Source organism: Cupriavidus necator (genome assembly GCF_040578825.1).
Classification (GTDB): Bacteria; Pseudomonadota; Gammaproteobacteria; order Burkholderiales; family Burkholderiaceae; genus Cupriavidus; species Cupriavidus necator_E.
Map to the genome: position 1 here is coordinate 1 of NZ_JBEFLI010000062.1, position 44,430 is coordinate 44,430.

37 protein-coding genes and 1 pseudogene are annotated in these 44,430 nt (G+C 66.4%); 12 read left to right on the top strand and 26 right to left on the bottom strand.

Going from position 1 to position 44,430, the window contains the following annotated elements; all coding sequences use genetic code 11:
- Positions 1-152 precede the first annotated feature (152 nt).
- Positions 153-1,025, bottom strand: coding sequence for a formyltetrahydrofolate deformylase (purU, locus tag AB1I47_RS25170; RefSeq protein ID WP_354686429.1), 873 nt, complete (start codon positions 1,023-1,025; stop codon positions 153-155).
- 479 nt (positions 1,026-1,504) lie between these two features.
- On the opposite strand from purU, the pseudogene AB1I47_RS25175 reads away from it, so the two are divergent.
- The 4 genes and pseudogenes from AB1I47_RS25175 to gcvT all read left to right on the top strand — a co-directional run.
- Positions 1,505-2,665 (top strand): annotated as a pseudogene (locus AB1I47_RS25175) (quaternary amine ABC transporter ATP-binding protein); the annotation flags it as partial.
- Positions 2,658-3,554 (top strand): choline ABC transporter permease subunit, encoded by an 897-nt coding sequence (choW, locus tag AB1I47_RS25180; RefSeq protein ID WP_354686430.1) that lies wholly within the window; start codon positions 2,658-2,660, stop codon positions 3,552-3,554. The pseudogene AB1I47_RS25175 and the gene choW, both read left to right, overlap by 8 nt.
- A 31-nt stretch (positions 3,555-3,585) precedes the next feature.
- Positions 3,586-4,584, top strand: coding sequence for a GlxA family transcriptional regulator (locus AB1I47_RS25185; RefSeq protein ID WP_407935909.1), 999 nt, complete (start codon positions 3,586-3,588; stop codon positions 4,582-4,584).
- A 45-nt stretch (positions 4,585-4,629) separates the two neighbouring features.
- The gene (gcvT, locus tag AB1I47_RS25190; protein WP_354686431.1) at positions 4,630-5,832 is read left to right on the top strand and encodes a glycine cleavage system aminomethyltransferase GcvT; all 1,203 of its coding nucleotides are present in this window, start codon (positions 4,630-4,632) and stop codon (positions 5,830-5,832) included.
- Positions 5,833-5,847: 15 nt separating this feature from the next.
- Here gcvT and AB1I47_RS25195 read toward each other — a convergent pair whose 3' ends face one another.
- Positions 5,848-6,867 carry a Bug family tripartite tricarboxylate transporter substrate binding protein gene (locus AB1I47_RS25195; RefSeq protein WP_354686432.1) on the bottom strand — a complete coding sequence of 340 codons (1,020 nt, stop codon included), beginning with the start codon at positions 6,865-6,867 and terminating at the stop codon, positions 5,848-5,850.
- A gap of 46 nt (positions 6,868-6,913) precedes the next feature.
- Entirely contained in the window at positions 6,914-7,954 is a 1,041-nt protein-coding gene (gene uxuA, locus AB1I47_RS25200) for a mannonate dehydratase (RefSeq protein ID WP_354686433.1), read from the bottom strand.
- A 166-nt stretch (positions 7,955-8,120) separates the two neighbouring features.
- Here uxuA and AB1I47_RS25205 point away from each other — a divergent pair, with 166 nt between their 5' ends.
- The gene (locus AB1I47_RS25205; protein WP_354686462.1) at positions 8,121-8,861 is read left to right on the top strand and encodes a FadR/GntR family transcriptional regulator; all 741 of its coding nucleotides are present in this window, start codon (positions 8,121-8,123) and stop codon (positions 8,859-8,861) included.
- A gap of 37 nt (positions 8,862-8,898) precedes the next feature.
- Here AB1I47_RS25205 and AB1I47_RS25210 read toward each other — a convergent pair whose 3' ends face one another.
- The 5 genes from AB1I47_RS25210 to AB1I47_RS25230 all read right to left on the bottom strand — a co-directional run bounded on the left by AB1I47_RS25210 (position 8,899) and on the right by AB1I47_RS25230 (position 15,053).
- Positions 8,899-9,666, bottom strand: a complete 768-nt coding sequence (locus AB1I47_RS25210; protein WP_354686434.1) for a ParA family protein — start codon at positions 9,664-9,666, stop codon at positions 8,899-8,901.
- 194 nt (positions 9,667-9,860) lie between these two features.
- On the bottom strand, positions 9,861-11,024 hold the full coding sequence (locus AB1I47_RS25215; protein WP_354686435.1) for a hypothetical protein: 1,164 nt from the start codon (positions 11,022-11,024) through the stop codon (positions 9,861-9,863).
- Between the two features lie 439 nt (positions 11,025-11,463).
- Positions 11,464-12,369 (bottom strand): LysR substrate-binding domain-containing protein, encoded by a 906-nt coding sequence (locus AB1I47_RS25220; RefSeq protein ID WP_354686436.1) that lies wholly within the window; start codon positions 12,367-12,369, stop codon positions 11,464-11,466.
- Positions 12,370-12,481: 112 nt separating this feature from the next.
- The gene (locus AB1I47_RS25225) at positions 12,482-13,720 is read right to left on the bottom strand and encodes a metal-dependent hydrolase family protein (protein WP_354686437.1); all 1,239 of its coding nucleotides are present in this window, start codon (positions 13,718-13,720) and stop codon (positions 12,482-12,484) included.
- A 1-nt stretch (position 13,721) separates the two neighbouring features.
- A complete protein-coding gene (locus AB1I47_RS25230) occupies positions 13,722-15,053 on the bottom strand; it encodes an MFS transporter (RefSeq protein ID WP_354686438.1) in 1,332 nt (443 codons plus the stop codon).
- Between the two features lie 167 nt (positions 15,054-15,220).
- Here AB1I47_RS25230 and AB1I47_RS25235 point away from each other — a divergent pair, with 167 nt between their 5' ends.
- Positions 15,221-15,355 carry a hypothetical protein gene (locus tag AB1I47_RS25235; RefSeq protein WP_354686439.1) on the top strand — a complete coding sequence of 45 codons (135 nt, stop codon included), beginning with the start codon at positions 15,221-15,223 and terminating at the stop codon, positions 15,353-15,355.
- 42 nt (positions 15,356-15,397) lie between these two features.
- Here the strand turns inward: AB1I47_RS25235 and AB1I47_RS25240 are convergent, their stop codons facing one another.
- From AB1I47_RS25240 to AB1I47_RS25280, 9 genes are all read right to left on the bottom strand, one after another.
- Positions 15,398-15,760 carry an HVO_A0114 family putative DNA-binding protein gene (locus AB1I47_RS25240; protein ID WP_354686440.1) on the bottom strand — a complete coding sequence of 121 codons (363 nt, stop codon included), beginning with the start codon at positions 15,758-15,760 and terminating at the stop codon, positions 15,398-15,400.
- A gap of 3 nt (positions 15,761-15,763) precedes the next feature.
- Complete coding sequence (locus tag AB1I47_RS25245; protein WP_354686441.1) at positions 15,764-16,111, bottom strand: toxin-antitoxin system TumE family protein; 348 nt, start codon at positions 16,109-16,111, stop codon at positions 15,764-15,766.
- Between the two features lie 251 nt (positions 16,112-16,362).
- Positions 16,363-17,277, bottom strand: coding sequence for a carbohydrate kinase family protein (locus AB1I47_RS25250; protein WP_354686442.1), 915 nt, complete (start codon positions 17,275-17,277; stop codon positions 16,363-16,365).
- Positions 17,278-17,305: 28 nt separating this feature from the next.
- Complete coding sequence (gene pgi / locus AB1I47_RS25255) at positions 17,306-18,946, bottom strand: glucose-6-phosphate isomerase (RefSeq protein WP_354686443.1); 1,641 nt, start codon at positions 18,944-18,946, stop codon at positions 17,306-17,308.
- 24 nt (positions 18,947-18,970) lie between these two features.
- Positions 18,971-20,467, bottom strand: coding sequence for a glucose-6-phosphate dehydrogenase (zwf, locus tag AB1I47_RS25260; protein WP_354686444.1), 1,497 nt, complete (start codon positions 20,465-20,467; stop codon positions 18,971-18,973).
- Between the two features lie 39 nt (positions 20,468-20,506).
- A complete protein-coding gene (locus tag AB1I47_RS25265) occupies positions 20,507-21,433 on the bottom strand; it encodes an ABC transporter substrate-binding protein (RefSeq protein ID WP_354686463.1) in 927 nt (308 codons plus the stop codon).
- Between the two features lie 73 nt (positions 21,434-21,506).
- Positions 21,507-22,535 carry an ABC transporter permease subunit gene (locus tag AB1I47_RS25270; protein ID WP_354686445.1) on the bottom strand — a complete coding sequence of 343 codons (1,029 nt, stop codon included), beginning with the start codon at positions 22,533-22,535 and terminating at the stop codon, positions 21,507-21,509.
- Between the two features lie 156 nt (positions 22,536-22,691).
- A complete protein-coding gene (locus tag AB1I47_RS25275) occupies positions 22,692-24,263 on the bottom strand; it encodes a sugar ABC transporter ATP-binding protein (RefSeq protein WP_354686464.1) in 1,572 nt (523 codons plus the stop codon).
- Between the two features lie 4 nt (positions 24,264-24,267).
- The gene (locus AB1I47_RS25280; protein ID WP_354686446.1) at positions 24,268-25,536 is read right to left on the bottom strand and encodes an ROK family protein; all 1,269 of its coding nucleotides are present in this window, start codon (positions 25,534-25,536) and stop codon (positions 24,268-24,270) included.
- Positions 25,537-25,735: 199 nt separating this feature from the next.
- Here AB1I47_RS25280 and AB1I47_RS25285 point away from each other — a divergent pair, with 199 nt between their 5' ends.
- Positions 25,736-26,080 (top strand): hypothetical protein, encoded by a 345-nt coding sequence (locus AB1I47_RS25285; protein ID WP_354686447.1) that lies wholly within the window; start codon positions 25,736-25,738, stop codon positions 26,078-26,080.
- Between the two features lie 98 nt (positions 26,081-26,178).
- Here AB1I47_RS25285 and AB1I47_RS25290 read toward each other — a convergent pair whose 3' ends face one another.
- Together AB1I47_RS25290 and blaOXA are read right to left on the bottom strand one after the other, a co-directional pair.
- Positions 26,179-26,505 carry a hypothetical protein gene (locus AB1I47_RS25290; RefSeq protein WP_354686448.1) on the bottom strand — a complete coding sequence of 109 codons (327 nt, stop codon included), beginning with the start codon at positions 26,503-26,505 and terminating at the stop codon, positions 26,179-26,181.
- Between the two features lie 3 nt (positions 26,506-26,508).
- Entirely contained in the window at positions 26,509-27,348 is an 840-nt protein-coding gene (blaOXA, locus tag AB1I47_RS25295) for an OXA-1206 family carbapenem-hydrolyzing class D beta-lactamase (RefSeq protein WP_354686449.1), read from the bottom strand.
- Positions 27,349-27,526: 178 nt separating this feature from the next.
- On the opposite strand from blaOXA, the gene AB1I47_RS25300 reads away from it, so the two are divergent.
- Positions 27,527-29,200, top strand: a complete 1,674-nt coding sequence (locus AB1I47_RS25300) for a hypothetical protein (protein WP_354686450.1) — start codon at positions 27,527-27,529, stop codon at positions 29,198-29,200.
- A gap of 220 nt (positions 29,201-29,420) precedes the next feature.
- Here AB1I47_RS25300 and AB1I47_RS25305 read toward each other — a convergent pair whose 3' ends face one another.
- Positions 29,421-29,732: a TFIIB-type zinc ribbon-containing protein gene (locus tag AB1I47_RS25305; protein WP_354686451.1), complete on the bottom strand. Its 312-nt coding sequence runs from the start codon at positions 29,730-29,732 to the stop codon at positions 29,421-29,423.
- Positions 29,733-29,892: 160 nt separating this feature from the next.
- Here AB1I47_RS25305 and AB1I47_RS25310 point away from each other — a divergent pair, with 160 nt between their 5' ends.
- Positions 29,893-30,474 carry a M23 family metallopeptidase gene (locus tag AB1I47_RS25310; protein ID WP_354686452.1) on the top strand — a complete coding sequence of 194 codons (582 nt, stop codon included), beginning with the start codon at positions 29,893-29,895 and terminating at the stop codon, positions 30,472-30,474.
- 37 nt (positions 30,475-30,511) lie between these two features.
- Here the strand turns inward: AB1I47_RS25310 and AB1I47_RS25315 are convergent, their stop codons facing one another.
- The 4 genes from AB1I47_RS25315 to AB1I47_RS25330 form a co-directional block, all read right to left on the bottom strand.
- The gene (locus AB1I47_RS25315; RefSeq protein WP_354686453.1) at positions 30,512-31,153 is read right to left on the bottom strand and encodes a response regulator transcription factor; all 642 of its coding nucleotides are present in this window, start codon (positions 31,151-31,153) and stop codon (positions 30,512-30,514) included.
- A 48-nt stretch (positions 31,154-31,201) separates the two neighbouring features.
- Entirely contained in the window at positions 31,202-35,446 is a 4,245-nt protein-coding gene (locus tag AB1I47_RS25320; protein ID WP_354686454.1) for an ATP-binding protein, read from the bottom strand.
- A 382-nt stretch (positions 35,447-35,828) separates the two neighbouring features.
- Complete coding sequence (gene aqpZ, locus AB1I47_RS25325) at positions 35,829-36,569, bottom strand: aquaporin Z (RefSeq protein WP_354686455.1); 741 nt, start codon at positions 36,567-36,569, stop codon at positions 35,829-35,831.
- A gap of 286 nt (positions 36,570-36,855) precedes the next feature.
- Positions 36,856-38,046 (bottom strand): EAL domain-containing response regulator, encoded by a 1,191-nt coding sequence (locus AB1I47_RS25330; RefSeq protein ID WP_354686456.1) that lies wholly within the window; start codon positions 38,044-38,046, stop codon positions 36,856-36,858.
- 701 nt (positions 38,047-38,747) lie between these two features.
- On the opposite strand from AB1I47_RS25330, the gene AB1I47_RS25335 reads away from it, so the two are divergent.
- The 3 genes from AB1I47_RS25335 to AB1I47_RS25345 all read left to right on the top strand — a co-directional run bounded on the left by AB1I47_RS25335 (position 38,748) and on the right by AB1I47_RS25345 (position 42,819).
- Positions 38,748-39,287, top strand: coding sequence for a fimbrial protein (locus AB1I47_RS25335; RefSeq protein ID WP_354686457.1), 540 nt, complete (start codon positions 38,748-38,750; stop codon positions 39,285-39,287).
- A 90-nt stretch (positions 39,288-39,377) separates the two neighbouring features.
- Positions 39,378-40,136, top strand: a complete 759-nt coding sequence (locus AB1I47_RS25340; protein WP_354686458.1) for a fimbria/pilus periplasmic chaperone — start codon at positions 39,378-39,380, stop codon at positions 40,134-40,136.
- Between the two features lie 115 nt (positions 40,137-40,251).
- Entirely contained in the window at positions 40,252-42,819 is a 2,568-nt protein-coding gene (locus tag AB1I47_RS25345; RefSeq protein ID WP_354686459.1) for a fimbria/pilus outer membrane usher protein, read from the top strand.
- A gap of 332 nt (positions 42,820-43,151) precedes the next feature.
- Here the strand turns inward: AB1I47_RS25345 and AB1I47_RS25350 are convergent, their stop codons facing one another.
- Together AB1I47_RS25350 and AB1I47_RS25355 are read right to left on the bottom strand one after the other, a co-directional pair.
- Positions 43,152-43,679: a thioredoxin family protein gene (locus AB1I47_RS25350; RefSeq protein WP_354686460.1), complete on the bottom strand. Its 528-nt coding sequence runs from the start codon at positions 43,677-43,679 to the stop codon at positions 43,152-43,154.
- A 3-nt stretch (positions 43,680-43,682) separates the two neighbouring features.
- Entirely contained in the window at positions 43,683-44,384 is a 702-nt protein-coding gene (locus AB1I47_RS25355) for a cytochrome c biogenesis CcdA family protein (RefSeq protein ID WP_354686465.1), read from the bottom strand.
- Positions 44,385-44,430 lie beyond the last annotated feature (46 nt).

The window sequence follows — 44,430 nt, forward strand, 5'->3', positions numbered from 1 at the left end:
ATCGTGATGTTTCACTTCGTGGAGACTCCGGCCCTCTCCCCCGCCCCTCTCCCATAAATGGGAGAGGGGAGAAAACGCGCGGGGGTTTTTGCTTTCTCAGCAACGCACACCGGCCACGATCGCATAGCAATCGTGGCCGGTGTGCGTTCGTCTTACTGGAACACCACCGTCCGGTCTCCGTTCAGGAACACCCGTCGGTCGATAAACGCCTTGACGGCGCGCGCCAGCGTGATGCATTCGACGTCGCGCCCGACGGCCAGCAGTTGGTCCGGCCGGTACGAATGATCGACGCGCTCGACTACCTGCTCGATGATCGGGCCTTCGTCGAGATCGTCGGTGACGAAGTGCGCGGTCGCGCCGATCAGCTTGACGCCGCGTGCATGCGCCTGATGGTACGGCTTCGCGCCCTTGAAGCCGGGCAGAAACGAATGGTGGATGTTGATCGCGCGATTGGCGAGCCTGGCGCTGGTCTGTGGGGACAGCACTTGCATGTAGCGCGCAAGGATCACCAGCTCCGCGCCGCTCGACTCGAACAGGTCCAGCCATTGCGCTTCCTGCTGCGCCTTGGTGTCGGGCGTGATCGGGAAGTGCCGGAACGGCAGGTCATGCTGCCGCGCGAGCGGCTCCAGGTCTGGATGGTTCGATGCGATCCCGACGATGTCCATCTTCAGCTCGCCCATGCGCCAGCGGAACAGCAGGTCCGCGAGGCAATGCTCGAGCTTGGACACCATGATCAGCACCTTCGGGCGCGCGTGGGCGTCGTGGATCGCCCACTGCATGCCGAAACCGTCGGCGATCGGCGTGAACTCCTGCCGCAGCATGTCGATGCGCAGCGCTTGCGCCTGCGTCGGGTGAAACATGCAGCGCAGGAAAAAGCGGTTGCTCAGATCGTCGTCGAAGACGGTCAGTTCATCGATGTAGCAGCGGTGGCGCTCGAGCAGGCCGACCACGGCGGCGACCTGGCCGGGTGCGCTGGGGCACGACAGCGTCAGGATGAATTGTTGTGAACGTGACAGCGCGTCCATGCGACTCCTCTGTTGGGTTGACTGGCCGACGCGCGCAGCGCGCGCATGCATACCATGCGCGAAGTAGAACAGCAGGCACGGCGGCCCGGCTAGAACCGAAGCGCCGCGTGGATGGAACCGGCCCGTCATGCCGGATCCTGCCGTGCGGGAGGCGGGTGTCCCACGCCGGCGGCGGGCAAACAGGCGCTGCAGAACCATTCGGCGTCGTTTGTGAACAGGCGGCGGCGGAGATCGGTTGCCACTGTTTGCCGGTGTCGCATTTCTGCAAGCACTTGTCGGAATTCGTCGGCAGGCGAGGGCCTTTTCTGGCAACCATGTAGGTATCGCGCAATTCAGCTTGTGATGCGACGGATCAGGTTTGCCCCGGGGCATTCCAGGAAAAAAGGTAGCAATACGCCGGCAACCCGGACCAACGGGCAACGCCGGCAAGCCATTGCTATGTGATGTGTGAGTCCCCGCAGGATCAGGAGAAGATTTCGATGGATAGTCCAAAGGTCGTGGTCGAAGGTCTGTGCAAGGTATTCGGCAGCAATCCGAAGCAGGCGCTCGATATGCTCGCAGCCGGTTCGACGAAAGACGAAGTGTTCAGGCGCACCGGCCAGGTCGTCGGCGTGCACAACGTGTCGTTCGACGTGCAGGAAGGCGAGATTTTCGTGCTGATGGGCCTGTCAGGCTCCGGCAAGTCGACGTTGATCCGGCTGGTGAACCGGCTGGTCGAACCGACCGCCGGCAAGGTGCTGATCGGTGGCCGCGACGTGGCGGCCGTCAGCTGCTCGGAACTGATCGCGCTGCGCCGCACGGACATGAGCATGGTGTTCCAGTCGTTCGCGCTGATGCCGCAGCGCACCGTGCTGTCCAACGCCGCGTTCGGGCTTGAGGTGGCCGGCGTCAGCAGGAAGGAACGCGAGCGCCGCGCCATGGACGTGCTCGAGCAGGTCGGCCTCGCGCCGTTCGCGCAGAAGCTGCCGCGCGAGCTGTCGGGTGGGATGCAGCAGCGCGTCGGCCTTGCGCGCGCGCTCGCCGTCAACCCGTCGCTGATGATCATGGACGAAGCGTTCTCCGCGCTCGACCCGCTCAAGCGCAAGGAAATGCAGAACGTGCTGCTGCAGCTGCAAAAGGAACATCGGCGCACCATCATGTTCGTGTCGCACGACCTGGAAGAAGCGCTGCGCATCGGCAGCCGGATCGCGATCATGGAAGGCGGCCGCCTGGTGCAGGTCGGCACGCCGCAGGAAATCATCGCCAGGCCGGCCGACGATTACGTCCGCACCTTCTTCGACGGTATCGACACCAGCCGCTACCTGACCGCCGGCGACCTGATGCAGACGGATGCCGTGCCGATCGTGTCGAAGCTCGATGCGGCGAACATTGCCAAAACGCTGAACGGCCACGCCGGCTATGCCTTTGTGCTCGATGCCCAGCGCAAGATCCGTGGCTGCGTCATGCGCGACGCCGCGCCAGACGTGCGGCCGGTGGAAAGCATCCGGCGCGATGCGTCGCTTGAACACGTCGTCGCGCGCGTTGTCGCGAACGCGAACGCGCTGCCGGTCGTCGACGACGACGGCTGCTACTGCGGCTCGGTCGACCGCGCCGTCATCCTGAAAGCCATCACGCACCACTCGCGAGGTAACCATGTCTGAAATGCTTCCACTCGGCCGCTGGGTCGACCAGTCCGTCCATTACCTGCTCGAGCACGACGCGGCGACCTTCGACGCGATCGGGCGCGCGATCGAGGGGCTCGCCGCACTGATCGAGCGCAGCCTGCAGGCCGTGCCGATGTGGCTGATGATGGCGATCTTCATTGGCATCGGGCTCTGGCGCGTCGGCTGGCGCTTCGGCCTGTTCACGGCCGCGTCGCTGTTCGTGATCTTCGCGACCGGATTCTGGGACCAGACCGTCATCACACTGGGCCTCACGCTGTCGTCGACGATCATCAGCCTGATGCTCGGCATTCCGCTCGGCATCTGGGCGGCGAAGAGCAGGGTGGTCGCGGCCATCGTGCGTCCGATCCTCGACCTGATGCAGACGATGCCGGCATTCGTCTACCTGATTCCTGCCGCGATGCTGTTCGGTCTCGGCCGCGTGCCGGGCATCCTGTCGACGGTGATCTTTGCGATGCCGCCCGCGGTGCGCCTGACGAGCCTGGGGATCCGCCAGGTCAACATGGAGATCGTCGAGGCTGGCCAGGCGTTCGGCTGCACGCCGTGGCAGTTGCTGTACAAGGTGCAGTTCCCGAACGCGCTGCCGTCGATCATGCAGGGCGTGAACCAGACGATCATGATGGCGCTGTCGATGGTGATCATCGCCTCGATGGTTGGCGCGGGCGGCCTGGGCAACGAGGTGCTCGCGAGCATCCAGCGCCTGGACATCGGCCTGGGCTTCGAAAGCGGCTTGTCGGTGGTGCTGCTGGCAATCATCCTCGACCGCATCACCGAGAGCTTTGGCCGCGCGCCGGGCACCGCGAAGGCGCCGCTGTTCTCGGGGCTCAGGCAACTGTTCTGCGCCAAGGCCACGACGGCGCAAGCCTGACCCCGGGTCATCCGTTCGCGAGGAGAGCGATGTGAGGTCCGTTGCCGCCGTGCCAGTCGACAGCGCTTTGCCTTCGGTGTCGTCCCTCGCGCATTTCGGCTTCCTGACGCTGCCTGACTTCTCGATGATCGCGTTCTCGAGCGCGGTCGAAGTGCTGCGCATGGCGAACTATGTCGGGCGCACCGACCATTACACGTGGTCGATCTATTCGCCCGACGGTGCGCCGGTGCACGCGAGCAACGGCATCGTGGTAAGGCCGACGCGCGCATTGGATGGGACCAGGCTGCCCGATGTGATGATCGTCTGCGGCGGCATTCGCATCCGCGATGCCGTCGACGACGGCACGCGCGCGATGCTGGTCCGGCTCGCCGCTCAGGACCTGCCGCTCGGTGGCATCTGCACGGGCGCCTACGCGCTGATGGCGAGCGGGCTGCTGGACGGATACCGCTGCGCCGTGCATTGGGAGAACCGGTCCGCGCTGCATGACGAGTTCCCGCTGGTGCATTTCGCCGACGAACTGTTTGCCATCGACCGCGACCGGCTCACCTGCACCGGCGGCACCGCACCGATCGACATGATGCTGAACCTGGTCGCGCTGCGCTTCGGCCAGCAGCTCGCCGCGCAGGTGTCCGAACAGTTCATTCTGGAGCGGATCCGCAGCGCGACCGATGCCCAGCCGATCCCTGTCGATGCCCGGGTTGGCCTGTCGAGGGCGGAGCTGATCGAGGTGGTGCGGCTGATGGAGGCGAATATCGAGGAACCGCTGTCGCTGGATGAGCTGGCGCGGCTGGTGGGGCTGTCGCAGCGGCATCTGCAGCGCATGTTCAAGCTCTACCTGAACATATCGCCCACCCACTACTACCTGACGCTGCGCCTGAAGCGCGCGCGTGACCTGCTGCGCACGACCAACGCCTCAATTGCCCGTGTGACGGCGGTCTGCGGATTTCATTCGCCGTGCCATTTCAGCAAGGCGTACCGCGCGCAGTTCGGCCATGCACCCAGCCACGAACGCCGGCCGCCGGGACGGTGACCGGCGGCACGTTCCTTACCAGCCTGACTACGGATTCCGATATCGATGAGCCAGACGATCTCGCGCCCGCTGCGCACCCCACTGTATGAGCGTCACCGTACCCTCCGCGCCCGCATGGCCGATGTCGGTGGGTGGGAGCTGCCAGCTGCTTTTGGTTCCCAGATCGCAGAGCACCACGCCGTACGCGAGGATGCCGCCATGTTCGACCTGTCGCACATGTGCGTGGTCGACATCGTCGGGCCGGACGTCCGAGGGTTTCTCGGCAAGCTCCTTGCCAACGATATCGGCAAACTGAGAACGGCAGGAAAAGCACTCTACTCGTGCATGCTTAACAACGAAGGGGGTGTGATCGATGACCTTGTCGTGTACTACCTGGAGGATGAAGCCTTCCGTATCGTCCTGAACGCACGCACGGCAATCAGCGACCTCGATTGGATCCGCTCGCAGATCGTTGTGACCAGGTGCCCGGTGAATCTGATGCCGCGACGCCAGGATCTTGTCACTGGGAAGGTGGAGCCGCTGGCGGTTATCGCCGTGCAGGGTCCCAATGCGCGGGAGAAGGTATTCAGAGCGATTCCCTCGACGCGGACCGCGGAGCACGTAAAGCCGTTCAATTCCATGACCGTCCACGACCCTGCTGTGGGCGAACTGATGCTGGCGCGAACGGGGAAGACCGGCGAGGACGGATTCGAACTGATCATGCCCGCAAACCACGCTGTTCAGGTATGGGACATGCTGAAGTCTGGCGGCATCCGTACGGCGGGCCTCGATGCGTGGGAGACGCTTCGGCTCGAGGCGGGCATGCACCTGAACGGGCGGGACATGGACCCACAGACCTCGCCCTTCGATGTCGGTTTAGGCTGGAGTGTCGATCTCGAAGCTGAGCGGGACTTTGTCGGCAAAGCTGCGCTATGCGCCCGCCGCCAGACCCAGCAGCTCGTCGGGCTCGCCTTCGAGGGAAGCGCCGCGGTCGCTCGCGCGCAAAGCCCTGTGAGGAGCCGCGAGGGAGAGGTGATCGGGAAGGTCACCAGCGGAACATACAGTCCGACGCTTGGAATCGCTATCGCCCTGGCCCGGCTTACGCCGGACGTCAAGTTCGGCTCGTATGTGAGCGTGGATGTCTACGACAATATGATCGCTGCGAAAGTGGTTCGTCCGCCTTTCGTACGGGACGGAAGTCCGGTGCTGCAACAACAGGCGGACAAGACGGCCGCTCACGCCTTCACGAGCCGGTGTTCGTCACCGTGAGCGGCCTGCGCTGCCTCAGTCGGCAGTGATGTTGTTCGCCTTCACCACGTCGCCCCACATCTTGTAGTGGGTGCGGGTCAGGGTCCCGAGTTGCTCCGGCGTGCCGCCGCCCGGCTCGTCGCCGCGGTCGACGATGCCCTTGATGACGGTGGCATCCTTCAGCGCCGTGTTCAGCGCGCTGTTGGCCTTCTTGACGATGTCAGGGCTCAGGCCGGGCGGCCCGTACAGGCCAATAAAGGAGATGATGGTGAAGTCCTTGATGCCGCTCTCGGTGGCCGTCGGCACATCCGGGATCATCGCCACGCGCTTGGGTCCGGTGACCAGCAGCGGCCGCAGCTGGCCCGACTTGATAAACGGCGCGACGACCGAAGTCGCATCGAACATCGCATCCAGGCGCCCGGCCATCAGGTCGATCATCGCCGGGCTGCTGCCCTTGTAAGGCACATGGTTCATCTTCGGGCCACCCATGCGCTCACGCAGCAATTCCATCGTGACATGCGGCAACGCACCGTTGCCACCCGATCCGTAGTCGACGGTCTTGCCCGCCTTGTCCCGCGCCTTGACCTCCTCGACAAACTGCGCGTAGGTCTTGATGGGCGAGCTGGCAGGCACGACAAGGACCAGCGGGGACTGCAGCATCACGCCGATCGGCGTCAGCTTCTGCGGGTCGACGATGCCGAGCTTGGTGTAGACGTGCGGCATGATCGTCATCGAGCCGTTGCCAACCAGCAGCTTGCTGCCATCCGGCGGCGCTCGCATCACCTCTATCGATGCGATGTTGCCGTTGACGCCGGCCTTGTTGTCGATGACCACGGACTGGCCGAGCGCGCTATGCAAGCCGTTTAGCAGGGCACGTCCCGCGAAATCGGTCTGCCCGCCCGGCGGGAATCCGACCAGCAGGGTAACCGGCTTGGTCGGCCAGGTGGTCTGTGCCCAGGCGCCCGTGGCGGCAAGCGTGCCAAGCCCGAGCGCGGCGATGCCCAGCATTAGCGCGGAACGGCGCGAAGCCGCAACAGACTTCTTGATGATTTCCATGACAGTCTCCAGTGATGTTCAGACAGGGCTGCTGTCTTACGGCTCTTCAGGCCAGTTTCTTCATCGCTTCCCACATCCCGTTGATATAGACCGCGCCCAGTGCGCGGTCATAGAGGCCATAACCCGGCTTGCCGGTTTCGCCCCAGATCATGCGGCCGTGGTCGGGGCGGAAATACCCCTGGAAGCCGACGTCGTGATAGGCCTTGACGATCGCTGCGATGTCCAGCGATCCGCAGCTCGACAAATGAGCGGTTTCTTCAAAATCGCCTTCCGCGGTCACCTTGACGTTGCGGATATGGGCGAAGTGGATGCGTCCCATGCCGCCGAACTCGCGCACCAGCGCCTCGACGTTGTTCTGCGGTCCGGCACCAAGCGAGCCCGAGCACAGCGTCAGGCCGTTCGCAGGCGTGTCGACGATCTTGAGGATGCGCGCCAGATCGTCGCGGTTCTTGACGATGCGCGGCAGCCCGAAAATGGGCCGCGGCGGATCGTCCGGATGGATGGCCATCTTGATGCCGCACGCCTGCGCAACCGGAATGACCGCGCGCAGGAAATACTCCAGATGCTCCCAGAGCCGGTCTTCGTCGATCCCGCGATATTCCGCCAGCAGCGCCTGCAACTGGTCGGGCTGGTAACTGGAATCCCAGCCGGGCAGGGCGATGCCCTGGCTCACGTCGATCTTCTCGACCTCGGTGGTGCTGAAGGCAAGGCAGGTCGAGCCGTCATCGAGCGTTTTCGACAGTTCCGTGCGGGTCCAGTCGAACACCGGCATGAAGTTGTAGCAGATGACTTCGATGCCGGCGGCGGCCAGGTTCCGGATGTTCTGCTGGTAATTGGCGATCCATCGTTCGCGCGCCGGCTTGCCGAGCTTGATGTCCTCGTGGACCGGAACCGATTCAACGACCTTGAACTGCAAGCCTGCCGCCTCGATGGTGGACTTGAGCGCCAGAATCTTGTCCAGCGGCCAGACTTCGCCGACGGGCTCGTCATAGATGGCGGAGACGATGTGCGTCATGCCGGGGATCTGCCGGATATACGCAAGGCTGATCGGGTCGGACGTTCCGTACCAGCGGAAGGACATCTTCATCGGGGCTTCCTTGTGTCGATTGGTGAACCAGACTGGTTCACCGATTATGAACTGGTTGCCCAATTTTGCCTTCATGGTTTACCATGGGCCATCTCAGTACTGCCGATTCCCGATCTCGCCGAGGTGGTCAACGATTTCAGAACGTGCGGCCGCCGCAGCTACCACCATGCGAAATACCACAAGCGAGCTTGCCCTGCCGCCGACGATCGAGAATCCGGCCGCTGCCGGCGACCGCTCCTACCTGTCGCTGGCCAGCCAGATCCATGCACTGATCGCCTCAGGCGAGTTCTCCGCGGGCACGCGGCTTCCGTCCGAACGCAATCTGGCTGAGAGATTCGGCGTCAGCCGCACGTTGGTGCGTGAGGCAATCATTGCGCTGGAAGTCCAGGGGCTGGTCGAGGTACGCGGCGGCTCGGGCATCTATGTATGCGCGGCAGCGGCTGTGCCCGCTGCGGACCCGTTCCAGCTGCCCTGGCGGCCGGGCCCCATCGAAACGCTGCGCGCCCGGGTGCTGATCGAGTCGGAAATAGCCGGATTGGCGGCCAGCGAACGCAAGGACAGCGACCTTGACCGGATGTTCTCGGCGCTGAGTCTGATGCGCGAGCTTATGCACGACAAGCAAGCCAATGAGGCGGCAGACCGGCAATTCCACCTTTGCCTTGCGGAATCCACCGGCAACAAGGTCTTGCTGCATATGGTCACCGCGCTGTGGGACAGCGCGCGCAGCGATCCCTTATGGGACAAGATCGAGGAGCACTTCCATACCCCGGAACTGCGGGTCGCGTCGCAGGAGGACCATCAACGGATCTTCGCCGCTGTCATGGCCCGTGACGGCGCCGCGGCGCGCGCGGCCATGCGAACCCACCTGGAGCGGGTGATCAGCGAGTTCACGCAGGCCTGGCGCTGAGGCGTGGTGCGTGATGGGTGAGAATCCACCCGCCGGTTCAGCCAGCCAGCTCGCGGTGCAACGCCACGTATTCCTGCGCAAGCTTGTGGCGCGGATCCAGGTGGATCATGGGGGTGGCGTGCTGGTGCGATTCGCGGATCTTCACCGATGACGACAACCGCGACTCCAGCACCGGCAGACCCTCGCTGACCAGTTCTTCCACCAGCTTCACCGGCAGGCTGGCCCGCGGCTGGAACTGGTTGATGACGATGCCTTCGACCTGCAGCCCGTCGTTGTGGTCCTGCTGGATTTCCTTGACGTTATCGAGCAGCGTGTAGAGGGCCCGGCGCGAGAAGTCATCGCAATCGAACGGGATCAGGCAGCGTTCCACGGCGATCAGCGCGGACCGGGTATAGAAGTTCAGCGCCGGTGGCGTGTCGATATAGATGGCGTCGTAGACCGCCTCCAGCTCCAGCAGGGCGTCGCGCAGCTTGTAGATCTTGTAGCGGGACTCGAGCTTGCCGTGCAGCGAATCCAGGTCGGGATGCGCTGGCATCACATCCAGGTTCTCGAACGGCGTTGCGTGGACAAAGGAGGTCAGGTCCACCGGCTTGAAGTTGTAGGTGAGCGAGGTTTCAAAGAAGTTCGCCACCGTCGGGCTGGCCTCCGCCGCCTGCGCGCCCAGCAGGTACTGGCTCGAGTTACCCTGCGCATCGAGGTCGATGACCAGGGTACGCAAGCCCTCGCTGGCGCTGATCGCCGCGAGATTGCATACGATCGTCGACTTGCCAACGCCACCCTTCTGATTAAACACGACGCGCCGCATTTGCCCCTCTGCAGAAGAACGTTTCGAAGGCGAAAGCATACCTTAGCGAGGCATCGCGGTGCGAGTCTTCAGCGTGACGTGAGTCGGCGTTGGCAACGACGATCATGCAACGGTGCGCATGGCTCCATGATGGAAGCCACGACACCATCAACTTGCCGGCTTTCGCCGGCAAGTCAGGGGGGCCGAACGGTTCGCTAGCCTTGTTCGCTGACGCCAGCGTTCAGAATGCGCTTATAGAAGCCGAGCTCATTGATGATCGCCTTGCCGCTATTGGCCCTGAGCATCGCCATCTGCTGCTGCGCGCGTGCCGTATCGCCGCGTTTCGCCGCGACGTAGCCCAGCAGCATCCAGGGATAGCCTGCGCCCGGGTCGATCTGCGTGGACCAGGTGGGCGCGTGCGAGTTCAGGTAGGCATAGCCAGAGTCATACCGGCTCTGGGTGGTCGCCGTATCCGGGGCCAGCGGGACGTCGTGGAGCTGCGGAAAGACCTGGGTGACCGTGCCGGGATAGAAATCCGGGTTAACGGTGGTGTCGGAATCCGCCACAGTCAAGGCCGAGCCAGTGGAGCGGTTCTGAATGCCTGCAGCAACCGATGTTGCAACCTGCTTGTAATAGCCCGCGTCAGCATCGCCCAGTGCGGCAAGCGCATCGGAGAAATCAACGAGGCCGCGGTAGTTTTCCGTATTGTCCTCTGTGTACGCAATGTTCGATCGCGTGAAGCTCGGACAATAGGTGGGATGGGTCGGTGGCGCGTAGTCCGCGCGGAACACCGAGATCATGCCATCCGTCTTTTGCGGTTCGACCAGATTGGCGTAGGCAATGGCTTTGAGGACCGGCAGGTGGTTCCGGAACCATTGGGTGTCGCCTGTCACCTTCATATATTCCGCCGCCAGCGACAGGAAGGTCGACGCATACGAATCGTTGGAGTCGGCGGGGCAGTGGATGGGAGCGTTCAGATCCCCGTTGAACTTGACATCGTTGATGGTGTAGTTCGCGGGATTGACGTTCCGGATATACAGATCCATGTAGGACCGCACTTCGTTCGGGCGGTCCTTGATGAATCCGAACAAGCCAAGATTTGCAAAATACCAGTTCAGCCAGTTGCTGCCGACGCCGACCTGATAGGCACCGGCAAGGGGGCCGGTTGTAATCTTCAGGGCGTCCAGATTGGCGAGGATATCGAAGCCGGAAGTCGCCGCTGCAGCCTGGTATGAAGTGGTGGAACTGGCCGGCGTCGAGGAGGACTCTGCAGAGTCACCACCACCACCACAACCCGCCAGCGTCATCGCGAGAGCGGTCAAAAGAGCCAATCCCTTGGCGGGAGGACCATGAAAAGCCGATATGAACTTCACTTCCATATTAGATCTGATTGATTGAAAACCGGGTTTGGGGACGAAAACTGCATGTGTCCGCGCATCGGGGCCTGCCGCAAGAACGAGCGCTTGCCACGGCGGAAAAATCCGACCTCGATGTGGTTCGCGGGATGCAAACGGCGGGCGCCATGGCTGGCGCCCAATGCAGTGCAAAGCGACACCTGGTATGGACGCTTCGCACGTCGGGTAGAGCGGTTCGCTTCAGCGGTTAGCTGTTACGAGCCGTCGGAAGAGCCGGGGGCAGCCGAGGCTACCTGGCGCAGCGGTATGTATAGGCGTTGACTACATCACCTGACTCAATACCGCGAGTGACGCGAACCGGGCTTGTATCTCTCTGGTCGGTGGGCCTGATGTTCAGCGGAACGCGAATGATACCTGATAACCCTACCCATTCCCGGCGGGGCGTCAGGTGGCGACGCGATTGTCAGGGCGCCGGCGGCGTTGCCTGCCGTACCAGCCAGCTCCTGAACGCCCGTGCCGCGGCCGGCTCCATCCGGTCGCGCGGCCACACCACGTAGTAGCCGCCACCAAGGCTGGCGCTGGCGTCGCAGGCGCGTACCAGCAGGCCTTCGCGCAGGCAGGCGTCGATCATATGGCGCCAGCCGAGCGCAATGCCCTGGCCTTCCATCGCGAGCTGCAGCAGGATCGGGTACTGGTTGGAGGTCAGCACGTTGACGGGGCTGGCGTCGGGCAGGCCCTGGTGCGCCAGCCAGGTCTGCCACGACATCCACTGGCGCTGGCCGTCGTCGAGCATCAGCAGCGTCTCATTGACGAGCGCCGGGGGCGGCAGCGTGCGGCCGCCCAGATAGCCCGGCGCGCATACCGGGAAGACTTCCTCGCCATACAGCCTGCGCGCAGCCATCCCGGGCGGTGAGCCCTCGCGCAGGTAGTACATGCCGATATCGAACTCCGCCGGCGACAGCGACGCCAGGCTGTCGTTGACGGTCAGCCGCAACTGGATCTCCGGATGGGCCTCGCGGAAGGAAGCGAGCCGCGGCGTCAGCCACAGCACCGCTACGCCGCTGGAGCAGGCCACCGTCAGTGCGGTCTGGCTGCGCACCTTCATCACGTCTTCCGTGGCTTCGGCGCAGCCGACCAGCAGCCGCTGGACCACCTCGGCATAGCGCTGGCCGCTGACGGTCAGGCGCAGCGCGCGCGGTTCGCGGATAAAGAGCTTGCGTCCGAGAAAGCTCTCGAGCTGGGCCACCTGGCGGCTGATCGCGCTTTGCGTCAGGTGCAGTTCCGCGGCGGCGCGGGTGAAGCTGCCGTGGCGCATCGCGGCCTCGAAGGCGACGAGGTTGGGCAGGGGCGGGAGCGGTGAGATACGCATGGGGGCTTCCGGACGGAGATGCCGCCATGATAGAACGCGGGCAAACGGGGAAGGGATAGGGGCCACCCGGAACATGCCGGGTGGCGGTATGGCGGACCGGCAGGCCGCCGGATCAGCCGGCGCGGCGGTGGATGCGGCCGGCCTGCATCACCACGCTCAGGTGCTCGCCCTGGCCAGCGACCAGGCCGATATCGTCTAGCGGGTTGCCGTCGACCAGCAGCAGGTCGGCCAGCGCGCCGGCGCGCACGGTGCCGAGGTCGCCGTCGCGCTGCAGGATGGCGGCGGCGATCGACGTGGCCGAGCGGATGGCTTCCAGGTTGCCGAGCAGTTCGGCGCGGATGCGGAATTCTTCGGCCTGGTGGTCGTGCATCTCGCCCAGCAGGTCGGAGCCATAGCCCATCGGCACGCCGGCGTCGGCGTAGATGCGCAGCGAATCGCGGCCGGCCTGGCGCACGGTGTCGATCTTGGCGACCGAGTCGGCGGGTAGCCCCAGGCGGGCACCGTCGCGCGCCAGCGCATCGTAGGTGACCAGCGTCGGCACGACAAAGGCGCCGTGCCTGCGCATCTCGTCGGCGGCGGCGCGGTCGACCAGGTTGCCGTGCTCGATGGTGCGCACGCCGCAGCGCACCGCGCGCGTGATGGCGCGGCCGGTGTAGGCGTGCGCCATCACGTAGGTCTGCGCGGCTTCGGCCTCGGCCACGATGGCACGGATCTCGTCTTCGCTGTACTGCGTGTTGCCGATCGGGTCGGTGGGCGAGGCCACGCCGCCAGACGCCATGATCTTGATCTGCGTTGCGCCCTTCTGGATTTCCTCGCGCACGGCGAGGCGCACCGCGTCGACGCCATCGGCCACGCGGGCGATGGCACCGGCACGGAACGCGCACGAGCAGGGCTCCAGCACATCGGAACGCGGCCGGAAGTCGCCATGGCCGCCGGTCTGCGACAGCGCCTTGCCGGAAGGGAAAATGCGCGGGCCCGGCACCAGCCCGGTGGTCACGGCCTGCGACAGGCCCCAGTCGGCGCCGCCGGCATCGCGCACGGTGGTGAAGCCGCGCTCCAGCATGCCCTTCATGATCGGCAGCGCGCGGATCGCCACCAGCACATTGGGCTGCACCGCATTCAGGCCGAGGTTGGCGAGCGATGCCAGCACGTGTACGTGGCAATCGATCAGGCCTGGCATCACGGTCTTGCCGCGCGCGTCGATGCGCTGCGCGTTGGGCGCGTCGATGGCCGGGCCGACGGCGGCGATGCGTTCGCCCTCCACCAGCACGTCGTGGCCGCGCAGCAGCTCGCCCGTGCCGGGCTCGAGCACGTCGCCGCCCTGGAAAAGAATCTGATGAGTCTGGGTCATGTCAGCGTTGTTGCAGGTAAGCAGGTTCGCGCACGTAGCGGGTGCCGACCAGGCTGATGGCCGCGGCGATCATGACGTAGATCGCGGGTGCCATGCTGCTGCCGGTGGTGGCGATCAGCCAGGTGATGATGAACGAGGCAAAGCCGCCGAAGATCGTCACCGCGAAGTTGTAGGCCACCGACAGGCCGGTCGACAGCACGCGCGCCGGGAACAGCTCCGAGAACGCCGCCAGGATCGGGCCGGTATAGGTGGCGATCAGCACGCCGAACACGAGCTGGAACACCAGCAGCGACGACAGCCCGGGCACATGGTTGATGTAGGCGAACATCGGCCATGCCAGCACCAGGATCAGCAGCGCCGATCCGCTCAAAAGCACGCGCCGGCCGATACGGTCCGCCAGCATGCCTACCAGCGGCGCGAACAGCATGATCGCGCAGCCCCCCGCCATGCCGGCGATAAAGCCGTCGGCCTGCGGCACCTTCAGCACCTTGACGGCGTAGGTCGGCATATAGAACAGCAGCACGTAGGTGCACACCGTCCACAGGATCACCATCGAGAAGCTCGCCAGCGTCTCGCGCGGATACGCCTGCACGATTTCCTTCAGCGGCGAATCGGCGCGCTCGGTGTTGTCGCGAAAGGTGGGGGTCTCGTCGAGATGATGGCGGATGTAGTAGCCGACCGGGCCGATCACGATGCCCAGCAGGAACGGCAGGCGCCAGCCCCAGCTATTGAGCGCCTCGATGCTCAGCGAGCTGGTGACGAAGGTGCCCACGGCGGCGCCCAGCAGCACGGCCACGCCGATGCTGGCCTGGATCCAGCTCGAGTAGTAGGCGCGCTGGCGTGCCGGTGCGTACTCGGTCAGGAAGGCGGTGGCGCCGCCCATCTCGCCGCCGGCGGAGAAGCCCTGCATCAGCCGCGCCACGACGATCAGCAGCGGCGCGAAGATGCCGATCTGGTCGTAGGTGGGCGCGATGCCGATCAGCGTGGTGCCCAGCGCCATCAGCAGGATGGTCATCGACAGCGCCGCCTTGCGGCCGACGCGGTCGGCATAGATGCCGAGCACGATGCCGCCCACTGGCCGCATGAAGAAGCCCACGCCGAAGGTGGCCACGGCCAGCAGCAGGGAGCTGAGGTCGTCGCCGGTAGGGAAGAACAGCTTTGCAATGATGACCGCGAAGAAGCTGTAGACGGTGAAATCGAACCACTCCAGTCCGTTGCCGATCACCGTCGCGACGATGGCGCGGCGGCGCTGGCCGGGATGGATGGCCGCCGCCGGCGTGGCAGGCGCCGTTGGCGTAAAGGGTGCGCTCGTGGGCGCAGCGCTGTTTTGCATGGTTTCCTCCTCTTGGGCCACTGCCATGGCAAAGGCATGCAGATGCGCATGCCGGCCTGGCAGATGGTGCAGCCGATGTTAGGAGAAGGAAGGGCGCGAACGGTAGCGATATCTCCGAATGAATGCATGCGTGTAGCGCATGGCTGCGGTTGGCCGGGCGACCAGGCATGCATTACGCTGCGCTCCGTTTCAACAAGTGGAGCGATACGTGGACAACCTATGAGAATGTATTCGGCGGCGGTATCGGCGAGCGCTTCTTTAAGATCGGGCTGCGTTTGCTGTCGCCAGCGCTCCTGCCGTAATGGTCGGTACGCCGGCCATGCAGCCGATCATGTCAGCGTGTGCTAGTGAAAGGCGAGCTCGAGTTCGACCCCGCTATAGTCAACGCGCGGAGCAAGCCTGCGGCGTGGGCCTTGCTCGAAGTGAATCAGGCCGTAACCCTCCATCGTGCGGAGCGTGCGCGACAGGTTCGACACGGCGCGTCCTGTTTTCTCCGCTAGCTCTTCGAGCGATTCAGGATTCGTTTCGGCGATCAGCGCAAGCAATTGGCGATTGGCCGGAGACAGGACCTTGGCCAGAACGTCCAAGGATTGAAACCAGACCTTAGGCTCGTCCTTTCCGGGCTTGAGTTCGCCGCGGGCGATAGCCATGGTGCGGGCCTTGAAGTCTTCCAGTGAGGCGATGCCAATCTTGAGGTTGCCGCTCATCATTCACTCCTTTTGCTGCAGGATCTTGTCGACCTCTGTCCAGAAATCTTCCAGCAACGTCGAAGCATCCCGGTAGTCATAGAATCGAACGTCCGCCGCCATGTGCTGGTGGTCGTATTCAATGCGCGTCCGCACTCCTGGCCCGGAGTTGATGCCGTGCGCATTGTCGAAGCCAAGCAAACGGCGGCCAATCTTGTCATGCAGTGTCAGCGAATACCTCAGTCCGTGAGGGCGTTCCTGCGAGACAGGGCAGGTGCGCACCACGATCTTCACCCAATGCAGGCTTTCGTCATCGATGACGAAGCGGATGCCATCCAGGTCCAGCAGTGTGTCGAGGCTACGGTCGCGCATAGGTATGCTATCACAGTGTGATAAGGTACGCGAGCCCGACTGTTTGCCTATTCCGTGTGTCCGCATGGGCAACCGAATTTCGTTGCATGTGGCCAAGGCTCGCTTGGATAGCGCATCACTTTGCCACCGGCAATGTAACGAGGGGGTTACTTTTTCAAAATCTTGCGCAGATTGAGAGCTTTCCCCACCGGGCTTCCCCTGATGACACCGGCTACTTAGTGGGATCGCCCTGTGGCTGTTCTCGTCAGCCGTTATGCCCTATCCAGCAGTGCTCCCACTTCCTCCCGCGGCGGCGGATACGCGCCTGCCCGGGTCGCAGCGATGGCCGCCGCGGCGGCAGCCAGGCGCGCCTGCGCGGCAAGGTCGGTCGCGGCGCCCGACAGCACGCCGGCCATCCAGCCGCCCATTGCCGCATCGCCACAGCCGACGGTGTCGGCCACCTCGACTGCCAGCGCGGGCTGCTCGACGGCAAGGCTGCCGTGCAGCAGGGTCATGCCGTGCGCGCCGCGGGTCAGCATGATCGTGGCATCGGGGGCCATGGCGCGTACCTGCGCCAGTGCCGCATTGGTATCGAGCGCGGGAAAGAGCCCGGCCAGGTCTTCGTCGGAAATCTTGACGTAGCTGGCCAGCCACAACATGTGTGCGAGGATGTCGGCGTAACCGGGCGTGCGCATCAGGTCGCGGAAGTTGGGATCGAAGGCGATGCGCTTGCCAGCCTTTGCGGCCAGCGAGGCTTCTTCGCACAGCCGCGCCGCCAGCGGCTGGCGCACCAGGCTGATGGAGCCGAAGTGGATCACCTCTGCCGCGTGGCGCCAGCCCTGCGGCAAGCGTGCCGGATCGAAATGCAGGTCGGCGCTGTCATCACCGACAAAGAAATACTGCGGCGGATGGCGCGACGCGACAAAGGCCAGGAACGGCGCGCGCGCTACGCGCTGCAGGAAGCGGGGGTCGAGGCCGGCTTCGGTGCTGGCCTGCGCCAGCTCGTCGCCGAACAGGTCCTGGCTGACCGCGCCGGCAAATGCGGTGGCGATGCCGAGCCGCGCGCCTGCGCGCGCCACGTTCCAGCACGAGCCACCGGGCAGGCCCAGCCAGCTTCCGTCGGGCTGGCGGACCATGTCGGTCAGCGCCTCGCCGAAGACGACGTAGCGGGGAAGGGGCATGGACATCGAGGTCTCCTTGATCGGGTTCGTTGGCTCAGCCGGCCGCCGTGGCGCGCACGGCCTGCGCGCGGCGGATCAGCGCGGCGGTGGAGGCGTCGTGCGCCGCAGCGCTGCTCGCTGCAGTGCCCTCGAGTTCGCGCTGGATCGGCGCGGCCAGCTTCTTGCCCAGTTCCACGCCCCATTGGTCGAAGGAGTTGATCCGCCACAGCGCGCCCTGCACGAAGGTGCGATGCTCGGACAACGCCAGCAGCGCGCCCAGGTGGAACGGGTCCAGCCGTTGCAGCAGCAGCGTATTGCTGGGCCGGTTGCCTTCGAACACCAGGTGCGGCACCAGCGCTTCGTCGCTCACGCCGTCGGCGCGCACTTCGTCGGCGGTGCGCCCGCGCAGCAGCGCCTCGCCCTGCGCAAAGCAGTTGGCAAGCAGCTTGGTATGGTGGCCGGGCAGGTCGCTGACCGGCTCCAGCGTGGCGATGAAGTCTACCGGAACGAGCTGCGAGCCCTGGTGCATCATCTGGAAGTAGGCGTGCTGGCCGTTGGTGCCTGTCGTGCCCCACACCACTGCCGCCGAGCCGGCATCGAGCGCGCCGCCGTCCAGCCGCACGGACTTGCCGTTGCTCTCCATTTCCAGTTGCTGCAGGAAGGCCGGCAGCAGTTCCAGCGGTTCGCAGTACGGGGCCACGCAGCGGCTGCCGGCACCGAGGAAGCTGCGGTACCAGACATCGAGCAGGCCCAGGATCATCGGCAGGTTCTGCTCCGGCGGCGCGCCGGCGAAATGCAGGTCCATCGCCCGCGCACCGTCGAGCAGTTGCCGGAACCGGTCGAAGCCGATCGCCACGGCGATCGACAATCCCACGGCCGACCACAGCGAGAAACGCCCGCCGACCCAGTCCCAGAACGGAAACATATTGGCCGGATCGATGCCGAATGCGGCCACCGCCTCGCGATTGGTGGACACGGCCACGAAATGCCGCGCCAGTCCCGCTTGCGACACCCGCTGCTGCAGGAACCATGCGCGCGCGGTGCGCGCATTGGCCATGGTTTCCAGCGTGGTAAAGGTCTTGGAGCAGACGATCACCAGCGTGGTGGCGGCATCGAGCGTGGCCAGCGTGCGCGCCAGGTCGCTGCCGTCGACGTTGGCGACAAAGTGCATGCGCGGGCCGTTGGCCTGCGGCTCGTCCAGCGCGCGGCACACCATGCGCGGGCCCAGGTCCGAGCCGCCGATGCCGATATTGACCACATCGGTGATGGCGCGGCCATCAAAGCCGGTCCACGTGCCGCCGCGCACGGCATCGGCAAACCGCTCCATCTGCGCCAGCACCGCGGCGACATCCTCGCCGACCGGCACGCCGAGCGCGCGGTAGCCATCCTCGGGATACGCGCGTAGCGCGATATGCAGCGCGGCGCGGTGCTCGGTGGTATTGACCGGCTCGCCTGCAAACATGGCGTCGCGCCGCTCGCCCACGCGCGCCTGCGCGGCCAGTGCGAACAGCAGCGCCAGGGTCTCGTCGCTGATGCGGTTCTTGGCGTAGTCCAGCGTCAGGCCGCAGGCCTCTGCGACGTAGCGCTCGGCCCGGGCCTGGCCATGCTGGCCAGCGAACCAGTCGCGCATATGGGCGCCGCGCAGGATATCGGCATGTTCGCGCAGCGCGTGCCAGGCGGGTAGGGAAGTGGTCATCTCAGTTGCTCCACAATGCTTGGACTACATCTCTTCATGCCAGGCCATGCCATCGCGCGACAGCAGGGCACTGGATGCGGCCGGACCCCAGGTGCCGGCGGTGTAAGGCTTGGGCGGCGCGGTGGTGTTCTCCCACGCCTTCAGGATCGGCGCGACCCAGCGCCATGCCTGCACCTGCTCGTCGCGCCGCACGAACAGGCCCAGCCGGCCGCGGATCACGTCGAGCAGCAGCCGTTCGTAGGCGCCCACGCGGCGCACGCGCGGCGCGGCGCTGGTGAGCTGCAAATCAAGCGATGCCGGCAGCAGCGCCTGCGTATCGCCCGGCTGCTTGGTCAGGAAATACAGCCGGATGCTCTCCTCCGGCTGCAGCGTGATTACCAGCCGGTTGCCGGGCGTCGCGCCCAGCGGATGCGGGAACAGCGGATAGGGCACGTCGTGGAAGTGGATCACGATCTCCGCCACGCGCGACTGCATGCGCTTGCCCGTGCGCAGGTAGAACGGCACGCCGGCCCAGCGCCAGTTGGCGATCTCGGCGCGGATGGCGACGAAGGTTTCGGTGCGGCTGTCGGCGCCGATGCCGGGTTCGCTCGAATAGCCAGGCACCGGATCGCCGCCGGCGGCACCACGGCAATACTGGCCGCGTACCACTTTCTCGGCGACGTCTTCGGGGCGGATCGGACGCAGTGCCTTCAGGATCTTGAGCTTCTCATCGCGGATGGCGTCTTCCGACAGGCTGGTCGGCGGTTCCATTGCCACCATGCAGAGAAGCTGCAGCAGGTGGTTCTGCACCATGTCCCGCAGCGCGCCGATGCCGTCGTAGAAATTGCCGCGGCGCTCGACGCCCAGTTCTTCGGCGATCGTGATCTGCACCTGCCGCACCCATTCGCGCCGCCACAGCGGTTCGAACAGCACGTTGCCGAAGCGCACCGCCATCAGGTTCTGCACCGACTCCTTGCCCAGGTAATGGTCGATGCGGTAGATGCGGTCCTCGGCAAAGTGGCGTGCCACTTCGGCGTTGATCGCCTCGGACGAGGCCAGGTCGTGGCCGAGCGGTTTCTCCAGCACCACGCGGCTGCGCTCGCCGGCCAGGCCCACGCGCGCCAGTTGCTCGCAGATCCTGACGAACAGGTGCGGCGCGGTGGCGAGGTAGCACACCACCACCTGTGCCGCGCGCGCGTTGACCAGTTCGGCCAGCGCATCGAAGCCGGCATCGGCATTGGCATCGACCTGCAGATAGACGATGCGGTCAAGGAAGCTCTGCCAGGCAGACGCCGCGGCATTGCCCGCCAGCGCCGGCAGCACTTCATCGTTGAGCATTGCCAGGTAGGCGTCATGCGCCAGCGGCTGGCTGCCCAGCGCCAGGATGCGCCCGCGCGGATGCAGCGAACCGGCGGCGTGCGCATCGAACAGCGCCGGCAGCAGCTTGCGCCGCGCCAGGTCGCCGGTGGCACCGAACAGTACGAAATCGAATTCCGGGGCGGGTTCGGGAACCGCGGCGCCGGGGGGATGGCTATGCATCATGTCAGGGAAGCAGAAGGGTGGAGGGGGCGGGCCATGCCTTCAGCGCGGCGTGGCCCAGCCTTTGTATTGGCCGACATTGGCGCGCGTCACCAGCGTCGATGGCAGCAGCACGGTGGGGTTGGCGGGGCGCTGGCCGTTCATCATGCCGACGCCAAGCTCCACTGCGGTACGCGCGATGGCCCACGGGTCCTGGCTGGCCGACGCCTGCACCAGCGTATCGGTCTTGAGCGCGGCCTCGATATCGGGCGCGCCATCGACCGAAGCGATCAGGATGCCGCGGCGGTTGAGCTGGCGTGCGGCGAGGTCGGCGCCGACGGCCTGCGGATCGTTGATGGTGAAGACGGCGTCCACTTTCGGGAAGCGGGTCAGGTAAAGCTGCATCACGTTCAGTCCGCCTTCGCGCGAGCCCTTGGCATCCTGGTCGTCGGACAGGATGCGGATCTGCGGATGCCGCGCCAGCACGGTCTTGCAGCCCCTGACGCGGTCGAGCACCGCCGACACCGGCGGGCCGTTCTGGATGATCACGTTGCCGCGACCCTTGAGCTGCTCGGCAATAAAGCCGCACGCCAGCTCGCCGGCCTGGGTGTTGTCGGTCTGCACGGTGGCATCGGCGCCGGCGGCGGCGACGTCGACCGCGACCACCACGATGCCGGCCTTGCGCGCCTTGCGTACCGCCGGTTCGATCGCGCGCGCATCGGCGGCGTTGATCAGGATCAGGTCGGCCTTGGCGACGATAAAGCTGTCGATATGCGTGAACTGCTTGTTGAGGTCATAGTCCGCCGACAGCACGGTCACCTTGGCTTCGGGGTTGACCTGTTTGGCCGCAGCCTCGGCGCCGCGCGCCAGCGCGACGAAGTACGGGTTGCCGAGCGATCCCAGCGTGACGCCGACTTTCTTGAGCTGGCGTTGCGGGGCGGGTGCCGCGGGCTGCGCGGGCGTCTGGGCCGCGGCGGGGAGCGCGCACATCAGGGCGAGGGCGCCGGCCGTCAGGGCCTTGAGCATGGGTTGGATCACGATCTCTCTCCTGTCCGGTTGCATGTCAGGTGCGAGCCGAGCCCTTCTGGCGATAGCGGTCGAGCGCGACCGCGCCGATGATCACCAGGCCCTTGATGATGTACTGCCAGATATCCGATACGCCCAGCAGGATCAGCCCGTTGGACAGCACCGCGATGATCAGCGCGCCCACCAGCGTGCCCGCGATCGAGCCCACGCCGCCGACAAAGCTGGTGCCGCCCAGGATCACCGCGGCAATTGCATCGAGCTCATACGACTGCCCAAGCTGCAGCCCGTTGGCCGCATACAGCCGCGACGCCGACATCACGCCACCCAGGCCCGACAGCAGCCCCGACACCGCATAGACGAACAGCAGCACCACCCATACCTTGATGCCCGACAGCCGCGCGGCTTCGGCATTGCCGCCGACCGCGTAGATCTGCAGGCCCAGCACCGTGCGGCGCAGCACCACCCACGACACCGCCACCACGGCAAAGGCGATCACCACCAGCCACGGCACGCCGAACAAGTCGCCGTTGCCGATGAAGGCAAAGCCGATATCCGGGTTGTAGACCGTGCTGTCATGGCCCACCAGCCGCGCCAGGCCGCGCACCGCGGTCAGGCTGCCGAGCGTGACGATAAAGGGCGGCAGCTTCAAAAAGGCGATCAGCGCGCCGTTGATGAGGCCGAACAACAGCCCGCACAGCAGCGCCGCCGGCACACTCAGCGCCGCGAGCTGCGGCATCAGTGACACCAGCATCGCCACGACGGCGGACACGGACAGGATCGATCCGACCGACAGGTCGATGCCGCCGGTCAGGATCACGAAGGTCATGCCCGCGGCCAGCACCAGATTGATCGAGGCCTGCTGCGCGATGATCGACAGGTTCTGCAGGCTGGCGAAGTTCTCGGTCAGCAGCGTGAAGCCAAGGCAGAGCAGGACCAGTATCGGCAGCATGCCGAGGGCGCGCAGGCGTTCCTGCGTAGAGGCGCGGCCATTGGTGCCGGCCAGGGCAGGGCGCGTGGCAGGCGCTGCCGCGGCCGCGTGGGTTACGGGATGGAGGGGATTGCGCATGGTGTCTCCTGATCGCTGAAGGTCGGGCCTGTGTCGGCCGATTGGATTTGTGTTGCCAGGCGGTTTTGTGTGGGGCGGGTGTTGGGTTTGGCCTTAGGGTTTGTCTTCGGGTTGGCGGTTGCGTTTGCGTTTCGCGTTTCGCGTTTCCGATACCAATCAGTGCAGCGTCGGCTGCCCAGCCCCGGTAGCAAGCGCGATAATCTGCTCCTGCATCGCCGCGGCATCGGCACTCCCCGGCACCTCGCCAACCAGCTCGCCTTCACGCATCACCAGCACGCGGTCACACAAGCCGACCACCTCCGGCAACTCGCTGGAAATCAGCAGCACCGCCACCCCGGAACGCGCCAGCTCATTGATCAGCCGATAGATCTCCGCCTTGGCCCCGATATCCACGCCGCGCGTCGGCTCATCCAGGATCAGCACGCGCGGCCGGGTTTCCAGCAGCCGCGACAGCATTACCTTCTGCTGGTTGCCGCCTGACAGCGAGCCCACGTTGACGTGCGGATGCGCAACGCGAATGCCCAGCGAGCGGATCGCCTCCGTCGTGCGCTGCCGCGCGCTGGCGCGGTTAAGCCGCCCACCGCGCAGCGCATCGCGCGCGGCCACGATCAGGTTGATGTTCTCGTGCACGCTCTGGTCCAGGAACAGGCCCTGCAGCTTGCGGTCCTCGGTCAGGTAGGCGATGCCGGCATCGATCGCCTGGCGTGGGTTGGTAACTGCCAGCGGCGTGCCGGCGACAAAGACCGCGCCATCGGTGCGTGCATCGGCGCCAAAAATCAGCCGCGCCAGTTCGGTACGGCCGGCACCCACCAGCCCCGCCAGCCCCAGCACCTCGCCGGCGCGCAGGTCGAAGCCGCACGCGCGCACCCGGCGGCCATCGGACATATTGCGCACCGACAGCATGATTTCGCCGGGCTCGACTTCGCCATGGGTGCGGGTGTAGAAGCCGGACAGGTCGCGCCCGACCATCATCTTGACCAGCGCCGCCTGCGTCAGTTGCTCGCGCGCCAGCGTGCCGACAAAGCAGCCGTCGCGCAGCACGGTGACGCGGTCGGCCAGTTCGTCGATCTCGGCCATGCGGTGGCTGATGTAGATGATTGCCATCCCTTCGGCGCGAAGCTGGCGGATCAGCGCGAACAGGCGGTCGGTCTCGCGCGTCGACAGCGGCGTGGTGGGCTCGTCCATCACCAGGATGCGGGTCTCGAAATGCACCGCACGGGCGATCTCCACCAGCTGGCGCTGCGCGATCGACAACGTATGCACCGGCGTCTGCGGCGTGAAATCCGCGCCCAGCCGTGCCAGCGTGGCCTCGCAGCCGCGCGCCATCGCGGCGCGGTCGACCATGCCCCGGCGGTGCAGGTGGCGGCCCAGGTAGATGTTCTCGGCCACGCTCAGGTTGGGCGCCAGGCTCAGCTCCTGGTAGATCACCGCCACTCCGTGCGCGCGCGCCGTGGCCGGGCCGTCGATCTCCACCGCGTGGCCGGCGATGCGGCATTCGCCGCCGCCGTCGGCGATATAGGCGCCGGACAGGATCTTCATCAGCGTGGATTTGCCGGCGCCGTTCTCGCCCATCAGCGCATGGACCTCGCCGGCGTAGACGGTCAGCTGCACGTTGCTGAGCGCCTTTACGCCCGGGAAAGTCTTGGAGATATTGCGCAGTTCAAGCAGCGGAGCAGGACCGCTTGCATGCGTGGCATGCAGGCGCGGCGGCAGGGGCGTTGCCCCCATGGCTTCAGACAATGGCATGGCTGGCCTCCGGAATGATGGCGGACGCACCGCGCAGCAATTCGGCGCGCGGCGAGAAATTCATGAACATCGGCAGCGATGCGGCGCCGACCGCGCCGGCATTGGCGCCAAAGCAGCCACGCACCACGGTGGCGGGCGCGCGCGCTTCGGGCGCGCCTTCGTCCAGCGCCTGTTGCAGGCGGGCGATCAGCGCCGGCACCAGGCCGCCGTCGATATCCGCATCGAAGATCACCAGCGGCACGTCGAGCACCGCCAGCGCGGCTTGCAGCGCCGGGGCCAGCGCATCGACGCAGTCGTCGATCCACTCTTCGACGCCCGGGTGGCCCAGCTCGACCTGGCGCTGCAGGTCAGCGTGCCCGTTGACCACCACGCCGTGGTGGCGCAGGTGCCGCGTCAGTGCATTGAGCGAGGCGCGCGACAGCAGGATGTCGCGCCGCTTGCCGTTGCCCGGGACGCCCGGGGCGGAAGCGAGGGTGCTCGGCGGCACCGGCATCATCGCGATATCGCCCGCATTGCCCGACACGCCGCGCACGCAGTCGCCGTTGAGCACCACGCCGCCGCCGATGGCCGGGCCGAGGAACACGTAGAGGAAGTGCTGCGCATGGTGGCGGCCGTAGAACAGCTCGGCCACCGCGGCGGCGGTGCCGTCGTTCTCGCTGAAGACCGGCAGGCCGGTGGCGGCGTTGAGCATCGCGGGGAAGTCCGCCTGGTCCCAGGCGCGGAAGCTCGCCTGGAAGGCTTCGCCCTGCACATCCAGCTCGCGCAGCCACGCGCCAAGGTTGTACGGCTGCGCCACGCCAACGCCCAGCAGCCGCTTCTGTTCGGTGGCGCTGAGCAGCTTGCGCATCTCGGCGATGTCGTGCCGGACCATTTCCAGCGCCTGGTCGGGGTGGGGCAGTACCAGCTGGTGCGCGCGGCTGGCCAGGATATGGCCGGCAAAGTCCACCATCACCACCTCGATGCTGCCCCGGTCCAGCCGCACGCCGATGCCGAAGGCGCCTTTGGGCTGCAGCCGGATCAGGCTGGCGGGCTGGCCGCGCTGGCCTTCGGTGCGGCGGCCGGATTGCTCGACCAGGCCTTCCTCGGCCAGAGTCTGCACGATGCTGCCGACCGCGGTATTGGTGAGCTGTGCCATCCGCGCCAGGTCGGCTTTCGACGCCTCGCCGGCACGACGCAGCGCCAGCAACAGCGCGCGTTCGTTGTACAGGCGCAGGCTGGCGGAATTTACGCCACGGCCCGCTTTGGATGCGGTCATCTTGTCTCCGTCCTTGTGTCCGGCCAGCCCTGTCACGGCGTGATCGGTATTAATTAATTCACGTTGAATTAAATGATACCGGGACGCAGAACTCAACCACGGGAAAACCCTTATGACTCATCCGGCACATGGCGCGCCTTGCCTGCCGCGAAGCAGGCGGCTAGCTTGTAAGGGCAAGAACTTCCGGCTGGGAGCCGCCATGAAAGCCCGAGACGAACCCGGCAACTGGAGTCGCTTCTACATCCTCGACAACAAGAACCGGCCGGTCCAGGCCGCCGGCCGCGAGGAATGGTCGCACTGGATGGCGGAGAATGACGCGGTATTCCGCCGCACGCTGCTTGAGGACAGCGGCGGCATGGTGACGACGCGCTTTCGCGGCGTGGCGCAGGCCGAGCCGCGGGATCCGCCGTTGTTTGTCACGCGCGTCACGGGGATGGGCGAACAGGAGAACCAGAGCTTCGGCGCGCCGACGCTTGAAGCGGCGCTGACGTTGCACGAGGAGATCGTGCAGAAGCTGCTGCGGCAGCTCGCAGGCAAGGCGTAGCGGCGGGAGCCGTCGCAGAGGACCGGACCGCCGCCGTTTGGCTTACTGCCTGGACATCTGCGTCGTGAAGTACCCGCCGGTGCCGGTGCTTGCCGACATCACCAAAAGGTGCCGGGACCCAGCGTCCAGGTCGATCCGGAGAACTGGAACGCGCCTCCCAGCACGCCCAGCGCAGCCGTGCTGATGAACTTGCCGCTGCGGTCGATCAGTGTCGCCGTTGACCTGCCGACCCACAGGCCTTCGCTGCCATTGCCGACCGCGGCGGTGGATCCGGGTTGGGGTGCGCTGAGATCGGGCAGTGGTTCGCCGACGGGGGCCGGATTGGGCTTCGGCGTCGGATCCGGTGCTGGCGCAGGCGCCGGTTTGGGATTTCTGTCGGACGGCCAGGAATGCTGAAGCCTGAAGTCGTTACCCGGCTGACACACACCTCAGTCCGGCAACGCCCCCGCCTGCCTTAGCGCGGCACGTGCGATCGCCATCCGCGCCTTGGCATGCTCAGACTTGAGCAGGTCGAGGTTGAGCGCGAACAGGTAGTTGTCGCCGCCGCGCTCGACCCAGCCGACCAGCCAGCCCACCGCGGGCTGCGCGGAATCGGCCCAGCCGGTCTTGGCATGCAGCGTGTAGTGCGCGGTGCGTTCCATCACGGTGATGTCGTCGACAGCGCTGAAGGTCGCCGGCGAGAACGGCAGCGTGCGCCGCACCAGTCCCTGCAGGAAGTCGATCTGCTGGTAGGCGGAGATTTTCAGGTTGCCATTGAGCCAGAAGCGGTCGACCGGGCCTGAGCTGTCGGCATTGCCGTAGTGGGCGGCGCTCAGGTAGCGCTGGTAGGCGGCGTTGCCCACGCGCCGTGCCAGCGTCTGGTAGGCGGGCACGCAGGAGTTGGCAAAGGCCACGCGCAGCGGCACATCGGCGTTGCAGACCTCGGGCAGGATGGCCTTGCCGCCGACCAGCCAGACCTTGCCGTCCCACGGCAGCTTGTCATGGTCGATATCGGCCACGGCGCCGGTTTCCAGCCCGATCAGCGAGTTGAGGATCTTGAAGGTCGAGGCTGGCGAGTACTGCGTGGCGGCGCGCTGAGGATTGTAGGTCAGCATGCGATCGCGCTTCAGGTCGTAGATCACCACGGTGCCCGCGGTGCCGGCCTGCTGGAACAGCGGGGCGACCTTCAGCGGAACTTCTTCGGGTGCCGCAACGGCGGCCAGGGTGGAGGCAAGCAGGCCGAGGCCGACGGCCACCGGTGTCAACAAACGGGCGATGCGATGGTTCATGGCAATGGGGAGTCAGGTTGCGTTGCGCGGCAATCCGGCAGGGATTGCGCTGCTCTTTACGGCTCGGGCCCGGACCGTGGTGCGCAGCATAGGAGAGCGCCGCGGCAACGCCAACCCGGGCCGCTGTAACTTGCGTAACATGGCGGCTTCACGCTCGCCAACGATGGTCGATTACCCGATGCCACAAGCCTCCGCCACGATCCGTATCGACCTGTCGGCTCCCTACAAGGTGGATGGCCAGCCGGCCCGCTACCAGTCGGTCTGGCTGCTGGCGCGCATCTGGCATGCGCAGCGCAATGGCGAAGGCAGCGTGCCGGCGTCGGCGGTGCGCAATGCGTTTCCGGCCGCGGCCAACCATCGCATGCTGGTGTCGCGCGCGTTTGCCGATTTCGCGCGCTGGCAGGTACCGGTCGGGTGGGGAGTGGACACGCGGCGCGATCCCGCCACGGCCAACCCCGCGCATCGCAGCCGCGGGCCGTTCTGGATCACGGCCGCGGATGCGCGGCGGCTGCGCTTTATTGCCAACGGGCGCGCGTTGGGTCCGGCCACGCTGGCGCGGCACCTTGGTTTTGTCACCGAACGGCAGCTCGGAAGCACAGCGCAACGCGAGACCGATGGCGTCGGCTACGTGATGCGCGACATGGCGTTCTGGAGCCAGCTCACCCAGGCCATGCGCAGCGCGCAGGACGGGTATGCCGGCGCGCACGGCGCCGCCGTTGCCGCGTCTTTCCATGCCGCGCAGCGCAGCGCTGCCGACAGCTTCCAGCAGGCGCTGGCCCTGCTCAAGGAAAGCCTGGCGTGGCGCCGCTGCGGCCAGCTTGAGCAAAGCCGGGCCGCGCTGCGGCGCTTTGACCGGCTGGCGCGAGCGGGCGATATCAACGCGGCCATGCCGACGTTTGCGGCGATGGCGCATGTGGTGCGCGCGTGGGAGCGCTACACCCGCGGCGACAACGACGGCGCCCGCGCCGGCCTGGCGGCGCTGCGCGCCGAGGCCGAGCTGGGGCTGGCGGTGCGCTACAACCCGCGGCTGCGTTTTGAGGTGCTGAATCTCGAGGCGCTGCTGCACAAGGCCGACGCCATGCGCGCCGCGCCTGCGCGCAGCGCGCTGCCGGCACAGGCCGCGCAGCATGCGCTCGATGCCTTCGCCGGTGCGCTGCAGGCGGCCTATGAAGCGGATTCGGTCGATGCCGCGCAGCATGCCGCCGCCAATATCGGCCTGTGCCTGTGGCTGTTCTGGCAACATGGGCTGGTTGATCGGGCACGCACGCTGTCGGCGGGTGCGGTGCAGCGGCAGGCGATGCGCTGGCTGGGGTTATCGGAATGGATCTGCGACCGCTTCGGCGTGGGCGGCGGCACCGCATGGAATGCGATCTTCCTGCTGCGCATTGCGCGCGGCAGTGGCGGACCGGATGCGCCGCAGGCGGGGACCGCGGAGCACGGCGGGGCGCAAGCGGCGGCCAGTATGGCAGCGTTTCGCCGCCAGCGGCCGCTTTCGGTGGCCGATGCCATCGATGCACTGCGGCCGTTCCATGCGCCGTTCGCGCCGGCCAAGGGTTTCGTCCGGTGGTCCGCGGTGGCGGCTTTCGCGCTGGAGGATCACGACGCGGGCCACGTCGGCCTGGGGCCGCTGCAGCTGGCGAACCTGTTGCTGGAATCAGCGTGGTACCTCACCCACGAGCAAGGCGCGACGGCAAAGGCCTGCGCCGCGGTGGAGCGGCTGGTTGCGCAACTCTCGTCGCTGCGTGCGGCGGAGCGGGCGTTCTTTGCTGCGGAGATCCGCACGCTGCCGCCGGAATTGCGCGATGCCGCGGCGGAGGCGGCAAGGCGGCGGCGCAAAGTTAGGAGGGAATGAACAAGGGGCTCACGAGCCAGCAGCAGCGCAGAACGATGCCGTTCGAACCACCACAGACCGGTCCCTTCTCCCGCAGGCGGGAGAGGGGCGCTTGCTGCTGGTGCTTTCGCGATCTCGTGAGCGAGTGGCAGCCCAGGACGATGCCGCTCGAAATACCACAGACCGGGGGACAAAACCCGCAGCGTGCAGGACATCCCAGCCACGCCACGACAATCAAACCTCAATCAAACAACTCGTGCCAGATGCTCTTCTTGCGATAGTGCTTCTGCTCGCGCTCGTAATAGCGGTCGCGGTCGCCATGGTGGCGCCGGTCCTGCTCATGGCCCCAGCCATGCTGCTGTGGCGGCGGCGCGCTTTGCACCGCGGCCTGCGGCGTTGGCGCCGGCGCGGGCGCGGCTGCGGAGCGCTCCAGGATCTTGTCGAGTTCGCCGCGATCCAGCCATACGCCGCGGCACTTGGGGCAATAGTCGATCTCGATACCCTGGCGCTCGGACATTACGAGTTGCGTCTGCGGGCACACCGGACAATCCATGGTTTCTCCTCTTTGCAGTAAAAACGGTCGAGGTAAGACCTGTGCGGCGAGCGTTAAGTTCTCGGCGATTTGCCCCGTCAAAGTGCTGTGCAGACCCCACGCACCTCCGACGCCGAGGCAGAGAACGGAATTTGTCGCCCGCGCTACCGTCGAACCGGATATGCCGCTCTCTCCTCCTGAAACCCGTTCCCCCGCTTACGCCCGCGCATTCTCGCGGCTGGCGTGGCTGGTTGCGCTGGCCGCGATCGTGTGGGCTGCCTGGCCCTGGCTGCAGCCTCGGATCGAACGCGCGATCTACGCTGCCCGGCTGTCCGCCCGTCCGGCGCCGACCGCGCTGCCGGTGCCGGTAGAAGGCGTCGCACCGCGGGCGCTGCGCGATACCTGGCATGGCATGCGCTCCGGCGGCCGCAAGCACGAAGGCATCGATATCTTCGCGCCGCGCGGCCGGCCGGTGCGCTCCGCGACCGAAGGCATCGTCACGCGCGTGGGTACCAACCGGTTGGGTGGCAAGGTGGTGTGGGTGATGGGCCCGGGCCGGCAGATGCACTACTACGCGCACCTCGACGACTACGCCGCCATCCGTGCGGGGGATATCGTCACGGCGGGCACGGTGCTGGGCTATGTCGGCACCACCGGCAATGCGCGCGGCACCCCGCCGCACCTGCATTACGGCATCTACGCCGCGGGCGGTGCCATCAATCCTTATCCGCTGCTGAAGGGCCAGGCGCCGGCAGGATCATGACTAAGCAAGTGCCGGCAGCAGACGGCACGGAAGGGACTCACGCCAGCCCGTTCTGCACCGCATAGTGGTAAAGCTCGGCATCGCTGCGGATGCCCAGCTTCTCCATCGCGCTGTGTTTGTGGGTGCTGATGGTCTTGATGCTGCGGTGCAGGTGCTGCGCCACCTCGGACACCGACATGCCGCCCACATACAGGCGGATCACCTCGATCTCGCGCGGGCTCAGCACCTGCGCCGGGCTTGCCGCGGAGCGCGCGATGCCGAGGATATCCAGTTCCCGCTGCACGGATTTGCCGAGGAACGGCCGGTGCTGGAACGCCGAGACGATCGCCACCGGCAGTTCCGCCATGTCGCCGCGCTTGCTCAGCAGGCCCAGCGCGCCCGCATCGCGCATGCCCTGCAGCAGCGCGGCGTTGTCCAGCATGGTCAGCACCACGATGCGCACATTGGGAAAGCGCCGCCGGATCGTGCCGAGCATCGCCAGGCCGTCTGCATTGCGCTTGCTCGGCATCGCAAAATCGGTCACCAGCACGTCGCAGCAAACCGTGGCCAGCAGGTCGAGCAGTTCGTCGGCATTGTGCGCCTCGCCGACCAGCGAGATACCCAGTTCGGTGGACAGCACCTGACGCACACCCAGCAGTATCAACGGATGGTCGTCGGCAAGCATGACGCGGATGAGCATCGGTTTCTCCCTCTTCAAGTTGTAGCAATGGCGGGCCTTGTCCTGGCCCTATTCTTGTTGCCTCAGCAGCGCGAGCAGGTGGTCCATCAGGTCGAGCATGGTGCCGCCGGCGGCGCGGGTGCGTGCCGGGTCGCCAGCCTTGACGATGGCGCTGAACCGGTCGAAGAGCTGGTCGATGCCGGGATGCTGGAACACCGACATCGCGCCGCCGGCGCGATGGCACCATCGGCGCAGCTCCGCGGTCGCCGCCTGCTGCAGCAGCGCAGCCAGTTCCTCCCGGTCGGCGCTGATGGAAGCGACGCAGGTGGCCAGCATGGTGTCGGTCCAGGGTGCCTCGCCCAGCGCGCCGCGGAGCTGTTCGCGCGACACCAGCGCCGGCCTGAAACGCAGCGGTGCGGCGGCAGCCGACGCCTCCCGCCGGCCGCTGGCGATGATGGTGCCGGACACGGCTTCGGGGTGATCCAGCGCACGCGACAGCGCCTGCTGGATCGACGCCAGCGTGGTGGGCTTGAGCACGCATTCGTTCATGCCCACCGCGAAGCAGCGCTGGTGCTCTTCCGCCAGCGTGGTCGCGGTGACGCCGACAATCGGCAGCCGGCTCAGGCGCGGATCAGCGCTGGCGCGGATGGCGCACGCCAGGTCGAAGCCGTCCATCACCGGCATATGGCAGTCGGTCAGCACCAGGTCGAAGTGCCCTTGTTGCAGCCGCGCCAGTGCCTCGGCGCCGTCGTGGCACAGCGTGCAGGCGTAGCCCAGCAGCGCCAGTTGCTGGTGGATCAGTTCGCGGTTGATGGGATGGTCTTCGGCCACGAGGATATGGAGACGGTTGCCATGGGATGCGCCGTCCGGCGTTGCTGGCTGAAGACGGCCCTTGCCGACCGCCGGTCGCGGGCACTGGGCGGGTTCGCCCTGCGCGCCCAGAGACGCCTGCGCCGCGCCCAGGAACGCAGCCCAGCGCAGCGGGTTCTCGCTCAGCCGGATCACGCCCGCGGTGACCCGGAAGCCGAGTTGCTTCGGCGTGCGCGTGACACGGATGATGCGCGCGGGCTGCACCCCGGCCGGCGCCGCCAGGCCGTCGGTGAAGCAGGTATAGGTTTGCGCGGATTCCCGCGCCGGCACGTGCGACAGCAGCCGCAGCCCCGCCGCCCGCGCGTGCGCGCGCAGCGAGCCGGCAAGCCCGTGGTCGCTGACCGCGATCAGCGCGCCGTGGTGGCGCAGGGCAGGCAAATCATAGCGCTCGCACACCACCGGGCAGCGCACCCGTAACGACACCACGGTGCCTTCACCCGGCTCGCTGCGCATCGACAGCTCGCCGCCCATCAGGTCGGCCAGGCGCTTGCAGATCGACAGCCCCAGCCCGGTGCCGCCATAGCGCCGCGTGGTACTGTGCTCGCTCTGCACAAAGGGCGCGAACAGGCGCTGCAGGTTTTCCGGGGAGATGCCGATGCCGGTATCGGTGACGGTGATCACCAGTTGCGCGGTATCGTCCTCGACGTGGCCGCTTTCGATACGCAAGGTGACGGTGCCGTGGTCGGTGAACTTGATGGCGTTGCCGAGCAGGTTGAACAGGATCTGGCGCAGCCGGATCGCATCGGCCTCGATCGTGGCGGGCACGTCGGCGTCGATATGCACGCGCAGGTGCAGGTCCTTGGTGTGGGCCTGCGGCGCCAGCAGCCCGAGCACGCTGTCGGACAGCTCGCGCAGGTCCATCGGCGCCGGCAGGATCGCCAGGCGGCCCGCTTCGATGCGCGCGTAGTCCAGCACGTCGTCGAGGATCTGGGCCAGCGCCTGGCCGGACTCCTGCGCCAGCGACAGTACGCGCTGCTGCTCGGACTCCAGCGGCGTGGCCAGCAGCACCTCGATCAGGCCCAGCACGCCGTTCAGCGGCGTGCGGATCTCATGGCTCATCATCGCCAGGAAGCTCTCCTTGGCGCGCAGCGCGGCTTCGGCCGCGTCCTTGGCCTTTGCCAGTGCGGCGGCCTGCTGGTGCTGGTCGGTCACGTCGGCGACCACGCCGCTCCACAGCGTGGCGTGGTCCTCGCTGCGACCGACCGAGCGCACGCTGGCCCAGCGCAGGCCGTGCCGCCCCTGCAGGCGAACCTCGATGTCGATGGGCGAGGAGGAGGGCGGCTGCATCAGCGCCGCACGGACCTGGGCCAGGTCGTCGGGATGCATGAAGCGGCTGAGCGTGGCCGGGCTCTTCAGCAGTTCCTTCGGCGTGATGCCGAGCGATGAGTCGGTATCGCCTGCGGCGTAGGTGAAGGTCGGCGTGCCGCCGTCATGCGGCTGCCGGATCTGGTAGACGATCGCCGGCAGGCTGCTGGTGACGTCCTGCAGCCGCCGCTCCAGGATACGCGCACGTTTCTGCGCCTCGTAGATCTCGGTGATGTCGACCATGGTCGTGATCACGCCACCGGCATTGCCGTCGCCGTCGCGAAAGGGATTGGCCCAGTAGATGATGCGGCGCAGGCTGCCGCCGGCGTCGCGGATCTCCACCTGCGCGTGGTTGGGCTCCATGGTGGCGACGGCGCGGCGGCAGAGCTCGTTCACCGTCTCCATCAGCTCCACCGACTGGCCGGTGATGCGCGGATCCGCCGGGCGGCCGACGATGTCGTCGCGCTTGAAGCCGCACAGGGCTTCGAACGCGGCGTTGATCTCCATATAGCGCTGGGCGGCGTCCCTGGCCGCGACGGGGTAGGGCAGCGCACCCAGCAGCGCGTTCTTGATCGCGAGCTGCTGCTTGAGCCGCGTCTGCGCGTGGATCCGCAGCCTGACCTCGCGGCGCAGGCGCGTGTAGTTCAGCGCCAGCGCCGCCAGCGCCACCACGCTGAGCAGGAGCAGCGGCCAGGCCCGCCGCACGATCGCGCGCCAGGGCGTGTGGAACTGGTAGTTGGCGGCGTTCCATCGGTTGCGGATGCGCAGCCGCTCGATCTCCGGCATCATCGCCAGCGCCCGCCGCATCGCCGGCAGCAGCGCCACCGTGTGCGGCGCCGCCCACAGCACGGCATTCGCGGTCATGTTCGCCAGCCCGGCCACGCGCAGCTCGCCCGCGTAATCGCTGCGCAGCAGCGCGTCCATGGTGGTCAGGTTGCCGATGGTGGCGTCGGCGCGGGCGCCGCGCACCATGTCCAGCGCCTCGTGCACGGTGCGGGCCTGCACGTGGACCGAAGGCGGCAGGCGGTCGATGACGGTCGCCGCCATCGGGTCATCGCGGGCGATGGCGATGCGCTTGCCGGCCAGGCCGGCGAGCCCCGCCACGTAGGGCGCCGACGCCGGGATCACGATCACCATCGGCGACGAATCAAAGCTGTCCACCAGCGTCAGCGGCGCCGGTGCCAGCAAGTCTTGCGAGCTGCTGGCAACGATATCGACCACCCCTGCGGCGGCGCTGCTCAAGGCCTCATCGATTCCCTGCGTGGGCACGTACTGCACCGGCACGCCGAAACGCCGGCCCAGGTAACGCATATAGTCGACCGTGATGCCGCCGACTTCGTCGGAGCGTAGCCGGAAGGCATAAGGTGGCAGCGGCGTGGCCACGGTATAGCGGATCGCGCCGCGGCCCGACAGCGCCCGCGCCTCGTCCGCCGACAGCGCGAACGCGTCGCGTGACGGCGCGCTGTCGGCGCGCAGCCAGCGGTCGCGCAGCAATTCCAGTGACACGTTGGGCAACGCGGCCAGCCGCCGGTCCAGCTCGGCAATCAGCGCGGCGCTTTTGGTCGGGCCGGCAAAGTGCAGTGCGGCCGCGCGCGTATTGACCAGCCGCATGCTTTGCAGGCCGGCGAAGCGCGGCTGCTCCAGCAGCCGGTGCACCACGAAGCGCAGGCCGACATAGCCGTCGGCCTGCCCGGCGCTCACCTTGTCGAGCGCGCTGGCCACCGAATCCGCCTGCAGCAGCGTCATCCCGGCATGCTCGGCCAGAGCCTCTTCGAGCCACGCCGAGCCGGCTTCCACCACGATCCGGGCGCGGTCGATAAAGTCGCGCTGTGTCGCCTGGGCGTTGCCGCGCGGTGCCACCAGCGCCAGGCTGCGCTCCAGGTACGGCGCAGAATAACGCAGGCAGTGTTCATGCCGCGGACTGGGAATGGCACTGAGAATCAGGTCGATCCTGCCGGCGCAGGCCGCGGCCAGCAGGGTGTTGTGGTCGCGGAATTCGCGCACCTGCAGCCGCACCCGCGTCCCGGCCAGCAGGCCGTTGAGCAGGTCGCCGCCAAAGCCGGTGATCTGGCCGTCCCTGGCGCCCTCGACCGGCATCAGCTCGCCGGTGGTGACACCGACGACGGCGACACGGGGCATGCCGCCGGAGGCGTTCAGTGAAGCGCCCGATGGCGACAGGCTGTAGGCCGGAGCGGAAGCCGGCGCCCCCGAACGCGCCCACGGCATGGATAGCGCGCAGAGCAGTCCCAGCCATACCACGGCGCGCAGCTTCCGGGCTTGCTTCCCGTCCCGTTGACCCGGTGATTGATTTCCCGACATGTCCGCCTGTTCTGGTTCGCCGCTGCCCACGACAGGCGGGGCAGGGCGCATCGCACCAACTTCAGTTCTTTTAATTGACTATGCATGCATCGCATTGATTTGTTTCTGCGGCCGCTCAAATAGCAAAGGCGGTGACCGTGCCACCGCCTTGCAAAAACCGGCGCCGCAGCGCCCTGGCGTGCCGTTAGCGCCGCGCCGGGCGCTATGTGTCGGGTGCGGCGTTGACTGGTGCGGCATGGGAATCCGGCGCGCCGCCGCACAGCCACGCCGTCATCCGTCCGGCGAGCACCGCCCCCAGCAGCGGCGCGACCCAGAACAGCCACAACTGGCTCAGCGCCCACCCCTGCACCATCAGCGCCGGCGCGGTCGAGCGCGCCGGGTTGACCGAGGTATTGGTCACCGGCATCGACACCAGGTGAACCAGCGTCAGCGCCACCCCGATCACGATCGGCGCGGTCTGCAGCCCGTCCGGACGTCGCGTCGCGGCCAGCACGATGCCGACGAAGGCAAAGGTCGTCACCACCTCGCAGGCAAAGCAGGCGAGCAGCGAATAGCCGTAAGGGGAATGCTCCGCATAACCATTCGCGGCAAGCGTGCTGCGCTCGATATCGAAGCCCGGCAGGCCACTGGCGATCATCGACAGCAGCCATGCCCCAATCGTTGCGCCAACGACCTGCACCAGCATGTAAGGCAGCACGTATCGCCACGAAAAGCGGCCGGCGACGGCCAGCCCAAGCGTCACCGCGGGATTCAGGTGCGCGCCGGAAACCGGTCCCACGGCATAAGCCATGGTCAGCGCGGCAAGCCCGAAGGCGAGCGAGACGCCAACGATGCCGATGCCGCCTTCCGGAATCGTGGCCGCCATGACCGCCGAACCGCAGCCCGCGAGGGTCAGCCAGAACGCGCCAAGGCCCTCGGCGAACAACTTGTGAAACAAGGACATGAATGGGTGAGGATGTGAGACACGGACACGCACGAAGCCGGCGCGCACGCATCTCGACATATTAGGAAGGGGGTTAACGGCGCTGGGTAGGAATATTCCGAATAGGTGCCCGATAAAGCGTTACCGGCGTGCGTAGCAGGTGCATCCGGAAGGGGATGCCGTGCCCGGTGAAGCGTCGGCAGCGAGATGCCAGTATGCCTGTTTCGCTTGCGGAAGGGCGCGTGGAACGGCGCGCGTGAGGTGCCCCGCGCTCCGAGCAGGCGCCGTAGATCTCATCGCGGCAAGGTCACGTCTGGAGCGTGTCGTCCGGCCGTGGCTGCAACTGGCCCACCAGCCCGGCCGCCGTCTGCGCCGCGCCCACCAGCGGCCCTTGCATGAAGTCGCAGCCCAGGTCGCGCAGGATGGTGAAATCGGCCAGCTGGCTGACCGCGGTTGCCACCACCCGCATATCGAGGCCCTTGGCCAGGTTCACCACGCCTGCCACCATTTGCTGGACGTACGGGTCGAAGGCCACCCCGTCGAGCAGGTCGGAGGTCAGTTTCAGTTCGCTGACGGGCAGGTTAACCAGCGTGGCGAAGGTTGCGCCGTCGTTGCCGCAGGACACCGCAAACTCAAGATCCTGCAGGCGCAGCTGCAATAGTGCAGGGGCGAGCCCGGACACATCGCGGCGGCCGCCGGACAGGTCAAGCTCGAACGTCAGGTCGCGCGGATGCAGGCCGCATTCCTGCAACGCGTCGGTCACCAACTCCGCGCAGTGGTCCAGTTCCAGCAATGCGAGCGGGAACGGACAGGAGATGGACGGATGGAAACCGTGCTCTCGCCAGAGGCCTAGCGCGCGTGAAGCATGCCCGAGCACGTGGCGGATCAGTTTGACGGCGGTGTCGGCGCCGGTGTCACCTGCGTGCTGGCGCGGCGCCGCGCGCTTGCCGTGCATGGGATCGGGCCACATGAGCACGGCTTGCGCTGCTGCGATATCCGCAAGGTGGGTCGCGCATGCCTGTGGCAGGTACCAGACCTCGGCCTGGCCGATGTCGAAGAGGGTGTCAATGCTGGCGTCGCATGGCGACGAATCGGCATGCGTCGGCGCACGCGGCATCGGCGCGGACACCTTGTCCCCCAGCAGCCCCTTCAGTGCCAGGCCGTTCATCGGCCCGCGCACGTAGCCACGGACCCTGACGCCACGGCGGTGCGCCACGCGCATGGCGGCGGTCAGCAGCGCCGGGTCGTCGGGCGTGGTCAGGATCAGGTCGGGTGGCTCGCTGCGCTCGGAAAGGGCGTTGATCAGCCGGACGATATCGGCATCCTTCAGCGATACGCCGCACAGCACAACGTCCCAGTCCGAGGTAGCGGTGCGCTGCAGCACGCCCTCGATATCGTCGACCGCCTCGCAGCGGATGCCGGCGGCACGTTGCAGGACTTTCACCGCATAAGCGCGCTCCATCGCGTGATGGAGCAGGACGAGCACGTTCGTTGTCATTCAGGGGGCTTCCCGGGAATTGGTGGAACCGATGGTTGCGACAGACACGGCGTACCGCGCAACCAGCAAGCCCGCGACAGGAACGGGGCCGCGCTTGCTGGCATCGGGTTCCCACGCCGCGTTGACTTCCTTAAGAAGATATGTTTGCTTTCGCCTTCCAAATATCGGATTAGTCCGAATCCACGGCATTGGCTCTTGCGGCGGCAGAGGCTGCGCCATATCGTTTGGCAATGGTTGACCCGCAAGCCAATTGAGCGCTCTCTCTACCATTATCGGAATATTCCGATAATCGGCATCAATGTCTGCCGGTGTTTTTCAGCGCAGCGCCGCGCAATCAATGGGCGAGCTCCGGAAGCCGCAGGTTGCGGCAAATGAGATTCCCCTGGTTGTCAATGCATCTGAATGAATGTAGAGGGCGAACCTCGCCGCGCCGGCATCGCGTGCAAACGCCGCGCTGCCGGCTATCGCATGGCCGGCGGCGGACAAGCGCGACGCCTGTTGCCGCCAACAAGGAAATCATCGCACTGTAATTCTAGGATTAGTCCGATAACGGCATGACGACTGCGCCGTTATCGTACAGCTGTCCCGGGCGGATCGGGTGTCGTCGCATACATAAGGCGTCGCGCTGATCGGCAGGACCAGGAAGCATTTCCCGGAATCCGGGAACGCTCTTTTGTCACCACTTATTTGAAAACTGCATCATGAAAATCAAGCTTCTCGCTGCACTGATCGTTGCCGGCACCGCCATGAGCGCGCAGTTCGCACACGCCACGGACGGCCTTATCAACTTTAAGGGCCTGATCACGCCCCAGACCTGTACGATCAACGGCAATGGCTCGGGCTCCAGTGACTTCACCGTGACGCTGCCGACGGTCTCGGTCGGGACCCTGAATCAAGCGGGCGCGAGTGCCGGCCGCACGCCGTTCAAGATCGCGCTGACGAACTGCACGCCGGAGAGCGGTACGGTCCACACCTTCTTCGAGGCGGGCCCGACCACCGACGCTGCCACCGGCAACCTGATCCTCGACGCCGGCGGTGCCAGCAACGTGCAGATCCGCTTGCTGAACGATAACTTCACGTACATCAAGGCAGGCTTTGCCGATGCATCGCAGCAGTTCAAGACGTTCTCCATCAGTGGTGGCAACGCAACCCTGTCGTATTACGCTGAATACGTGGCTACCGCCGCTGCGACCCCCGGCGAGGCCAACTCCAGGGTGATGTACACCATCGCGTACCAGTAAGGCTGTGCACAGCCGCGGAGCGCGTTACCGGCACGCTCCGCGGCCTCGTTTGCAAGGCGGCCGGTCCCTCCCATCCATCCCGCAGAACTCATGAATTCGACCCTCAAATCCTTCATCGCCGCCGGCCTTATCGTGCTTGGCCTGGCAGGTGCGATGCAGGCCAATGCCTCGGTGGTGATCGCGGGCACCCGGGTCATCTACAACGCCACGGACACGGAAACCACCATCAAGCTGACCAACGAGGGCAAGTCGCCCGCGCTGACGCAGGTCTGGCTTGACAAGGGCGACCCGAAGTCCGCGCCCGCGTCGATCGACGTGCCGTTCACGGTGACGCCTCCGGTGGCCCGTATCGATCCCGGCAAAGGCCAGACGCTACGCATTATCTATACCGGCGAGCCGCTGCCCCAGGACAAGGAAACCGTGTTCTGGCTCAACGTGCTCGAGATTCCGCCCAAGCCGGCCGCTGACGATGCCGGTGCCAACAAGCTGCAACTGGCTTTCCGCAGCCGCATCAAGCTGTTTTTCCGCCCGGCGGGCCTGAAGGACAGCGCCGAGGACGCGCCGGCGAGGATCGTCTGGCGCCTGACCCGCGCGGACGGCAAGCCCGGGATCGAGGCGCGCAACCCCACGTCGTATTACGTCTCCTTTGCTGGCGTGGACGTGTCCGGTGGCGGCAAGAGCGCCAGATTCGAAGAGGGCGGCATGGTTTCGCCGGGCGAGACCCGCGTCTTTCCGCTGACCGGCGATGCCGTGCCAGGGCCCGATGCCAAGGTGCATTACCACGCCATCAATGACTATGGCGGCGCGGTCAAGGGCGAGGCAGCGCTGGGCGCGCAGATTCCTCGCTAGTCCCGGGCCGGCTGGCCCGGCCAACTCCCTGATCCCTTTCCCTCTTGACGTATGCCGTGGCAGCGGCAGGGGCAAGTCTTGCCCGCGAACTGCCGGCAGTCTGGCACTGACAGCAATGAAAACGAAGAAGAGTCCTCACTTCCCCTCCCGGCTGCGGCCTGCAAGCGCGGTGATATTGTCGCTGTTTGCCGGCGCCGGCGCGTGGGCCGCAACCCCCGGCGCCGGTTCCACCCTGGTGGCCGAGGTGGAATTCAACGACACCTTCCTGCAGCAGCCGGGCGCCGGCAAGATCGATATCAGCCGCTTCAACAAGGGCAACCCCGCGCTGGCGGGGGATTACCGCGCAGACCTCTATGCCAACCAGATGTGGCTGGGCCGCGGCGAGGTGAAGCTGCGCCAGGTGGGCGGCGACCCACGCAACGTGCAGCCGTGCTTCAACCGCGCGCTGCTGGAGCGCATCGGCGTGGACCTCGACAAGCTCCAGCCCGGCGCCGCCGAGCGGCTGGAGAACGAGAACGCCTGCGCGCCGCTGCCGGAACTGGTCAAGGACGCCACGGCCAGCTTCGACAACAGTGAGCAGCGCCTGGACATTACCGTGCCGCAGATCGCCATGTCGCGCCAGGCGCGCGGGTATGTCGATCCCAAGTACTGGGACGACGGCGTGACCGCCGCCCGGCTGCAGTACAACGCCAACGTCTATCACACCGACATGCAGGGCGCGTCGAGCACGCAGAGCTATCTCGGGCTCAATGCCGGTTTCAACGTGGGCGCCTGGCGCTTTCGCCATCTTGGCAACCTGACCCATAACGAGCAGGTGGGCACCCATTACCAGAGCGTGCAGACCAGCCTGCAGCGCGCCATCACGCCGCTGAAGAGCCAGTTCACCATCGGCGATGCCTTCACCGAAGGCATCATGTTCGACAGCGTGGGCTTCCGCGGCGTGCAGTTGTCCACGGACGACCGCATGCTGCCGGAATCGCAGCGCGGCTATGCGCCGACCATCCATGGCATTGCCAACAGTAATGCGCGCGTGCAGATTCGCCAGAACGGCAACATCATCTACGAAACCACCGTCGCACCGGGTGCGTTCGAGATCAACGACCTGTATCCGACCGGCTACGGCGGCGATCTTGAAGTGATCGTGACCGAGGCCGACGGCAGCGTACATGTGTCCGGGACGCCGTACGCGGCGGCGGTCAACTCGCTGCGGCCCGGCGTGACCCGGTACAGCGTGACCGCCGGCCAGTACCGCAACACGTCCGTGCACCGCCATCCGATCCTGCTGCAAGCCACCATGCAGCACGGTTTCAACAACCTGATTACCGGCTACGGCGGCTTTACCGCGGCGGAGAACTACTGGTCGGCCGTCGCGGGTGTGGCGCTCAACACGGATTACGGCGCCTTCGGTGCCGACGTGACCCACGCGTCAACACGGCTGGCCAACAGTGTCACCCGCGACGGGCAAAGCGCGCGGCTGTCGTACAGCAAGCTGCTGACGCCGACCAACACCAACCTGACGCTGGCCGCGTACCGCTACTCCAGCAGCGGCTTCCTGAGCCTGGCCGACGCCGTCGCGCTGATGGACCTGGAAGACCGCGGCCTGGCCTTTGCCATGAACGGCATCCAGCGCGGACGGCTGCAGGTGACGATCAACCAGGCGTTGCCGCGCGGATACGGCTCGTTCTACCTTACCGGCTCGACCCAGGATTACTGGAACCGTGGCGGCAGGGATACGCAGTTCCAGGCGGGCTACAACAACAGCTACCGGCGCCTCAACTACGGCGTGTCGGCCTCGCGCCAGTTCAACATCACCACGGGCAGGTGGGACACGCGGGTGATGTTTACCGTCGGCATCCCGCTGGGAACCGGCCCGCATGCGCCATATTCGATGACCAGCCTGTCCCACGATACGCGCGGCGGCACTGCAGTCCAGGAATCCGTCACCGGCGCGCTCGGTGTGGACAATGCCTTCACCTACGGCCTGAACGCCGGCTACACCACCGGCGGCGACGCCGCCAGCGCGGGCAGCATCGGCGTGAATGCGGGTTATATCTCGCCGGTCGCCACGCTGACCGGCAGCGCCAGCACAGGGCGCAACTACACGCAGGCGTCGCTCGGCATCAGCGGCGGCATGGTGGCCTACGCCGGCGGGGTGGCCTTCACGCCCACGATTGGCGACACCATGGCGATTGTCGAAGCCAGGGATGCCGCGGGCGCGCGCGTCGCCAACGCCAGCGGCCTGCGGGTCGATCCGTGGGGCCATGCGATCGTGCCGACGCTCACCCCGTTTGCCTCCAACCAGGTCGAGATCGATCCCAAGGGCCTGCCGATGAGCGTCGAGCTGAAATCCACGCAGCAACATATTGCGCCGACCGCGGGCGCCATCGTCCGGATGAAGTTCGAAACCGCCAACCCCGGCCGCGCGGCGATCCTGCGTGCCACTGGCGCGGATGGCAAGGCGCTTCCGTTCGGCGCGGAAGTGACAGATGCGCAAGGCAATACCGTCGGTACCGTGGCGCAAGGCGGCCGCATCATCGTGCGCGGCCTGAAGAACGATGAGGGCCAGTTGACGGTGACGTGGGGCAAGCAGGCGTCCGAGACATGCGGGCTGGACTATGCGCTGCCCAAGGCCGACCCGAAAGCCCCTGTGCAGTACCAGATCATGGATGCAGGCTGCCGCTGAGGGAAAGGTGTTACCGGGACAGGTCTCCCGGAACAATGAAAGGAGTGAACATGGTTCTACATCGTCTCAGTAAGGTCGCTGATTCCCGGTGTTCAGGCAGCTCGCATGCACGACGCCCGACGTCACGGTCGACCTGGGCACGCACCAGCGCAGCGAGTTCACCGGCATCGGCAGCACCACGGCATCCACCTCGTTCAAGATTTCCGTGAACAACTGCCCCACCGGCATCAGACCGGCAACCCGCTCGTGGCCGGTTCGGCCAACACGTCGCTGACCTTCACCATGGATTACCAGTAGCGGCCCTTTGCCCTTTTGCGTGACGTGCGCGAAGCTTATTTGCGCGCGGCCAGCGCCTTCTGGATCGCGGCCTCCGTTTCCGCGTAGTTGCCTTCGCCGAAGTGCTTGTAGACCACGGTGCCGTTGGCATCGATCAGGTACAGCGCCGGCCAGTACTGGTTGCGCCAGGCGTTCCAGGTGGCATAGGCGTTGTCCTGCGCTACCGGGTAGCGGATGTCGAAGCGCTTGATCGCCGCCTGCACGTTGGCGGTGGACTTCTCGAACGGGAACTCGGGGGTGTGTACGCCAACCACCACCAGCCCCTTGTCGCGGTATTTGTCGTACCACTGCTTGACGTGCGGTAGCGTGCGGATGCAGTTGATGCAGGTGTAGGTCCAGAAATCGACCAGCACGACCTTGCCGCGTTGGCCCGCGACAGTCAGCGGTTCAGAGTTCAGCCACTTCTCGATGCCGGTGAACTCGGGCGCCTTGCCATAGTCGGCGGAGGCGGGAGTCGCGGCGGCGGCATGGGTGGCGGCGACGATGGCCGTGGTGGCCAGCAGGGTGCGAAGGATGCGGTGCATGGTTCAGGCTCCGGTCAGGGTGGCAGGAAAGACAGAGGTCAGCCAGGCGACGGCCAGGGCGTCGTACTGGTAGTACATGGCGATGGCGGTCACGACCACCAGCACGCCAAACGCTTGCTGCAGCCGCGGGGTGTAGCGCGCGACGCGGCGTACATGGGTGGTGGCGAACTGGCCGCCATAGGCGATCGCCAGCATCGGGATGGCAGCGCCGGCGGCAAATACCGCCAGCAGGGCGCCCGCGCGCTGCAGGTCCTGCGCCTTGGCCACCAGCGCCAGGATCGACGCCAGCACCGGCCCGGCGCACGGCGTCCAGACCACGCCCAGCGTCATGCCCAACACAAAGCCGCCGGCCACGCCGTTGCCGGAACGGGCACCGATGCCGGCCACGCGGTCGACCACGCCGCCGAACGGCGTCATCAGCCGCTCGAAGCCGGCGGGCCAGATCCGTGTCAGGCCGGTTACCAGCAGGAACACGATGGCGGCATTGCGGATCACGTTGTGGGCATCGACAAAGGCGCTCGACAGCGCGCCGAAGACAATGCCCAGCGCTGAAAACGCCGTGACAAAGCCCAGCGCGATCGCCAGCGGGCGCAGCCGGCTGGATTCGCCGAGCGAGCCGCTGAGCAGCATCGGCAATACCGGCAGCACGCAGGGCGAGGCAATGGTCAGCACGCCGGCCAGGAAGGCAAGGAAGACGTCAAGCATGGGCGTCCCCGGGGCGTTGGTGCCGCCTTGGGAATGGGGGGAGGGC

What these genes read in the sequence shown, in the direction of transcription:
- AB1I47_RS25305 (WP_354686451.1), bottom strand. Translation starts at nt 29,732, where the DNA reads ATGGATTGTCCGGTGTGCCCGCAGACGCAACTCGTAATGTCCGAGCGC.
- AB1I47_RS25195 (WP_354686432.1), bottom strand. Translation starts at nt 6,867, where the DNA reads ATGGAAATCATCAAGAAGTCTGTTGCGGCTTCGCGCCGTTCCGCGCTA.
- AB1I47_RS25265 (WP_354686463.1), bottom strand. Translation starts at nt 21,433, where the DNA reads ATGTGCGCGCTCCCCGCCGCGGCCCAGACGCCCGCGCAGCCCGCGGCA.
- AB1I47_RS25350 (WP_354686460.1), bottom strand. Translation starts at nt 43,679, where the DNA reads ATGCACCGCATCCTTCGCACCCTGCTGGCCACCACGGCCATCGTCGCC.
- AB1I47_RS25285 (WP_354686447.1), top strand. Translation starts at nt 25,736, where the DNA reads ATGAAAGCCCGAGACGAACCCGGCAACTGGAGTCGCTTCTACATCCTC.
- uxuA (WP_354686433.1), bottom strand. Translation starts at nt 7,954, where the DNA reads ATGAAGATGTCCTTCCGCTGGTACGGAACGTCCGACCCGATCAGCCTT.
- AB1I47_RS25235 (WP_354686439.1), top strand. Translation starts at nt 15,221, where the DNA reads ATGCATTACGCTGCGCTCCGTTTCAACAAGTGGAGCGATACGTGGACA.
- zwf (WP_354686444.1), bottom strand. Translation starts at nt 20,467, where the DNA reads ATGATGCATAGCCATCCCCCCGGCGCCGCGGTTCCCGAACCCGCCCCG.
- aqpZ (WP_354686455.1), bottom strand. Translation starts at nt 36,569, where the DNA reads ATGTCCTTGTTTCACAAGTTGTTCGCCGAGGGCCTTGGCGCGTTCTGG.
- AB1I47_RS25310 (WP_354686452.1), top strand. Translation starts at nt 29,893, where the DNA reads ATGCCGCTCTCTCCTCCTGAAACCCGTTCCCCCGCTTACGCCCGCGCA.
- AB1I47_RS25335 (WP_354686457.1), top strand. Translation starts at nt 38,748, where the DNA reads ATGAAAATCAAGCTTCTCGCTGCACTGATCGTTGCCGGCACCGCCATG.
- choW (WP_354686430.1), top strand. Translation starts at nt 2,658, where the DNA reads ATGTCTGAAATGCTTCCACTCGGCCGCTGGGTCGACCAGTCCGTCCAT.
- AB1I47_RS25300 (WP_354686450.1), top strand. Translation starts at nt 27,527, where the DNA reads ATGCCACAAGCCTCCGCCACGATCCGTATCGACCTGTCGGCTCCCTAC.
- AB1I47_RS25320 (WP_354686454.1), bottom strand. Translation starts at nt 35,446, where the DNA reads ATGCCCCGTGTCGCCGTCGTCGGTGTCACCACCGGCGAGCTGATGCCG.
- AB1I47_RS25245 (WP_354686441.1), bottom strand. Translation starts at nt 16,111, where the DNA reads ATGCGCGACCGTAGCCTCGACACACTGCTGGACCTGGATGGCATCCGC.
- AB1I47_RS25220 (WP_354686436.1), bottom strand. Translation starts at nt 12,369, where the DNA reads ATGCGTATCTCACCGCTCCCGCCCCTGCCCAACCTCGTCGCCTTCGAG.
- purU (WP_354686429.1), bottom strand. Translation starts at nt 1,025, where the DNA reads ATGGACGCGCTGTCACGTTCACAACAATTCATCCTGACGCTGTCGTGC.
- AB1I47_RS25250 (WP_354686442.1), bottom strand. Translation starts at nt 17,277, where the DNA reads ATGTCCATGCCCCTTCCCCGCTACGTCGTCTTCGGCGAGGCGCTGACC.
- AB1I47_RS25205 (WP_354686462.1), top strand. Translation starts at nt 8,121, where the DNA reads ATGCGAAATACCACAAGCGAGCTTGCCCTGCCGCCGACGATCGAGAAT.
- pgi (WP_354686443.1), bottom strand. Translation starts at nt 18,946, where the DNA reads ATGACCACTTCCCTACCCGCCTGGCACGCGCTGCGCGAACATGCCGAT.
- AB1I47_RS25240 (WP_354686440.1), bottom strand. Translation starts at nt 15,760, where the DNA reads ATGAGCGGCAACCTCAAGATTGGCATCGCCTCACTGGAAGACTTCAAG.
- AB1I47_RS25270 (WP_354686445.1), bottom strand. Translation starts at nt 22,535, where the DNA reads ATGCGCAATCCCCTCCATCCCGTAACCCACGCGGCCGCGGCAGCGCCT.
- AB1I47_RS25225 (WP_354686437.1), bottom strand. Translation starts at nt 13,720, where the DNA reads ATGACCCAGACTCATCAGATTCTTTTCCAGGGCGGCGACGTGCTCGAG.
- AB1I47_RS25215 (WP_354686435.1), bottom strand. Translation starts at nt 11,024, where the DNA reads ATGGAAGTGAAGTTCATATCGGCTTTTCATGGTCCTCCCGCCAAGGGA.
- AB1I47_RS25275 (WP_354686464.1), bottom strand. Translation starts at nt 24,263, where the DNA reads ATGGGGGCAACGCCCCTGCCGCCGCGCCTGCATGCCACGCATGCAAGC.
- AB1I47_RS25230 (WP_354686438.1), bottom strand. Translation starts at nt 15,053, where the DNA reads ATGCAAAACAGCGCTGCGCCCACGAGCGCACCCTTTACGCCAACGGCG.
- blaOXA (WP_354686449.1), bottom strand. Translation starts at nt 27,348, where the DNA reads ATGAACCATCGCATCGCCCGTTTGTTGACACCGGTGGCCGTCGGCCTC.
- AB1I47_RS25345 (WP_354686459.1), top strand. Translation starts at nt 40,252, where the DNA reads ATGAAAACGAAGAAGAGTCCTCACTTCCCCTCCCGGCTGCGGCCTGCA.
- gcvT (WP_354686431.1), top strand. Translation starts at nt 4,630, where the DNA reads ATGAGCCAGACGATCTCGCGCCCGCTGCGCACCCCACTGTATGAGCGT.
- AB1I47_RS25210 (WP_354686434.1), bottom strand. Translation starts at nt 9,666, where the DNA reads ATGCGGCGCGTCGTGTTTAATCAGAAGGGTGGCGTTGGCAAGTCGACG.
- AB1I47_RS25340 (WP_354686458.1), top strand. Translation starts at nt 39,378, where the DNA reads ATGAATTCGACCCTCAAATCCTTCATCGCCGCCGGCCTTATCGTGCTT.
- AB1I47_RS25330 (WP_354686456.1), bottom strand. Translation starts at nt 38,046, where the DNA reads ATGACAACGAACGTGCTCGTCCTGCTCCATCACGCGATGGAGCGCGCT.
- AB1I47_RS25315 (WP_354686453.1), bottom strand. Translation starts at nt 31,153, where the DNA reads ATGCTCATCCGCGTCATGCTTGCCGACGACCATCCGTTGATACTGCTG.
- AB1I47_RS25280 (WP_354686446.1), bottom strand. Translation starts at nt 25,536, where the DNA reads ATGACCGCATCCAAAGCGGGCCGTGGCGTAAATTCCGCCAGCCTGCGC.
- AB1I47_RS25355 (WP_354686465.1), bottom strand. Translation starts at nt 44,384, where the DNA reads ATGCTTGACGTCTTCCTTGCCTTCCTGGCCGGCGTGCTGACCATTGCC.